The organism is Streptomyces sioyaensis (assembly GCF_004122735.1).
Taxonomy (GTDB): domain Bacteria; phylum Actinomycetota; class Actinomycetes; order Streptomycetales; family Streptomycetaceae; genus Streptomyces; species Streptomyces sioyaensis.
The window spans coordinates 1-57,671 of record NZ_SDIF01000023.1 but is presented as its reverse complement, the minus strand read 5'-3'; the positions used below and the strand labels follow the sequence as shown (position 1 = coordinate 57,671).

The following is a 57,671-nucleotide window of genomic DNA, read 5'->3' as shown; positions in this document are numbered from 1 at the left end:
CCAAACTGGCCTCGGAACTCAACGGCATCCTCGGCACGGACCTCACCCCCGCCGTCTTCTTCGAGTGCTCCGACATCCGCAGCCTCGCCGAGTACCTGCTCGACCGCTACGGCCCCGAGCTGAGCCTCCCCACGACCGCCGACGCACCCGCGCCGGTCGCCGCCCCCCGGCCGTCCCCGGTGCCGACGCCGGCACCCGGGCCGGACGACGACGCGGTGGCCATCGTCGGCGCTGCCGGACGGTTCCCCGGCGCGGACGGCCTGGACGCCTTCTGGCAGCAGCTCCGCGCGGGCGAGGACCTGATCGCCGACTACCCCGGCGACCGCTTCGACGGCGGCCCCTACGCGGACGTCGTCGCGCGGGCGGACTTCCCGAAGTTCGCCGGCCGGATCGAGGGCGTGGACCGCTTCGACGCGGACTTCTTCCACCTGTCGCGGCTGGAGGCGGAGCTGATGGACCCGCAGCACCGGCTGGCCCTGGAGACCGTATGGGCCGCGCTGGAGAACGCCGGCTACGCCCCGGCGCGCCTCCCCGAGAACACCGGGGTCCACTTCGGCGTCTCCGGCAGCGACTACCACCACCTGCTCAACGCCAGTGGCGTGGCACCCGACGGCTTCACCGCCACCGGCAACGCCCACTCGATGCTGGCCAACCGGATCTCGTACGTCCTGGACGTGCACGGGCCGAGCGAACCCGTCGACACGGCCTGCTCCAGCTCGCTCGTCGCGCTGCACCGCGCCGTCGAGAACATCCGGTCGGGCCGATGCGAGATGGCCATCGCGGGCGGTGTCAACCTGCTGCTGAGCGTGGACACCTTCGCCGCGACGCACATGGCGGGCATGCTCAGCCCCGACGGCCGCTGCAAGACCTTCGCCGCCGGCGCGGACGGCTACGTCCGCTCCGAGGGCGTCGCCGCGGTGCTGCTCAAGCCGCTCGCCCAGGCGCAGCGGGACGGCGACGCCATCTGGGGCGTCATCCGAGGCAGCGCCGAGAACCACGGCGGCCGCGCCGGTTCGCTGACCGCCCCCAACGGCAAGGCGCAGGCCGCCCTGATCCAGGACGCCATGCGCGGCATCGACCCGGACAGCGTCGGCTACGTCGAGGCGCACGGCACGGGCACCGGCCTGGGCGACCCGGTCGAGGTCAACGCCCTCGACAGCGCCTACCGCGCCCTGCGCACCGCCGAGGGCAGGCCGCCGCACGCGGCCCGGCCGTGCGCGCTCGGCTCGGTGAAGACCAACATCGGCCACGCGGAGTCGGCCGCGGGCCTGGCCGGAGTGCTGAAGGTGCTGCTCGCCATGCGGCACCGCGAGCTGCCGCCGACCCTGCACTGTGACCGGCTCAACCCGCACCTGCCGCTCGACGGCGGATTCGAGGTCGTACGCGAACTGCGCCGCTGGGAACCGTGCACCGACGCCACCGGGCGGCCGTGGCCCCTGCGGGCCGGAGTAAGCAGTTTCGGCTTCGGCGGCGCCAACGCCCATGTCGTCCTCGAAGCACCGCCCGCACCGCCCGCACCGGCGGAGCCGGCCCGCCCGACCGTCCCCCAGGCCATCGTGCTGTCCGCCCGCGACGGCGCCCGGCTGCGTGCCACGGCCGGACGACTGCGGGACTTCCTCGACCGGGCGCGCCGCGACGGACACGCTCCGGACCTGGCGGACCTGGCGTTCACCCTCCAGGTGGGCCGGGAGGCCATGGAACGGCGCCTGGGCTTCGTCGTCGGAAGCATGGACGACGTGCTCGGCACGCTGGACCGGTTCCTCGCGGGCGACGAGCCCTCCGGCTGGCACACCGGCGGCCTCAGGCGGTCGCGTGGCGCCGGAGTGCGGCGCACGCCGGAGCAGGCCCCCGAGGTGACCCGGGCCCTCCAGGACGGACGGCTCGACCGGGTGACGGCCCTGTGGTGCGACGGAGCCCCGGTCGACTGGCCGGCGATGCATCCGGCAGGCGAGCGCCGCACCGTGCGGCTGCCCGCGTACCCCTTCGCCGGCGACCGCTACTGGGTGCCCGAGGGCGGCACAGCCCCGGTCCCGCCGCCCCCGGCACCCGTCCAACCCCCCGCGGCCGAGCCCGCGTTCGAGACCGATGCCCGAGCGGCGCTGCTCGACGCGGTCCTCGACGGCCGTGCCGGCCCGGACGCCCTGAACAGGATCTGACGCTTCCCCCTGCCTCCTCCCTGGACCGGGTGGCCCGGCCGCCCCGTGACCTGGAACGGAATGAACGTGAGCAGAAACATCCTTCGTGTGCCGGCATGGCGCGACGCACCGGCGCGAGGGCGCACCGCGCCCCCCGGAAACCGGCGGCTGGTCGTGCTGTGCGACACCCCCGACGCGGACGTGACCGACCTGCGCCGGCACCTGCCCGGCGTGTCCGTCGCCCGCGTGGACAGCTGTGGCGACGGGCCCGCTGCCGCCTACGAGCACGCGGCGACCCTGCTGCTCGGCGAGCTCCAGCGGCTGCTGAACCAGCCGGCCGGCGGCCCCCGTTCCGTGCAGGTCGTGTGCCAGGAGGGGACTCCGTACGGCTACGCCGGTCTGATCGGCATGCTGCGCACCGCCGCGCAGGAGGACCCGGCGCTGCACGGCCAGCTGATCGAGTTCACGCAGCGGCCGTCGGGCGAGGAGCTCGCCGGCGTGCTGCGGGCGGAGTCCGGGCAGGCGGAGGACCACGTGCGCTACACCGGCGGCCGCCGCCAGGTCCGCGCCTGGGCGGCGGCCCCGCGTGCGGCGGCACCCCCGCCGGCGTGGAAGGCCGACGGCGTCTACCTGATCAGCGGGGGAGCGGGCGGCGTCGGCCGGCTGGTCGCCGCCGACATCGCACGGCACGCCCCCGGCGCCCGGGTCGTCCTGTGCGGACGCTCGCCGGCGGCCCTCGGGCCCGGTCAGCCGGGCCCGGGGACCGAGTACCGCCGGGTGGACGTCGCCGACGCCGCCGCCGTGGCGGAGCTCGTCAACTCCCTTGTGCGGACGTACGGCAGGCTCGACGGAGTCGTGCACGCGGCGGGCCTGATCAGCGACGACTACGTGATCCGCAAGTCCCACCAGGACGCCCAGCAGGTGCTGGCGCCGAAGGCCGCCGGGCTGGTGAACCTCGACGAGGCCACCCGCCGCCTGCCGTTGGACTTCCTCGCGGCGTTCTCCTCGGGCGCGGGGACGCTGGGCAACCCCGGGCAGGCCGACTACGCCGCCGCGAACGGGTTCCTCGACGCCTACCTGACCCACCGCGCCGGCCTGGCCGCCGCGGGCGAGCGCCACGGCGCGAGCGTCTCGATCGGCTGGCCGCTGTGGCAGGACGGCGGGATGAGCGTCCCGGCCGAGGACGTGCCCGCGCTCACCGCCCGCTTCGGGCGCCCCCTGGGAACGGACACGGCACTGCGGGCCCTGCACGGCGCACTGGCGCTCGGCACACCACACCTACTGGTCATGGACGAGGAGACCGGAGTGGACGAGGAGAGCGGAGTGGACGAGGAAGGTCCGCAGGAGGCGGAGACGCAGCGGACGGGGCCGGCGGAACTGCGGGCACGCGTGGTGCCCCTGCTGAAGGAGCTGATCGCCGAGACGGTGCGGCTCGACCCCGCCCGGCTGGACGCCGCCGCTCCGCTCGACGGCTTCGGCATCGACTCGCTGGCCGTGACCCGGCTCAACCGCCGGTTCGCGCAGTGGTTCGGCGCCCTGCCCAAGACGGTGCTCTACCAGTACCCGACGCTGAACGACCTGGCCGGGCACCTGGCGGAGCAGCACGCGGACGGCTGCCGCCGCTGGCTCGGCGACGTACCGGACGTGGCCGCCGATCCGGCCGGGACTCCCGCGACGGCGGCCGCGCCGCTGAAGACGCGGCCCCGTCCGGCCGACGCGGACGAGCCGATCGCCATCATCGGCCTGAGCGGGCGCTACCCGGACGCCCCGACCCTGGAGGCGTTCTGGGAGAACCTGCGCGCGGGCCGCGAGAGCGTCCGCGAGGTCCCCGCCGAGCGCTGGTCGCTGGACGGCTTCTTCGAACCGGACCCGCAGCGGGCCGTGCAGCAGGGCGCCAGCTACAGCAAGTGGGGCGCGTTCCTCGACGACTTCGCCCGCTTCGACGCCGCGTTCTTCGGGATCGCGCCGCGCGACGCCGCCGACATGGACCCGCAGGAACGGCTGTTCGTCGAGAGCGCGTGGTCGGTGCTGGAGGACGCGGGCTATACGCGGCAGCGCCTCGCCGAGCAGCACGCCTCGTCGGTCGGCGTCTTCGCCGGGATCACGAAGACCGGCTTCGACCGCCACCGCCCGCCGGCGACGGACGGATTGCCGCCCGCGCCGCGCACGTCCTTCGGATCGCTGGCCAACCGGGTGTCGTACCTGCTGGACCTGCACGGCCCGAGCATGCCGATCGACACCATGTGCTCGTCGTCGCTGACCGCGATTCACGAGGCGTGCGAGCACCTGCGCCACGGCGCGTGCGAGCTGGCCATCGCCGGCGGTGTCAACCTCTACCTGCACCCCTCCTCGTACGTCGAGCTGTGCCGCTCGCGGATGCTCGCCACCGACGGGCACTGCCGCAGCTTCGGCGCCGGCGGCGACGGGTTCCTGCCCGGCGAGGGCGTCGGCACGGTGCTGTTGAAGCCGCTGTCCGCGGCCGAGGCCGACGGCGACCCCATCCACGCGGTGATCGTCGGCTCCGCCATCAACCACGGTGGGCGCACCAACGGTTACACCGTGCCCAACCCGCGCGCGCAGGCCGCGCTGATCCGCGACGCGCTGGACCGCGCCGGCGTGTCCGCGGCCGGCATCGGCTACATCGAGGCGCACGGCACCGGCACCCGGCTCGGCGACCCCGTCGAGATCGACGGCCTGACCCAGGCCTTCGCGCCCGACACCGGGGAGAGCGGTGCGTGCGCCCTCGGCTCGGTCAAGTCGAACATCGGCCACCTGGAGGCCGCCGCGGGTATCGCGGGCCTGACCAAGGCCGTACTGCAGCTGCGGCACGGCGAGTTCGCGCCCACCCTTCATGCCGAGCGGACCAACCCCGACATCGACTTCGCGGCCACGCCGTTCACCCTGCAGACCGGCGGGGCCCCCTGGGCGCGGCCGGCGGACGGCGGCCCGCGGATGGCCGGCATCTCCTCGTTCGGCGCGGGCGGCGCCAACGCCCATGTCATCGTCGCCGAGTACCAGGGCACGACGACGGCACCCGCCCCGTCCGCCCGGCCGGTGCTGCTGCCGCTGTCCGCCCGGACCACCGAGGACCTGCACGCACGGGCCGCCCAACTGTCCGACCTGCTCCGCAACGGCGCCCCCGTGGACCTGCCCGCCGTCGCGGCCACCCTCCAGACCGGCCGCGAGGAGATGGACGAGCGGGTGTGCTTCGTCGCGAGCACACCCAGGGAATGGCTCGACCAGCTCGATGCCTTCCTCGCCGACTCCGAGGCCGAGGGCCCGTGGTCCCGCGGCCGCGTCAGGGCCACCCGCGAGACCCTGGCAGCCCTGGCGGAGAAGGACGAACTGCGCGAACTCGTCGCCCGCTGGCTCAACCGCGGCGACTGGAACGACCTGGCCGCCTTCTGGGCCAAGGGCATGCCGCTCGACTGGACCCGCCTGCACACCGGTGCGGACACGCCCGCACGGGTCCACCTGCCCGCCTACCCCTTCGCCGGACGGCAGTTCTGGTTCGGCCCGGTCGGCAGCGAGCACCCGGCAACAACGCCGGTGGCCGCCCCGCCCCGCGCGACGGCAGCCGGTGCCGCCGACGTCGAGCGCATCCTGCTCGACGCACTGGCAGCGGCCCTGCAGATGCCGGTCGCCGAGATCGAGCGCCGCCGCCCCTTCGCCGACTACGGCCTGGACTCCATCCTCGGCGTGAACCTGGTCCACACGCTCAACACGGCCCTCGGCACCGCGCTGGAGACCACCGATCTGTTCGACCACGGCACCGTCGAGCGCCTGCACGCGTTCCTCGTCGGTACCTACGGTGACGTGCTGCACGCACCGGTCTCCCCGGCAGCCGTCGCCCCGGCGCCGGACGACGACGCCATCGCCGTCGTCGGGATGGCCGCCCGCTACGCCGACGCCGAGGACCCGCGCGCGCTCTGGGACCACCTGATGGCCGGCCACGACCTCGTCGAACCGGTGACCCGCTGGCCGCTCGGCCAGGACGTGACCTGCCGCTCCGGCAGCTTCGTCCGCGGCATCGACCAGTTCGATCCGGTGTTCTTCGCGATCTCCGGCGTCGAGGCCACCACCATGGATCCCCAGCAGCGCATCTTCCTCGAACAGTGCTGGAACGCCCTGGAGGACGCCGGCTACACCGGCGAACGCCTGGCCAACCGCAACTGCGGCGTCTACGCCGGCTGCTACGCCGGCGACTACCACGACCAGCTGGACGCCCGGCCGCCGGCGCAGGCCCTGTGGGGCACCATGGGCTCGGTCGTCGCCTCCCGGATCGCCTACCACCTCGACCTCAAGGGCCCTGCCCTCACCACCGACACCTCCTGCTCCAGCTCACTCGTCTCCCTGCATCTGGCCTGCCGCGACCTGCTCTCCGGCGACGCCGACATGGCGATTTCGGGCGGGGTGTTCATCCAGACCACGCCGCGGCTGTACGAGTCGGCGACGCGCGCGGGCATGCTCTCGCCCAGCGGCCGCTGCCACAGCTTCGACGCCCGCGCCGACGGCTTCGTCCCGGGCGAGGGCGCGGGCGCGGTCGTCCTCAAGCGGCTCGCCGACGCCCGGCGCGATGGCGACCACATCTACGGCGTCGTCCGCGGCTCCGGCATCAACCAGGACGGCACCACCAACGGCATCACCGCGCCGAGCGCGGCCTCGCAGGAACAGCTCCTCCGCGACGTCCACGCCCGCAGCGGCATCGAGCCGGGCGGCATCCAGCTCGTCGAGGCGCACGGCACGGGTACCCAGCTCGGCGACCCGATCGAATTCCGCGCGCTCACCCGCGCGTTCGAGGACGCCCCGGCCGGGAGCGCCGTCCTGGGGTCGATCAAGACCAACATCGGGCACACGCAGTTCGCCGCCGGCATCGCGGGCGTCATCAAGGCGCTCCTGGCCCTGGAGCACCGGCAGATCCCGCCGTCGCTCCACTTCCTTGAGGCCAACCGGGGCGTCGTGCTCGACGGCAGCCCGTTCACCGTCACCACCGCCCCGCAGCCCTGGACGGCGCCTGCCCGCGGCCCGCGCCGGGCGGCCGTGAGTTCCTTCGGGGCCAGCGGCACCAACGCGCACGTGGTGCTGGAGGAGCACCTGGCCCCCCGGACGACCGGTGCGGACGGGGAACACGCCTATCTGCTGTCGGCCCGCACACCGGCCGCTCTCCGTGCCGTCGCCGAACGGCTGCTCGCCCACCTCGACCGCGAACCCGGTCTGCCCGCCGACGCCGTCGCCTTCAGCCTGGCCGCGGGACGCAGCCACTTCGCGCACCGGCTGGCCGTCGTCGCCGCCGGCCTGCCCGACCTGGCGGCACGTCTGCGCTCCTGGCTGTCCGGCACCGCCGGTGACACGGTGCTGCAGGGGGAGACCGCCGCGGACCCCCGCCGCGTCGGCGGTGTGCGCGCGCTGGCCCCGGCCGCGCTGGCCGCGGCGTACGTACGGGGCGAGGCCGACCGGTTCGCCGACAGCTTCGCCTCCGTCTCGCGCCGCCAGGTGCCGCTGCCGACCTACCCGTTCGAGCGGCAGCGCTACTGGACCGACACGACCGACACGACCGACACCGGGGAAAGCCAGGGGCGCGAGGACACGGACGAGGCCGCGTACCGCCTCCGGCTCGGCGGCGAGGAGTTCTTCCTGGCCGACCACCACGTCAACGGCCGGGCCGTGCTGCCCGGCGTGCTCTCGCTGGAGGTCGCACGCCGTGCCGTGACCGGCAGTTCCTTCGCGCCGGTCGGTCTGCGCGACGTCGTATGGCCGGAGCCGTTCCCCGTCGGGGACGGCGGCGCCGAACTACGGGTCGATCGGGACGGCGGTGCCTTCCGCGTCCTGCGCGACGGCTCGGCCGTGCACGCCCAGGGCCGGATCGCCACGCCCGGCCGGCCCGTACCCACGTCGTTGGACGCCCTGCGAGCCCGCTGCGGCCGCCGCACCCTGTCGCGGAGCCAGTGCCGTGCGGCCCTCGACGCCGTCGGCATCCGGCACGGAGACCGCCTGCGCGCCATCGACTCACTGGCCGTCGGTGACGGCGAGGTCCTGGCCCGGCTCGTCCTGCCCGACGGCGCCCGCGACGGCGCGTTCGCGCTGCACCCCGCGATGCTCGACAGCGCCGTCCAGGCCGTCGTCGGCCTCTACGGCGACGCCACCGGCACGCTCGGCGATCAACGCGGCGCGCCCGCACTGCCCTTCGCCCTGGACGCCGCCGACTTCTTCGCCCCCACCACCGAACGCATGTGGGCCCACCTGCGCCACACCGAGGGCTACACCCCCTCGGCCGACCGGGACGTGACGAAAGTGGACATCGACGTGTACGACGACGACGGACAGCTGACCGCGAGCCTGCGCGGCTACGCGTTCCGCCGCATGACCGCCCCGTCCGGCGCGGCCCCGCGTGCCACGCTGCTGGCACCGGTGTGGGACGCCCTGCCCGTCGCGCCCGCCGCGCCGTGGCCCCACCCGCGGACCCGCGTCGTGCTGCTGGGCGGCACCCCCGAGGAACGGGACGGGCTCCGCCGCCGCTACCCCGACGCCACCGTCTTGGACGCCCACGCCGACGAACCGGTCGACCGGCTGGCCGCGCGGCTGCCCGCCGGCACCGAGCACGTCTTCTGGCTCGCCCCGACCGGCCCCACCGGCGCCCCGGCCGCCGCCCGGAACGACGGCACAATCGCCGTATTCCGTCTGGTCAAGGCGCTCTTGGCCGACGGCGCGGACGCCCGTGAAATGGGCCTGACGCTCGTCACCCGGCAGGCCCGCCTGCTCCCGGGCGACACCGGTGCCGACCCCGCCCACGCCGGTGTGCACGGCCTCGCCGGCACCCTGGCCAAGGAGTACCCGCACTGGCGGATCCGCGTCGCCGACGTCGAGGCGGACGCCGCCGTGCCCTGGCCGGCTCTGCTGGCGCTGCCCACCGACCCCCGCGGCGAGACCCTGGCCCACCGGCACGGCGAGTGGTACCGCCTGCGCCTGCTGGAGACGGACGGGGCCGGGGCCGCGGCCGCCCCGCGCGAGCCCGGCGGCGTGATCGTGGCCATCGGCGGCGCCGGCGGCATCGGCACCGTGTGGACCGAGCACATGATGCGCCGTCACGGCGCCCGGGTCGTGTGGATCGGACGCCGCCCGCTGGACGCCGCCATCGCCGCTCAGCAGGAGGCCCTGGCAGCCCACGGCCCCAAGCCGGACTACGTGCAGGCCGACGCGACCGACCCCGACGCCCTGCGCCGCGCCTGCGACGAGGTCGTGCGGCGGCACGGGCCCGTGCGCGGCGTCCTGCACACCGCGATCGTGCTCGGCGACCAGACCCTCGCCCGGATGGACGAGGACAGGTTCCGCACGACCTACGCCGCCAAGGCAGACATCGCCGCGAACCTCGCCGACGCCTTCGCCGGCCAGCCGCTGGACTTCGTCGCGTTCTTCTCCTCCATGCAGGCATTCTTCAAGGCCCCCGGCCAGGCCAACTACGCGGCGGGCTGCACCTTCGCCGACGCCTACGCCGAGCACCTGTCCACCCGGCTCGACTGCCCGGTCAAGGTCATGAACTGGGGATACTGGGCCGGCGTCGGCGTCGTCACCGCCGACGGCTACCGGCAGCGTATGGCACAGCTGGGCCTGGGCTCGATCGAACCGGACGAGGGCATGGCCGCCTTCGACACCCTGCTGGCCTCCCCGTACCCGCAGCTCGCACTCCTCAAGGCCACGGACACCCGCAGCATCGACGGCCTCCACGACGACGACGCCCTCACGCACCCGGCCGTCACCACCCCGTCCCTGATCAGCGCCCTGGGCGAGGACTGCCCCGACCGCCGCGCCGAGATCGCGCAGCTGCGCGAGAAGGCCGGCGGGCACGCCGGAGCCATGCAGGACGCGCTGGTCCGCATCACCTGGGCGCTGCTGCAGTCCCTGGGCCTGTTCCGCGACGGCCGCGCGGCCACCGCCGCCGAGTGGCGCGCCGTCGGCGGCATCGAGGACCGCTACGAGCGCTGGACCGAGCACACCCTCGCCGTACTCGCCGACGCGGGCCACCTGCGCCGCGAGGGCGAGGACACGTACTCGGCTCTCGACACCCGTACCGGATCCCTCGACGACGCCTGGGCCGACTGGGACCGGGCGCGGCAGCAGTGGCTGGCCGACGCTGCCAAACGTCCCCAGGCGATCCTCGTCGACACGACGCTGCGGGCCATGACCGGCATCCTCACCGGCCGCCGCCCGGCCACCGACGTGATGTTCCCGAACGCCTCGCTCGAACTTGTCGAGGCCGTGTACAAGAACAACCCCGTCGCCGACTACTTCAACGACGTGCTCGCCGACACCCTCGTCGCCTACCTCGAACGGCGGCTGGCGGACGACCCGTCCGCCCGCCTGCGCATCCTGGAGATCGGCGCCGGCACCGGCGGGACCAGCGCCACGGTCCTCCGCAGGCTGCGGCCGTGGGCCCGGCACATCGAGAAGTACACCTACACCGACATCTCCAAAGCGTTCTTGCTGTACGGGCAGCGGGAGTACGGCGAGATCGCTCCCTACCTGGACACGCGGCTCTTCAACGCCGAGAAGCCGCTGGCAGGCCAGGAGGTGGACCCCGGCGAGTACGACGTCGTGATCGCCACCAACGTGCTGCACGCGACCCGCAACATCCGCAGGACGCTGCGCAACGCCAAGGCCGCCGCGCGCCCGAACGCCCTGCTGCTGCTCAACGAGCTCAGCGACAACATCCTCTTCAGCCACCTCACGTTCGGCCTCCTGGACGGCTGGTGGCTCTACGACGACCCGGCGCCGCGTATCCCCGGTTCACCGGGCCTGGCACCGGAGAGCTGGCGGCGGGTCCTCGGCGAGGTCGGCTTCCGCGCGGCGTTCGTCGCCGCCGAGGGTGCCGACGACCTCGGCCAGCAGGTGATCGTCGCGGAGAGCGACGGCGCGATCCGCCAGCCGCGCCCGGACGGGGAGTCCGCCTTCCGCGGCACCCTCCCCGAGGCCGGGCCGCGGGCCGCCGAGCCTCAACTGCCCGCCCCGACACCGGATCCGGTCGCCGCCGACGGCGCGGGTGACGACGAGCTGCTGGCGGACCTGGCCCGTGACCACTTCCGCACCCTGGTCGCGGACACCCTGCAACTGCCGGTCGCCGACATCCGCGCCGACGTGCCGTTCGACCGCTACGGCATCGACTCGATCCTGGTCGTCCAGCTGACGGAAGCCGTCCGCAAGGGGCTCGACAACGTCGGCAGCACGCTGTTCTTCGAGGTACGCACGGTCGACGGCCTGGTCCGGCACTTCCTGCGCACCCAGCCCGACGCGCTCGCGGCACTGGTCGGCCTGAGCGGCGCGCGGGCAGCGCTCACTGACGAGCAGCTCGCGCACGAGCAGCTCGCGCCGGCCGCCGAGCCGGAGCCGGCCCCCGTCATCGCCGCCGAACCGCCCGGCGCCGAGCAGGGCATGGCCATCGCGATCGTCGGCATGGCGGGCCGCTACCCCGGCGCACCCGACCTGGACACCTTCTGGGCGAATCTGCTCGCCGGCCGGGACAGCATCACCGAGATCCCGGCCGGGCGCTGGGACCACAGCCGCTACTACGACGCACGGCGCGGCGTGCCCGGCAGGACGTACAGCAAGTGGGGCGGCTTCCTCGACGGGATCGACGAGTTCGACCCGCTGTTCTTCGGGATCTCGCCGAAGGCGGCGTCCATGATGGACCCGCAGGAGCGGCTGTTCCTGCAGTGCGCCCACACCACGCTGGAGGACGCCGGCTACACGCGCGGCGCCCTGCGCGCCGCCGCCCGCGCCCGGGTGGCCGAGGACGCCGGCGACATCGGGGTGTTCGCCGGCGCGATGTACTCCGAGTACCAGCTCTACGGCGCCGAGCACGGCGTGCGCGGTGAGCCGGTCGTGGTGCCGGGGAGCCTGGCGTCCATCGCCAACCGCGTCTCGTACTTCCTGGACGCGAGCGGCCCCAGCGTCACCGTCGACACCATGTGCGCCTCGGCGCTGTCCGCGATCCACCTCGCCTGCGCCGCCCTCCAGCGAGGGGAGTGCGGTGTCGCCCTGGCCGGCGGGGTCAACCTGTCGGTGCACCCGGGCAAGTACCTGATGATCGGGGAGGGCCAGTTCGCCTCCAGCGACGGCCGTTGCCGCAGCTTCGGCGAGGGCGGCGACGGCTACGTGCCCGGCGAGGGCGTCGGCGCGGTGCTGCTGCGCCCGCTCGCCGACGCCGTCGCCGACGGCGACCGCATCCTCGGCGTGATCCGCGGCACTGCCGTGAACCACGGCGGCCACACGCACGGATTCACCGTGCCGAACCCGCTCGCGCAGGCGGCGGTCATCCGCAGCGCCTGGCGCCGGGGCGGAGTGGACCCCCGGGACATCGGCTGCATCGAGGCGCACGGCACCGGCACCTCGCTGGGCGACCCGATCGAAATCGCCGGGCTGAACGCGGCCTTCGCCGAGTTCACCGGCGCACGGAACTTCTGCGCCATCGGCTCGGCGAAGTCGAACATCGGCCACCTGGAGTCCGCGGCGGGTATCGCGGGCCTCGCCAAGCTGCTGCTGCAGATGCGGCACGGCACGCTCGTGCCCTCCCTGCACGCCGAACGCGTCAACCCGAACATCGACTTCGCCGACAGCCCCTTCGTCCTGCAGCGCGAAGCCGCCCCCTGGCCGAGGACCGGCACCCGCCCGCGCCTCGGCGGCCTCTCCTCGTTCGGCGCGGGCGGCTCCAACGCCCACGTCGTGGTCGAGGAGTACGTCGAGGAGCACGCCGGGAAGGACCTTGGGCCCGAGGCGCCCGCGCACCGTGGCGAAACCGTCGTCGTGGTGCTGTCCGCCTTCGACGAAGAGCGCCTGCGCGAGTCTGCCGGGCGGCTGCGCGACGCTCTGCGGAAGGAGGGATGGAGCAGCGCGGACCTGCCCGACATCGCCTACACGCTGCAGGTCGGCCGCGAGGCGATGACCGCACGGTTCGCCGTGGTGGCCGGCACACTTCCCGCACTGGTCGACGCGCTGGACGCCTGCGCGCTCGGCAGCACGCTGCCCGCGGGCGCGTACCTCGACGCCGGCGGCGACCGGGGCGGCGCGGTCAAGGACTTCCTCACCGACGAGGACTTCCAGGAGACGGTCGTGCGCTGGGCACGGCGCGGAAAGTCGGCGCCGCTGGCCGAGGCCTGGACCAGCGGCCTGGCCGTCGACTGGGCCCGCCTCCACACCGAGGGACCGAAGCCGCGCAAGGTCGCACTGCCCGGCTACCCGTTCGCCCGGGAGCGCTACTGGTACACCGACGGACTTCCGGAACCCGCGGAAATCCCCGCCACGTTCGGGAACGCCGCACGGCAGCCCGCCGCCCCGACCCCTGCCACGGAGGCCGCTCCTTCGACGACGTCCGCCGTGCCCGCCCCACCCCCTGCCGTGCAGGCAACGCCCGCGACGACGTCCACCGTGCCCGCCCGGCCCGCGCGGCCGGCCGACTCCTACGAGCTTCCCGCGGGCGACCTCACCCTGCACCCCGTCTGGGAGCCTGTCCGGCTGCTGCGCGGCGGCCCTTACCCGTCCGCCGCCTCCCGTGTGGTGGCGATCGGCCTCGAACCGGACGCCCTCGCGGAGCTGACCGCCCGCCGCCCGCAGACCGTGGTGCTGGACACCGCCGCGTCGTCCGCCGAAGAGGTGCGTGACGAACTCGCCGCCCTGGGCGACTTCGACCACGTCGTCATGCAGTTCCCGACCGCAGCCGCCGCGCACGGCGCCGAGGCGCAGATCAGCACGCAGCGCACAGCGATCCGCAGTATGTTCCGCGTCCTCAAGGCACTGGCCCTCACCCGGGACGAGCAGCGGCTCGGACTCACCCTCCTGACCAGCGGCGCGTTCGACGCGGGCGGCTCGGGGACCGCCGACCCGGCGCAGGCGAGCCTGCACGGCCTGCTCGGCGGCCTGGCCAAGGAGCAGCCGCACTGGCGCATCCGCGCGGTCGACCTGGCCGACGGCGAACCGTTCGTCGCCGACGAGGTCTTCGCGCTGCCCGCCGACCGCCGCGCGCACCCGCTGGTCCGGCGCGGCGGCCAGTGGCTGCGCCGTCAGCTCCTGCCGGTGGCCGCCACCGAGCCGCCCGCGGAGCCCGTGCTGCGCCGCGACGGCGTCTATGTGCTCATCGGCGGCGCCGGCGACCTCGGCGTGCTGCTCAGCGAGTACCTCGTACGGCAACACGACGCACACGTCGTATGGGTCGGCCGCCGCGCCGAGGACGAGGACATCCGCGCCAAGGCGGCTCAGGTCGCGGCCGGCGGGCGGAGTCCGGTCTACCTCTCCGCCGACGCCTCCGACCCCGGCGCGCTCGCCCGCATGCGGGACGACGTCGTCCGCCGCTACGGCCGCATCGACGGCGTGGTGCACCTGGCGATGGTGTTCAGCCACACGCCGCTCGCCCGGATGACCGAGCACGAGCTGGAGGCCACCCTCGCGGCCAAGGTCGACCCGTGCGTGCACTTCGCCGACGTCTTCGCCGGGCACGGCCTGGACTTCGTCCTGCTGATCTCCTCGCTGGTGAGCTTCATCCGCAACTCCCACCAGGCGCACTACTCGGCGGCCTGCGCCTTCGAGGACGCGCGCGCCGCCGCCCTGCGCGAGGCGCTGGACTGCCGGGTCAAGGTCGTCAACTGGGGCTACTGGGGCAACGTTCCCGACGAGCTCCTGCGCGACGTGACCTCCATGGGACTGGCCCCGATCGTCCCGGCCACGGCGATGGACGCACTGGAGCGCCTCCTGGCCGGCCCGCTCCACCAGATCGGCTTCATGCGCCTCGGCCGTCCGCTGCCCGTCGAAGGGGTGCTCACCGCGGAGACGCTGACCCCGCAGGCGCACGGTGCGGCGGCCCGCGACGGCGCCGCGGCCCTCGCTCTGCCCACCGGCCTGGCCGCGTACCACGAGAGCCCGGTCCCGGGCGAGATCGACGCGTTCCTGCTCCGCCGCCTCGCCGCCGAGCTGCGCCGGGCGGGTCTGGAGGAGCCGCGCCACGGCCTGGCCGAGTGGAAGGAGCGGCAGGGCGTCGACGCGCGGTTCGACGGCTGGCTCTCGGCCACCCTGCACGCGCTCGCCGAGCACGAACTCATCGATGGCCAGGGCCGCTGGAGCACCGGCGCGCCCACCGCCCGGGACGCCGACGCCTGCCGCGCCGACTGGACCGCGCACACGCCCCGTTGGGCCGGCGCCAACCCCGATCTGCGGGCACCGCTGAACCTGCTGGACCAGACCCTGCCCGCGCTCGCCGACATCCTGTGCGGTCGGGTCCGCGCCACCGATGTGCTCTTCCCCCGGGGAGGTTTCTCCCTCGTCGAAGGCGTCTACCGCGACAACCGCGTGGCCGCGCACTTCAACGCCGTCCTCGCCGAACACGTGGCGGCCTTCCTGCGCGCACGCCGGGACGCCGAACCCGGTGCCCGCCTGCGCCTGTTGGAGATCGGTGCGGGCACCGGCGGAACCACCGGCCCGGTGCTCGACCGCCTCGCCCGCGAAGGGGTCGACCTGGCCGAGTACTGCTTCACCGACCTGTCCCCGGCATTCCTGCAGAACGCCGAGGACACCTTCGGGCCGGGCCGCGACCACCTCACCTACCGCATCTTCGACGCGGCCAGGCCCCCGCACACCCAAGGGCTCGACACCGGCGCCTTCGACGTCGTCATCGCGGCCAACGTGCTGCACGCCACCGACAACATCCGCCCGGCCCTGCGGCACGCCAAGGCGCTGCTGCGCGGCAACGGCCTGCTGGCCCTCAACGAGATCAGCGGCTTCTACCTCGTCAACCACCTCACCTTCGGCCTGCTCGACGGCTGGTGGCTCTACGACGACGCCGAACTGCGCGTGCCCGGCAGCCCCGCGCTGTCGCCGGCGGCCTGGCAGCTCGTACTGGAGCAGGAGGGCTTCACCGGCATCCGCCACCCGGCGCGGGACGCCCTGGCGCTCGGGCAGCAGGTCGTCGTGGCGCACAGCGACGGTCTCGCCCGCAGCCCGCGCCTGCTCTCCGGAACGCCCGAGATGAGCAGCCCTAGCTCCCGGCCGTCGGCGGAGACCGCGGCTCCGGCCCCTGCCTCCGCTTCGGTCCGGACCGTCACGGACGTGGTGCTGGCCGCGCTCGCCGACGCGCTGCGCATGCCCGCCGACCGGATCGGCCCGGACCGGGCGTTCGCCGACTACGGCCTCGACTCCATCGTCGGCGTCCGGTTCGTCCAGCGCCTCAACGAGGAGCTGGGGACCGACCTGCCGACCACGGTCGTCTTCGACTACCGCAGCGTGGCGCAGCTCGCCGCCCACATCGCCGAGAGCCACCGGCCGCAACCGGCCCCCGCCGCGGCGGCACCGGTGCCCGCACCGGACGCCGCCGGAGCACCGGACCGTCCCGAAGGACGCGAGCCCATCGCCATCGTCGGGATCAGCGGCCGCTTCGCGCAGTCGGCCGACACCGACGCCCTCTGGCAGCACCTCGCCGCCGGCCGCGACCTCGTGGGCCCGGTCGAACGGTGGGACCTCTCCGGCTACAGCCAGGACCAACTGTCATGCCGCGCGGGCAGCTTCCTCGACGGCATCGACCGGTTCGACGCCCGCTTCTTCAACCTGACCGGCCTCGAAGCCACCTACACCGACCCCCAGCAGCGGCTGTTCCTCGAACAGGCGTGGACGGCCATCGAGGATGCCGGCTACGCGGGCTCCGCGCTCGACGGCCGCCGGTGCGGCGTCTACGCCGGCTGCACCGGCGGCGACTACCCCCAGTGGTTCGAGGACGCGCCGCCCGCCCAGGCGGCATGGGGCAACGCGCCCTCGGTCGTACCGGCGCGCATCGCCTACCACCTGAACCTCCAGGGTCCCGCCATCGCGGTCGACACGGCCTGCTCCAGCTCACTGGTCGCCGTCCACCTCGCCTGCCAGGGCCTGTGGAGCGGCGAAACCGACATGGCCCTCGCGGGAGGCGTCAGCGTCCAGACCACCCCGGACACCTACCTGGCGGCCGGCCGCGGCGGGATGCTCTCGCCCACCGGCAAGTGCCACACCTTCGACGCCGCCGCCGACGGATTCGTCCCCGGCGAGGGCGTGGGCGTCGTGGTGCTCCGCCGGCTGTCCGACGCACTGGCCGACGGTGACCACATCCACGCCGTGATCCGCGGCTCCGCCGTCAACCAGGACGGGGCGACCAACGGCATCACCGCCCCCAGCGCCCTGTCGCAGGAACGCCTCATCCGCCAGGTGCACACCGAATTCGGCATCGACCCGGCCGAGATCGGCATGGTCGAGGCACACGGCACCGGCACCCAGCTCGGCGACCCCATCGAATGCCAGGCCCTGGTCGGCGCGTTCGGCACGGCCGGCGGCAGCGACACCTGCGCACTCGGCTCGATCAAGACGAACCTCGGTCACACCACCTCCGCCGCGGGCGTGGCTTCCCTGCTCAAGGTCGTGCTCGCCCTGCGCCACGGTCAGATCCCGCCGTCCCTCCACCACTACGAGACCAACCCCGCGATCCGACTCACCGAAAGCCCCTTCCACGTGAACACCACGCTGCGGCCGTGGCAGCCCAACGGCCAGGGCAAGCGCGTCGCCGCCCTGAGCGCGTTCGGCTTCAGCGGCACCAACGGCCACCTGGTCGTGGAGAACGCCCCGGCCCGTGACGGGCGCCGGCAGGCGGAGGGCGAGCTGCTGTTCGTCCTGTCCGCCCAGCAGCCCGAGGCGCTGCACCACCGCGCCGAGGACCTCTTGGCGTACCTGCGCCGCACACCCGACGCCGCGCTGGGCGACGTCAGCTACACGCTGGCGGCCGGCCGAGACCACTTCACCCACCGCGCGGCCTTCGTCGCCGCGGACCGCGAGGCGCTCGTACAACAGCTGGCGGCCTGGCTGGCCGACGGGCGCGGCGACAGCGCCGACGGGCGTGGCGACAGCGCGCCGGAGCGCGCCCGGGCCCGGTACCTGAACGGCGAAGAGGTCGACTTCGCGCCGCTGTTCTCCGGCCTCGACGTACGCCGCACGCCGCTGCCCACCTACCCGTTCCAGCGCAAGAGCTACTGGCCGACAGCCGCTGCTCCGGGCCGGCGCCACCAGGCCCCGGAGGCCGCGAACGGCCGTGCCGCTCGGTCGGCCGAGCCCGCCCCGTCGCCCGAGCCCGTCCGGCCGGCCCCCGCGCAGCGGACGCCGGACACGGACGAGGCGACCGTGCGGTACCAGGCCGGTGAACTGCTGCTGGCCGAGCTGTCCCGCGTGCTGATGATGGAGCCCGACGAGATCGACCCGCAGGCGTCCTTCTCCGACTACGGCGTGGACTCGATCCTCAGCGTCAAGCTCGTCGCCGCGGTCAACCACGCCTTCGCCGTCGATCTGCCGAGCACCGCGCTGTTCCAGCACAGCTCGCTCGACCGGCTGACGGACCATCTGGTCACCCGGTACGGGCCGCAGTTGCGGCCCTCCGGCGCCCTGCGCGGGCCGGCAGCCGAGGCCGTCGCTCCGGCCGCTCCCGTCGGCTCCGCCGCGGCAGCGCCCGCCGTCCCGGCCTCCGTCCCGGCTTCCCTCCCGGCCCCAGCGGACGAACCGGACGCCCCGGTCGTCCCGAACTCCCCGGCCGACGACGGCATCGCCGTGGTGGGCATCGCCGCCCGGTTCGCGCAGTCGCCCGACGCCGCCGCCCTGTGGGCACACCTCGCCGCGGGCGACGACCTGGTGGGCGAGGTCACCCGCTGGGACCTGGACGAGGAGCTGGGCGCGGGCGCCGCGCGCCAGTACGGAAGTTTCGTCGACGACATCGAGCGCTTCGACGCCTGGTTCTTCCGCATGTCCGGTAAGGAAGCCACCTACACCGACCCGCAACAGCGCATCTTCCTGGAGGAGTGCTGGCACGCCCTGGAGGACGCGGGCTACGCCGGCGAACGGCTCGACGGCCGCGGGTGCGGCGTCTACGTCGGCGGCGCACCCAGCGACTACCAGCAGCTGATCGGCGACGACGCGCCACCGCAGACCCTGTGGGGCAACATCTCCTCGGTCATCGCCTCACGGATCTCCTACTTCCTCGACCTGCAGGGTGCCGCCCTGGCGGTCGACACCGCCTGCTCCAGTTCGCTGGTGGCCATTCACCAGGCCTGCCAGGACCTCCGCCTGGGCAACACGTCCATGGCGCTGGCGGGCGGAGTCTTCGTCCAGTCCACGCCGACCTTCTACCGGTCCGCCGTGCGGGCGAACATGCTGTCCGCCCGCGGGCGCTGCCACACCTTCGACGAGCGCGCCGACGGCTTCGTGCCGGGGGAGGGCGCCGGCGTGGTCGTGCTCAAGCGGCTCGCCGACGCGCTGCGCGACGGCGACCAGGTCTACGGCGTGATCCGCGGCTCCGGCATGAACCAGGACGGCACCACCAACGGGCTCACCGCGCCCAGCGCCGGATCGCAGGAACGTCTCCTGCGCGGCGTCCACGAGGGCGCCGGCGTCGACCCCGCCGGCATCCAGCTGATCGAGGCGCACGGGACCGGCACGCCGCTGGGCGACCCCATCGAGTTCGAGGCCCTGCGCGCCGCGTTCGGCGACGTGCCCGAGGGAGGCTGCGCCCTGGGATCCGTCAAGACCAGCCTCGGGCACACCCAGTTCGCCGCGGGCGTGGCCGGCGTCATCAAGGTGCTGCTGGCGCTCAGGAACGAGCAGCTGCCCCCGTCGCTGCACTTCCGCCGGGCCAACCCGGCGATCACGCTGGAGGGCAGCCCCTTCTACGTCAACACGGAACTGCGCCCGTGGCCCGCACCCGCCGACGGTCCGCGCCGCGCCGGCGTCAGCTCGTTCGGCGCCGCGGGCACCAACGCGCACGCCCTGATCGAACAGGCCCCCGCCGTGCGGACCGCCGGGCACGGCCCCCGGCATGCCTGGCTGATCGTCCTGTCGGCACAGGACGACGCCGGCCGCCGAGCCCAGGCCGAGCGCCTGCTGGACCACGCCCTCGCCCATGAGGACCTGGACCTGGGCGACGTGGCATACACCCTGGCCACCGGACGCCGCCACTGCAGCCACCGCTGGGCGGGCGTGGCCACGGACCGCGAGCAGCTCGTCGCCGCCCTGCGGACCTGGCTGCGCGACGGCCGGGCGGAGGGCGTGGTCACCGGTGAGGCGCCCGACGGGCACCGCCGCCAGGACCCCGCCGAGGACGCCCGCGCCGGCCGCCTGATGACCGAGCCCGACCGTCACGACAGCCTCACCGAGCTGGCCGGGCTCTTCGCCCAGGGACACGATCCGGGCTTCGCCCCGCTCTTCGCCGACGGCGGCTTCCGTATCGTGTCGCTCCCGGCCTACCCGTTCGCGGGCGAGCGCTACTGGGTCGGATCGCGTCCGGCGGCCCCCGCTGCGCCCCTGGCCTCCGCTCCGGTACGCGCCCCGGTCCCCGTTGCGGCCCCGTCGCCGCTGGAAGGCCGCCGGCTGACCGGTGATCCCGGCTCGTCGTCCTTCGCCGTCGAGCTGACCGGCCGCGAGTTCTTCCTCGACGACCACCGGGTGCGCAACGTGCCGGTGCTCCCCGGCGTGGCCTACCTGGAGCTGGCGTACGCGGCGGCCCGGGCCGAGGGCGTCGATGCCGCCAACGCCCGCCTGCGCAACGTCGTCTGGTCGCGCCCCGCACGGATCACCGGGCCGACCGCGGTCGAGATCGCGCTGCGGCCGGGCGAGGACGACGCCTTGACCTACGAGATCACCACGGCGGCCGACGGCGAACAGCCCGTGGTCCACGGGCAAGGACGCATCGAGAGGTGCGGGACGCCGTCACCCGCGCGCCTGGACATCGCCGCGCTGCGCGCCCGGTGCGACGTGCGCACTCTGGAACACGACGACTGCTACCGGCTCTTCGACCGCATGGGCATCGGCTACGGCCCGGCCATGCGCGGCATCCGGCGGATCCACGTCGGCGCCGGGCTCGCCGTCGCACGCCTGAGCCTGCCGCAGGCCGCCCGGGACGGCGCCGACTGGGACCTGCACCCGTCGATGCTCGACGCCGCCGTACAGGCCACCTTGGGCCTGTCACTGGCCGAGGACACCGACACCGTGGAGCCGGCACTGCCCTTCGTCCTGGAGGAGGTGCAGCTGCTCGCGCCCAGCCCATCCGGCGGGTGGGCCGTGGTGCGGCCCGCAGCGGGCGACGGTGGCGGAGCCGTACGCCGCGTCGACATCGAACTGTGCGACGACGACGGCAACGTGTGCGTCCGCCTGCTCGGGTTCACCGCACGCGTCCTGTCCGCCGGTGACGACAACGCCGGCGGGGAGAACACCGGAGGCGCGACGCTCACCCTCATGCGTGCCGGCTGGCGCCCGGCCGAGCCCACTCGGGCGTCGCGTCCGCCGGTGCGGTACGAGGTGCTGCTCGGGGGGCTCGTAGGGACCGACCCCGCGGCGGTCCGGGACGGGCTCGGTGTGCCCTGCACCGCATTGCCCGCCGACGGCGATCCGGCCCGGTGTTTCACCCGCCAGGCGGAGACGGTGCTGGCCCGCCTCCAGCAGCTCGTCCCGGCGACCCGCGACGGGCAGGTCCTGCTGCAGGTGGTCGTGTCCGCCGACGGCGAGAACCGGGTCCTCGCGGGCCTGGGCGGCCTGCTGCGCACGGCCCGCATGGAGCACCCCAAACTGCTGACCCAGCTCGTCGAGGTGGAGACGCCCGTCGACGCCGCGACGCTGTGCGAGCGCCTGCGCCGGGACGCGGCGAGCCCCGACGACGTGGCCGTGCGGTACTCCGGCGGGCAGCGCCGGGTGCCGCAGTGGACCGCCGTTGCGGACGCCCCGCCGGCCCGGCCGTGGAAAGCCGGCGGCGTCTACCTTCTGACCGGGGGAGCCGGCGGGCTCGGGGCACTGTTCGCCCGCGAGATCGCCCGACGGGCGCCCGGCGCCGCCCTCGTGCTCTGCGGGCGCTCGCCGGAAGGCCCCGCCCAGCGTGAACTCCTGCGTGAACTGGTCGACTTGGGGGCCTCGGCCGCCTACCGGACGCTGGACGTCGCCGAACGCGACGCCGTGACCGCCTGCGTGCAGGGCATCGTCGCCGAGCACGGCCGCCTCGACGGCGTCGTCCACACCGCCGGTGTGGTGCGCGACGGCTACCTTGCCCGTAAGAGCGCCGAAGAGCTGCGGGAGGTCCTCGCCGCCAAGGTCGCCGGCTTCGTCCACCTCGACGAAGCCACCGCCGCTCTCGACCTGGACTGCTTCATCGGATTCTCCTCACTGTCGGCGTACGGCAACCAGGGCCAGGGCGACTACGCGGCGGCCAACGCCTTCATGGACGCCTACGCCGGCCTCCGCCACGAGCGGGTGGCCAGGGGCGAGCGCCGCGGCCGCACACTGGTGGTCGGCTGGCCCCTGTGGGCCGACGGCGGCATGACGGTGGACGCCGCCACCGAACGCCGCCTGCACGACAGCGTCGGCATGGTGCCGATGCGCGCCGCGCACGGCGTGGAGGCGCTGGAACGCGCCTACGGCACCGGCGACCCGCACGTCCTGGCCGTCTTCGGCGACCGTGCCCGCCTCGACGCCACCCTCCTGGCAGCCCCGGAGGCCACGGGCGCCGTACCGGCGGTGACCGCACCCGACCGCGCCACCCTGCACGCGAAGGTCCTCGGCCGCGCCCTCGGCCACGCCTGCGCCGTGCTGGGCGTGCCGGCGGAGGAGCTCGACGGCGCGGTGCAGCTGAGCGAGTACGGGTTCGACCCCGTCTCGCTCATCGGGTTCGCCGGCCGCCTCACCACGGAGTTCGGGCTTCCGCCCGTGCCCAAGCCCTTCCCCGAACACCTCACCCTGGGAGAGGTCGTGGACCACCTGCTCGACAACCACCCCCATCACTTCGGGACGGTCCCGCCGGCTCCCGCGCCCGAGCGCTCCGCCGGGCCCGAAAGCGCCGCCGCGCCCGTCGCGACGGCCGGCCGGGAACAGCGGCACAAGGCGCTGCTGAAGAAGCTGATCGCCCGCGTGTCCGACCTGCTGGACGTGCCCGCCGAACGGATCACCGGCACGGCCGAGATGACCCGCTACGGCTTCGACTCCCTCTCGTTCATCGGCTTCGCCAACGCCCTCAACGCCGAGTTCGGGCTCTCGCTGGCACCGACCCTGTTCTTCGAGAACCCCACCCTGGACGGGGTGGTCGACCACCTCCTCGACCACCACGCCGACCGCGTCGCAGACACCGCGGGACAGCAGCAGGAACCGCGCGCGGCCGTCGTCCCCGCCGCCCTGGAGCCCGCCACCGCCGACACCACCGCGTCCCGTACCGATGCGCCCGGGAACGAGCCGATCGCCGTCATCGGCATCAGCGGCCGCTTCCCGATGGCCGACGATCTCGACGCGTTCTGGGAGAACCTCAGCGAAGGCCGCGACTGCACCCGTGAGGTCCCCGCGGACCGCTGGGACTGGCGCGCCCACTACGGCGACCCCGTCAAGGAGCCCAACACGTCGAACGTGACGTCCGGCGGCTTCATGGACGGCGTCGGCGACTTCGACCCGCTGTTCTTCGACATCTCCCCCAAGGAAGCGGAGTTGATGGATCCGCAGCAGCGGCTCCTGCTGATGTACGTATGGAAGGCGCTGGAGGACGCCGGGTACTCGGCGGATGCCCTCGCGGGCACGAACACGGCCCTCATCGCCGGCACCACCAGCACCGGCTACAGCACCCTCGTCACCCGGTACTCGCCGATGATCGAGGGATACGACATCACCGGCGCGGCCCCCTCGATGGGCCCGAACCGGATGAGCTACTTCCTTGACCTGCACGGTCCGAGCGAGCCCGTCGACACGGCCTGTTCGAGCGCGCTCGTCGCCCTGCACCGGGCCGTCCAGGCCATCCGCGACGGTCAGTCGGACCTGGCCATCGCCGGCGGCGTCAACACCATGGTCAGCGTCGACGGGCACATCAGCATCTCCAAGGCGGGCATGCTCAGCCCCGAAGGCCGGTGCAAGACCTTCTCCGACCGTGCGGATGGTTATGCCCGTGGTGAGGGCGTGGGCATGCTGGTGCTCAAGAGCCTGTCGGCGGCCGAGCGCGACGGCGACCACGTCTACGGCGTCATCCGCGCGACGGCCGAGAACCACGGCGGCCGGGGCAGTTCCCTGACCGCCCCCAACCCCAAGGCCCAGGCCGCCCTCCTGCGGGAGGCCTACGGGAAGGCCGGGATCGACCCTCGGACGGTGGGCTACATCGAGGCCCACGGCACCGGCACCAAGCTGGGTGACCCGGTCGAGATCAACGGGCTCAAGGCCGCGTTCCGGGAGCTGTACGAGGAGCACGGCGCGGTGGTGGAGGAGGCCCACTGCGGTATCGGCTCGGTGAAGACCAACATCGGCCACCTCGAACTCGCGGCGGGCGTGGCCGGCGTGATCAAGGTGCTGCTGCAGATGCGGCACCGCACGCTGGTCAAGAGTCTGCACTGCGACACCGTCAACCCCTACATCGACCTCGACGGCAGCCCGTTCCACCTCGTACGCGAACAGCAGCCCTGGCCCGCCCCGCGCGACGCGGAGGGCCGTGAGCTGCCGCGCCGGGCCGGTGTCAGCTCCTTCGGCTTCGGCGGCGTCAACGCCCACGTCGTCCTTGAGGAGTACGTGCCGCGCCCCGCCCCCGAGCCGGACCGGGCGCCCACCGCACCCGTCCCTGTCGTCCTGTCGGCGACCCACCCCGACGTGCTGTGCGAACTCGCCGAGCGCTGGGTGGACGCACTGCGCCGCGGCGACTACGACGACACCGACATGGCGTCGATCGCCTACACCACGCAGACCGGACGCACGCACATGACCGAGCGCCTCGCCTGCCTGGCCCGCACGGCCGGCGAGCTGAGGGAGGCACTGGAGTCCTGGCTGCGCGGCGAGCCCGCGGCCGACGTCTTCCGCGGCAAGGTCCCGCGCGGCGTCGACCTTCCGGACGCACCGGCCGGGTTCGGCCCGCACGACGACCACGACAGCGCCGGCCGGCACGACCGGTCCCGCCTGCTCCAGGCATGGGTGAACGGCGCCCCCTTCGACTGGGACCGCCTCCACACCGGGCGCCGCCCGCGCCGGATCTCCCTGCCGACCTACCCGTTCCGCCTCCGGCGCTACTGGGTCGACACCTCGCGCCCCGCGAACGGCACACGGACGGAGGCACTGCACCCGCTGGTGCACACGAACACGTCGGACCTGAACGAGCACCGCTACACCTCGCACTTCACCGGCCGCGAGTTCTTCCTCGCCGACCACCGCGTACGGGCCCAGGTGATGGAGACGGTCTCCGGCTGGCGGCCCGGCCGCCGGCCCACCGCCTACGACGTCCGCGCGGACGCCGTGCCGGTGCTGCCGGCGGTGGCGTACCTGGAGATGGCGCGCGCTGCCGCGGTCCAGGCGGCCGGCGGCCACGAACGCGCCTGGTCGCTGAAGTTGGCGTCCTGGCTGCGCCCGCTCACCGTCGAGAAGGCGACCGACGTGCACACCGCGCTGACCACCCGGGCCGGCGGCGGACTGAGCTACGAGGTGTACGCGGTGGACGAGGACGGCGCACGCGTCACCTTCGGCCGCGGCCAGCTGCGGCGCGCAACACCGGTGCCCGCCGAGCGGCTCGACCTCGCGGCCCTGCGCGCGCAGTGCGACGGGCCCGTGCTCGACAACGAAGCCTGCTACGCGCGCTTCACCGGCATCGGCATGGCCTACGGCCCGGCACTGCGCGGCATCGAGCGCCTGCACACCGGCTCGCGGCAGTCGGTGGCGCGGCTGAAGCTGCCCGCCGCCGCGTCCCGCGAGAGCGGCCATGTACTCAACCCGGGCATGCTCGACGCCGCCCTTCAAGCCACGGTCGGCCTCTTCGTCGACGACCCCGGCACGCCGCGCACGGCGCTGCCGTTCGCCCTGGGCGAGCTGGAGGTGCTGCGGGCGGTCCCGGCCACCGGCTGGGTCGTCGTCCGCTTCGCCGAGGACGACCACGTGGGCGCCGTGCGCCGCCTCGACCTCGACCTCTGCGACGACGACGGCGAGGTGTGCGTACGGCTGCGCGGCTTCAGCGTCCGCACGCTCGGCGGCAGCGAGTCCACCGGTGACAGCGAGCCCACCCGACCCGCCGAACAGGCACCCGAGCCGCCGTCCGGGTCCGACGACGCCTACCTGCTGGACCTGATCGAAGCCATTGGCCGACGCGAGATGAGCGCGGACGAATTCAAGAGGAGCCTGGCATGAGCACCACCCGCATCGCATCCCTGGACGACCTGCACCGGCTCATTCGCGACGGACAGGTGGGACAGGACGAAGCGCTCCGCCTGATCCGCGACTGGAAGCAGCAGGAGCAGGAGCAGGGGCAGGCGCAAGCACGGACGCGGACCGCACAGCCGGCTGACGTCGCCGACACCGAGGCCCTGACGGAGCGGGTCTGCGCCGTCGTGGTGGAGAAGGTCTGCGAGCTGCTCAAGGTCACCACGGCCGACCTGGACGTGAACGTCGACCTCAGCGAATACGGGCTCGACTCCCTCGTCATCACCCAGCTGGTGAACATGGTGAACGACGCCCTGGGCCTGGAGCTCGTGCCCACCGTGCTGTTCGAGCACGCGACGATCCAGGCCTTCGGCGCCCACCTGACCGACGAGTACGGCCCCGCGCTGGCCGCCCGCCTGGGGCTGCGGTCGCCAGGCGCCGCCGCGGAGCCCGCGGCCGCGGAGCCCGTCGGTGCGCCTGTGCCGGCCGCGGCCGTCCCCGCACGGGCCGTACCCGTCCCGCAGCCCGCCGACCGGCACGACGACCCGATCGCGGTGGTCGGCATGAGCGGCAGGTTCCCCCAGGCCGAGGACCTCGACGCGTTCTGGCGGAACCTGCGCGACGGCCGCGACTGCATCGCGGAAGTCCCCGCCGACCGGTGGGACTGGCGCGCCCTCTTCGGCGACCCCTTCCAGGAACCGGGCCGCACCAACGTGAAGTGGGGCGGCTTCATCGATGGCGTCGCCGACTTCGATCCGCTGTTCTTCGGCATCGCCCCGAAGGACGCCGTCCACATGGACCCGCAGCAGCGCCTGTTGATGCTGTACGTGTGGAAGGCGCTGGAGGACGCCGGCTACGCCGCCGACGCCCTGGCCGGGAGCAGCCTCGGCCTGTTCGTCGGCACCAGCGACACCGGCTACGGCCTGCTCTCCGACCGCAGCAGCGGCAGGGGCGAGAGCGTCACGCCCACGGGCAGCGTCCCCTCCGTCGGCCCGAACCGGATGAGCTACTTCCTGGACGTACACGGGCCGAGCGAGCCGATCGAGACGGCCTGTTCGAGTTCCCTGGTCGCCATGCACCGCGGCGTCATCTCGATCGAACGCGGCGAGTGCGACATGGCCGTCGTCGGCGGTATCAACACCATGGTGATCCCCGATGGCCACGTCAGCTTCAGCAAGTCCGGGATGCTCAGCGTCGAGGGACGCTGCAAGACCTTCTCCGATCTTGCGGATGGTTATGCCCGTGGTGAGGGCGTGGGCATGCTGGTGCTCAAGAGCCTGTCGGCGGCCGAGCGCGACGGCGACCACGTCTACGGCGTCATCCGCGCGACGGCCGAGAACCACGGCGGCCGCTCCAACTCCCTGACCGCGCCCAACCCCAGGGCCCAGGCCGCCCTGATCCGGCGCGCCTACAGCACCGCGGGCATCGACCCTCGGACGGTGGGCTACATCGAGGCCCACGGCACCGGCACCAAGCTGGGTGACCCGGTCGAGATCAACGGGCTCAAGGCCGCTTTCCGGGAGCTGTACGAGGAGCACGGCGCGGTGGTGGAGGAGGCCCACTGCGGTATCGGTTCGGTGAAGACCAACATCGGCCACCTCGAACTCGCGGCGGGTGTCGCCGGTGTGATCAAGGTGCTGCTGCAGATGCGGCACCGCACGCTCGCCAAGAGTCTGCACTGCGACACCGTCAACCCCTACATCGACCTCGACGGCAGCCCGTTCCACCTCGTACGCGAACAGCAGCCCTGGCCCGCCCCGCACGACGCGGAGGGCCGTGAGCTGCCGCGCCGGGCCGGTGTCAGCTCCTTCGGCTTCGGCGGCGTCAACGCCCACGTCGTCCTTGAGGAGTACGTGCCGCGCCCCGTACCGCCGGTGAGCACACCGGACCCCGTGGCCGTCGTCCTGTCGGCCCCGGAGCCCGAGACGCTGCGCGCCCGGGCCCGGCAGCTGGCCGACCGGATCGACGCGGGCGCGCTCGGCGAGGCCGACCTGCCGCACCTCGCCCACACGCTGCAGGTGGGCCGCGTCGCGATGGACGAGCGCCTCGCCTTCCTGACCTCCTCGCTCGCCGACCTGCGCGAGCGGCTGGGCGCCTTCCTCGACGGCGGCACCGCACAGGGCCTCCACACCGGACGGGCACAGCGCCCGGCGCCTTGGAACGAGCTCGCCGGGGACGACGACATCGCCCTCGCCATCGACAGCTGGATAGCCAAGGGCAAACTCGGACGCCTGCTCAAACTCTGGGTCACCGGCTTCGACGTGGACTGGCGGCGCCTGTACGCCGGCCGACCGATGCGGCGCATCCCGCTGCCCGTCTACCCGTTCCAGCTGAAGCGCTACTGGATCACTGACGCGAAGAGCACGACCCGGCCCCCGGCCCCGGTGGCCGCGGCGCCGGGCGCACCACCGTCGCCCTACCGCCGCGACCTGACCGGGCACGAGTTCTACGTGAGCGACCACCGCGTGGGGGACACGCCCGTCCTGCCCGGCGCCGCCTACCTGGAGTTCGTGCGCGACGCGCTCGTCCGGGCCACCTCCGGAGTCACCGCCACGGGCGTGCGCCTGCGCGACGTGACCTGGCTGCGTCCCCTGGAGATGACGGCACCGCGCACCCTCGCCGTCGACGTGGACCCGGCCGGTGGGACATTCGAGGTGTACGCCCACGGCCCCGGCGACCGCGTCCTGCACGCGAACGGCACCGCACACGCCGACCCCGCACTCCGCGCCACCGACGACGTCCACGACATCGACGCACTGCGCGCGAACCTCCCGCTCCGGCGTGACGGCGCCGAGTGCTACGCGCTGTTCGCGCGCATGGGCATGGGATACGGCCCCGCGTTCCGGGCCGTGCAGGAGCTGTACCACGGTGCGGACACCGTCCTTGCCCGCCTCCTCCTCCCCGAGGCGGCGGCATCCCCGCTGACGCTCAACCCGGTCATGCTCGACGCCGCCCTCCAGGCGACCCTGGGACTGGCGCTGGGCGAGCACGTCGACGCCCGGCAGGGGACGGCACTTCCGTTCACCGTGCGCGAGGTACAGGTCCTGGCCCCCACCCCGGCCGAGGGCTGGGCGCTCGTGCGCGGTGCCACGGACGACCGCCGCGACGCCGGCGTACGCCGCATGGACATCGACCTCTGTGACACGCAGGGCAACGTCTGCGTGCGTCTGCTGGGCTTCTCCACACGCATGAAGCCGAGCCCGGCGCGCCGCGCCGCCGAGCCGACCACCACGCCCGCACTGCTGATCCAGGCGGACTGGCGCGAGAGCGCGGCACCGGAGCACCACGGCGACGACGTCGAGCGGCACGTCGTACTGTGCGAACTCCCGGCGGCGGACGCCACCGCGCTCGGCGCGGCGCTGGGCGGCGCCACCTGCGAAAGCTGGCAGGCCCGCGGCGAGGCCGGCACCCGCTACACCGAGTACGCCGAGCGGTTGCTGAAGCTGCTGCGCGACAAGGCACCGGAGGCTGCCCGGCAGCCGCGCCTGATCCAGGTCGTCACCCCCGCGCACGCGCCCTGGCTGGGTGGGCTGAGCGGCATGCTCCGCACGGCGCGCATGGAGCACCCCAAGCTGCTGACGCAGTGGATCGCACTGGACGGTGACGGCGCCCTGGCCCCGGCGGAGCTGGCCGGGAGGCTGCGGCGCGACGGCGCCGACACGGCCGAGGAGGCCGTGCGCTACCGCGGAGGACGCCGGCAGGTGTCCCACTGGCACGAAGTCGCACCGGCCGCCCCCGAACTGCCCTGGCGCGACGGCGGCGTCTACCTGCTGACCGGCGGCGCCGGAGGACTCGGCGCCCTGTTCGCGCAGGACATCGCCCGGCGCGTCGAGAAGCCCGCCCTGGTCCTGTGCGGTCGCAGCCCGGCCGGCCCGGAACAGCAGGAACTGCTCACCGCCCTGCGCGCGTGGGGCGCCCGTGCCGACTACCGCGTGCTCGATGTCGCCGACCGCGCCGACGTGACCCGGGTCGTGCGCGATGTCCAGGCCGAGTACGGCGCGCTGCACGGCATCGTCCACGCCGCCGGAGTGCTGCGCGACGGCTTCGTGGCCAGGAAGACCGCGGGCGACCTCCGCGAGGTGTTCGCGGCCAAGGTGGCCGGGCTGTGCCACCTCGACGAGGCGACTGCCTCCGTCCCGCTCGACTGCTTCATCGGCTTCTCCTCCATGGCCGCCTTCGGCAACGTCGGACAGGCCGACTACGCCGCCGCCAACGCCTTCATGGACGGATACGCCGCCCACCGCGACTCCCTGGTGGACCGGGGCAGCCGGTCGGGCCGCACCCTGATGGTGAACTGGCCGCTGTGGGAGAAGGGCGGCATGGGCGCCGACCCGTCGACCGTCCAGCTCCTGGAGTCCGTGGGCATGCGGCCGATGCGCGCCTCCGTGGGCGTCGACGCCCTCGACCGCCTCTGGGCAACCGGCCTGTCCAGCGCCATCGCCCTCGACGGCGACCACGCCCGGATGCGGGAGCGCTTCCTGCCGGCGCACCCGGAGCCGGAGGCTCCTGCCGAACCCGCGCCGGCCGGCGCGACGATGCCGACCTCCGCACCGGTCGCCGAGCCGGCCGAGCCGGCCGAACCGTCGAGCGTGGGAACCGTCGTCGCGGACCTCCTGGCGACGCTGCTGGAGGTCGACGTCGAGACCCTGCGGTGGGACAAGCCCTTGGGTGACTACGGCTTCGACTCCATCTTCATGATGCAGTTCCTCAGCCAGGCGCAGACGCACCTCGACGCGTCCCTCACCCTCGACGTCATCGCCGGCTGCGAAACGCTGCAGGACGTCGTCGACGCGATCACCGGCACGGCCTCTGAGACCGGCACGGCCTCCGACACCGGCGCGGCCTCCGACACAGGGGCGGCCGCCCCAAAGCCCGCTTCGGCGGCTCCCGTTGAGGAGGCCCCGGCGGCCGCCGCACCGGCAAAGGCCCCGGCACGGAGCACCGCGCCCGCCTCGCCGAACGACTTCCCCGAACTGGTCCGCATGAACGGCGTCACCTCCGGCCGGCCCGTGTTCTGGGTCCACCACGGCAACGGCGGCGTGGAGTCCTACGCCCCGCTGGCCGCACGCTGCCCGCGCCCCTTCTACGGCATCCAGCCGAAGGGCTGGATCGACTCCACCGACATCCTCACCGGTCAGTACGCCATGGCCGAGCACTACGCGTCCCTCATCCTCGCCGTACAGCCGGAAGGCCCGTACGACATCGGCGGGTTCTCCCTGGGCGGCCTGTTCGCGTACGAGACCGTGCGGCAGCTCCAGCTGACGGGCGCCGACGTGCGCACGCTGGTCATGCTGGACACGCTGGACGCCGAGTCCACCAACAAGGCCAACGCCCTCATCGTCGGCGGGAACTTCGACGCCGACGTGGTCACCAAGGTGAGCGACTTCCGCGCCGTGAACCTGATCCTCGGCAACAACCGCTTCGACTCGCATGATGGCGCCACCCCGATTCTGCGCCGCGACGAGGTCGACACCACCCTGGAACCCAGGGCGTTCCTCGACTCCCTGATCGAGACCGCCCTCGACCGCGGCGTCAGCAAGACCGAGACGCAGCTGCGCTCCCGCGTCCGGCAGCTGTCCCGCTACTTCGAGGCCACGCAGGGCGAGACGTACACGGTGGACCCGCTGCCGCGGCGCGACGGACTGCGCTGCTACTACCTGCGCAACCGGGGCGGCAAGTTCTTCGGCGCCTTCGAGGAGCACATGGTGCTCTTCCCGAACCCCGAACTCCCCACCGTGGACGGCATCGCGTACTGGCAGGCGTGGGCCGACCAGATCGACGACTTCTTCACCATCGACGTCGACACCTCGATGCACGCCGAGGTCATGACGGCCCCGCAGTCGCTCGACAAGCTGATGCGCCTCTGCGACCGGCTCTACGCCGCCGAGGACGCCGCCGCCCCGGCGACCTCCGTGCAGGGAGGCCGCTGACATGAAGGCAGTGGTCTTTCCCGGCCAGGGCGCCCAGCGGCGCGGCATGGGACGCGAGCTGTTCGACGCGTATCCCGAACTCGCCGACGAAGCCTCCGAAGTCCTCGGCTACTCCCTCCGCACGCTGTGCCTGGACGATCCGCATCAGCAACTGGGCCGCACCGAGTACACGCAGCCCGCGCTGTTCGTGGTCGGGGCGCTCGCCCACCGGCAGTGGCGCGAGAGCACCGGCGACGAGCCGGCCTTCCTCGCCGGGCACAGCCTGGGGGAGTACTGCGCCCTGCACGCCGCCGGCGCCTTCGACTTCGCGACCGGACTGCGCCTCGTCCAGCGGCGCGGTGCACTGATGGCGCAGGCACGGGGCGGTGGCATGGCGGCCGTGGTCGGGGTCGACGCGGCACGGCTGCGCGAACTCCTCGACGAAGGCGGCTTCCGCGGCCTGACCGTCGCCAACGACAACGCACCTCAGCAGAAGGTCGTGTCCGGCGACACCGCGACCGTCGACGCGCTGGTGGCATACCTTGAGGCGCGCGACATCCGCTGCGTGAGACTGAACGTGTCCGGCGCCTTCCACTCGCCCCTGATGCGGCAGGCGCAGCAGGACTTCGCCCGCTTCGCCGACGGATTCGCCCTCGGGGACCCGGCGACGCCCGTGATCGCCAATGCCACCGCGCGCCCGTACGTCCCCGGCCGGACCGCGCGCACGCTCGTCGACCAGATCGTGCAGCCCGTGCGCTGGACCGAGAGCGTGCACCACCTCCTCGACCAGGGCGTCACCGACTTCGTCGAACTCGGAGGCCGCGTGCTCGGCAGGCTGATCGACCAGATCCGCGCCGCCCCGCGGCCGGTCGCCCGCCCCGATGCCCCGGCTGCCGTGCCCGACACACCGGCCGCCGCGCTCGGCAGCCCCGTGTTCCGCCGGCGCATGGGTGTGCGCCACGCCTACGCCGTGGGCGGCATGTACCGGGGAATCGCCTCGGCCGAGATGGTCGTCAGGCTCGGCCGGCACCGCATTCTCGGCTTCCTGGGAACCGGCGGCCTGCCGCTCCCGGAGATCGAGCAGGGCGTGAAGGAGGTCCAGCACGGCCTGGCCGGCGGGCAGCCCTACGGCGTCAACGTACTGGCCGACCACGACGACCCTGCGGCCGAGCGCGCGCTGGTCGACGTGCTGATGCGCCACGGCGTCCCCGTCATCGAGGCGTCGGCCTTCATGCAGATGACCCCCGCGCTCGTTCTCTACCGGGCACGGGGACTCCGCCGCGGTGCCGACGGCCGGACGGTGTGCGACCACCGCATCGTGGCCAAGGTCTCCCGGCCGGAGGTCGCCGAGCAGTTCATGGCACCCGCCCCCGGGCCGGTCCTGGACCGGCTCCGCCGGGAGAACGCCCTCACCGACGAACAGGCGGAACTCGCCCGGACGGTGCCGATGAGCCACGACATCACGGTCGAGGCGGACTCCGGCGGGCACACGGACGGCGGCGTCGCCACGGTCATGATGCCCGCCATGCTCAAGCTCCGGCAGCAGGCCCAGGACCGGTACGGCTACGACGAACCGATCTGCATGGGGCTCGCCGGCGGCCTCGGCACCCCCGCGGCGGTCGCGGCGGCCTTCATGCTGGGCGCCGACTACGTACTCACCGGATCCATCAACCAGTGCACGGTGGAATCCGGCATGAGCACCGAGGTCAAGGACATGCTGCAGGACGTCGGCATCGCCGACACCGCCTACGCCCCCGCAGGCGACATGTTCGAATTCGGTGCCAAGGTGCAGGTGCTCCGCAAAGGCGTCTTCTTCCCCACGCGGGCCAACAAACTGTTCTCCCTCTACTCCCACTACGACGGCCTCGCCGATATTCCGGAGAAAACGCGCTCCCTCCTGGAGAGAACCTACTTCGGCAAGAGCATCGAAGAGGTCTGGGACGAAGTACGCGTTTATCTCCGGTCGCAGGGGCGCGACGCCGACATCGACCGGGCCGACGCCGAGCCCAAACAGAAGATGGCGCTGGTGTTCCGCTGGTACTTCTTCCACACCACGCGCCTCGCCATGAACGGCGACGGCTCCGGAAAAGTGAACTACCAGGTCCAGACCGGTCCGGCGCTGGGTGCCTTCAACCAGTGGGTCGAAGGCACCGAACTCGCCTCATGGCGGCACCGCCACGTGGACCGGATCGGCCTCATGCTGCTCGACGGCGCCGCCGAACACATCGCCACCGCATGCCGGCACTGGCGCGACACCCTCGGAGTGCCCAGTGCGTGACGGACCACCCACCGCAGTCGAGGAGAACGTGATGACCGCTCCGTCCACGGGCACCGAAGTCCGGCTCGCCACCCGCCCCGAGGGGTGGCCGACCGCTGAGAACTTCTCGGTCGTGCAGGCGGAACCGCCCGCAGTCAGGACCGGCCAGGTGCTGATCCGCAACCTGGTGATGAGCGTCGACCCGTACATGCGCGGGCGGATGAACAAAACCAGGTCCTACGTTCCGCCGTTCGCCGTCGGCAAGGCGCTCGACGGGGGCGCCGTCGGCGAGGTCGTCGTCTCGAAGTCCTCGCACCTGGCCGTCGGTGACCTGGTCCTGCACGGCCTCGGCTGGCGGGAGTACGCCGTCGTGGGCGCTGCCGGCGCGGTCAAGATCGACCCGGCGCTCGCGCCACCCGGCGCGTATCTCGGAGTGCTCGGCATGCCGGGGCACGCCGCCTACACGGGGTTGCTCAAGGCCGCCGAATTCCGGCCCGGCGACACCGTGTTCGTCTCCGGGGCCGCGGGCGCGGTGGGGTCCCTCGTCGGTCAGATCGCCCGGCTCTGCGGCGCGGAACGCGTGATCGGATCGGCGGGCAGTGCCGAGAAGGTCGCCTATCTGACCGGGGAGCTCGGCTTCGACGCGGCATTCGACTACAAGGACGGGCCGGTTCTCGAACAGCTGGCGAAGGCCGCGCCGACGGGCATCGACGTCTACTTCGACAACGTGGGCGGCGACCACCTGGACGCCGCCCTGGTCCTGGCCCGGACGGGCGCGCGGTTCGCCCTCTGCGGCAGCATCTCGCAGGCCAACGAGAAGGACCCCCCGGCCGGCCCACGGAACCTGGCGCAGGCCATCGCCAAGGGCATCACCCTGCGCGGCTTCCTCGTCGGTGGCCACGCCGATCTCCCGGACGAGTTCACCGCCCGCATGGGCGGCTGGCTGGCGGACGGGAGAATCTCCTACCGGGAGACCGTCGTCAGGGGACTGGAGAACGCACCCGCCGCATTCATCGACATGCTGCGCGGCGCCAACACCGGCAAAATGCTCGTGAGAATCGCCGAATGAAAGCGCCACGCCCTGCGGAAGGAAAGGGTGAACTCCAGGAAATTTCCTGTCTCCATGGAATTTTCTGTGGAATTGTTCCGCATTTTCTTCCCGGCGGGTATGGTGATCTCCAAGCGCAGACTCCACGCAGATGGCAGGCTTCACGCCGTGCGCAGTGAATTCCCCATCTGCCCCATTTTCCCCCGGCATTCAGCCCGCGGCGAGTAGATGTTTCCGGCGCTTCCGCCCGAATCCACGCGCCCACCGTGCAAGTTGCACCCCTTTCCGGTTCAGCAGACAGAAAAAACGGAGGACTTCCATGTCCAGCACGTCCACGACCGCCCCCGTCTCCGTCCCCGACCCCGAAGAGGTCGGACACCTCTACGACCGCCTCACCGCACTGGACACCGAAGCGGCCGGCGGCAGCCTCCACCTCGGCTACTGGGACGTCGACGACAACGACACCCCGCTCGTGGAAGCGGCCGACCGGCTCACCGACACGATGACCGACCGCCTGCGGATCGACCAGGGACAGCAGGTCCTCGACGTCGGCTGCGGAGTCGGCCAGCCGGCCATGCGGATCGCCCGGCGCACCGGCGCCCACGTCACGGGCATCGCGATCAGCAAGGACCAGATCGCCCGCGCCACCGCCCTCGCCGAGGGCGCCGGCCTGAGCGACCGCGTGGAGTTCCGGCACGCCGACGCCATGGAACTGCCCTTCCCCGACAACTCCTTCGACGCCGCCATCGCCATCGAGTCGATCTTCCACATGCCCGACCGCGGACGGGTCCTCGGCGAGATCCGCCGCGTACTGCGCCCCGGCGGCCGCCTGGTCCTCACCGACTTCTTCGAGCGCGGCCCCATCCCCGCCGAGAAGCAGCCCGCGGTGGACCGGCTCCTCCGCGACTTCATCATGACGCTGGCCCGGCCCGAGGACTACGTGCCCATGCTGCGCGACGCGGGCCTGCGCTTCGTCGAGCTCCTCGACATCACCGAGCAGAGCGTGCGGCAGACCTTCGAGCAGATGAGCAAGGGCTCCCAGGAGATGCAGACCGTCTTCGACGACGAGGCAGAGGAAAAGTTCAGCCCCGCCTCCATGATCGACGTCGACGAATTCGGCTCCGTGCTGCTGACCGCGCAGAAGCCCCTCTGACCGGGGACGTTCGAACGATGTGGCGCCGGAGGAGCGCCGGCCCACCCCCGGGCGACGGCGCGGCGCACCTCCGGCGCCACCGCGCACCCACCACCGATGAGGAGCGATATCCAGTGACCGGACCGACCGACGGCGGCACCCCACCCGCCTTCCCCTTCCCCCGCACCTGCCCTTACCGGCTGCCCGACGAGTACAAGGGCCTGCGCGAGAGCGGGCCCGTGTCGGAGGTGATCCTGCCGACCGGTAAGCCGGCGTGGATCCTGACCCGCTACGACGACGTTCGCAAGGCGCTGCTCGAACCGCGGCTCAGCTCCGACCGGGCCGATCCGAACTTCCCGATGCTGGTCGAGCTCGCCCGCAGCGACAAGGACTCCACACTGTCCCTGGCGGGCATGGACGCGCCCGAACACACCCGCGCGCGGCGCGCCGTGGTCGGCGAGTTCACCTTCCGCAGGATGGAAGCCCTGCGCCCGCGCGTCCAGGAGATCGTCGACGAGTGCGTCGACGCGATGCTCGCCGGCCCCAACCCGGCCGACCTGGTGAAGACGATGTCCTTCCCGGTGCCCTCCCTGGTCATCTGCGAGCTGCTCGGCGTGTCCGTCGCCGACCGCGACTTCTTCGAGGACCGCACCTCCCGCATGCTCAGCATGACCCTCCCGCCGCTGACCCGGCAGCAGGCGTTCTTCGACCTGCAGACCTACTTGGACGAGCTCGTGACGGCCAAGGAGAAGGTCCCGGGGGACGATCTGCTCAGCCGCCAGATCGCCAAGGGCCGAAAGGACGGCGCGTACGACCACGACGCACTCGTCGACCTGGCGTTCCTGCTGCTGACCGCCGGGCACGACACGACCGGAAACATGATCTCGCTGGGCATGCTCGCCCTGATGGAGAGGCCCGAGCTGCGGGCGCGCATCACCGGCGACCCCGGCAGCACACCGCAGGTCGTCGAGGAACTGCTGCGCTACTTCACCATCACCGACATCATCACCACGCGCGTGGCCAAGGAGGACGTCGAGATCGGCGGGCAGACCATCCGCGCCGGCGAAGGCGTCTTCGCGCTGGGCGGCTCGGCCAACCACGACCCGGACGTCTTCGAGAACCCCGGAAGGCTGGACGTCGACCGCGGCGCACGCCAGCACCTCGCCTTCGGCCACGGACCGCACCAGTGCCTCGGGCAGAGCCTCGCCCGGATGGAACTGGAGATCGTCTACGAGACCCTGCTCCGCCGCATCCCCGGACTCCGGCCGGCCGGCCCCGCTGAAGACCTGCCGCTGAAGAACGACGCGGCCATCTTCGGCCTGCACGAGCTCCCGGTCATCTGGTAGGCGGAGGCGGTGCGCGCGGGCCGGTGGTCGGAGGACTCAGGGGCTGGGCAGTGATGCGATCGGCTGTAGGACCCGCGGCGGCCGGTGTGGATACTGATCACCATGCGTATTGACTTCGATCCCGCTGCCATGTCCCGCAACGAGTTCTACCGGCTGCTGACCGCGACGGTGGTGCCCCGGCCCATCGCCTGGGTGTCGACCACCTCGGCGGACGGCACGCACAACCTCGCACCGCACTCCTTCTTCACGATCGCCAGTGTCTCGCCGCCCGTGGTGCAGTTCAGCTCCGTCGGGCGCAAGGACACTTTGCACAATGTCGAGGCGACCGGTCAGTTCGTGGTCAACTTTGCGCCCGAGGGGCTCTTCGAGCCGATCAATGACACGGGTACCGACTTTCCGCACGGGGTGAGCGAGTTCGAGGCGGCCGGGATCGCCACCGAGCCGAGTCTGCGGGTCAAGCCGCCGCGCGTGGCGGCCTCGCCGGTGGCGTTGGAGTGCGAGGTGCACAGTACGCTGCGGATCGGCGACGGCACCGTCGTCTTCGGGCGCGTGGTGCATGCGGCCGTGTCACAAGACGTACTGGTCGACGGGCACCCCGAGATTTCCCGGCTGAAGCCCCTGTCGCGGCTGGGGAAGGACGAGTGGGCCACGGTCTCCGGAGTACGCGAGATCTCCCGCATTCGGCACGCGGACTGGCAGGGGCCGGCGGGCGACCGGTAGAGGCCGTCGACAGGGGTCAGCGGTCAGCGGTCAGCGGTCAGCGGTCAGCGGCCCGGCCGAGGCAAGACAGGCGACCGTCCGCCCGCTCGGTCCCTCGCCCCCTCGCCCCCTTCCCCAGCGTTTCAAGTCAATTGGCCCATCGGCCACTTGGGGAATGTGGCGAGGTTCGGGACTGGGCCGTCATGGTTGTCCTTGCAAGGGTGTCAGTGGTGTAGGTGCCTGCCCGCGCAATGGACGACTGGAGTCGCTGTGACTGCTCTCCCTCCCGCGTTCCACGCTTCACCTGATTCCTCCGGCTCGGGCTCCGGCTCCGCGACCGGGCCCTCGCAAGTCAGCCGGCGGAGTGCGGTTCGGGCGGTGGCCGCCGGTGCGGTTGCCGGAGCGATGGCGGCAGCCGCGTACGAGCCGACGCCTGCGTACGCGGCCGGCAGCGAGCGGGCGCTGCGGGTCATGACCTTCAATCTGCGGTACGCCTCGGACGCCCGGCCGCACTCCTGGGCGGAGCGCCGCCCCGTGATGCGGGCCCTGCTCCGCCGGGAGATCCCGCACGTGCTCGGGACGCAGGAGGGGCTGTACGGGCAGCTGCGGGATATCGCGGCGGACCTCGGGCCGCACTACGCCTGGGTGGGAACGGGACGGGGCGGCGGAAGCAAGGAGGAATTCGCGGCCGTCTTCTATGACGTGCGGAGGCTTGCGCCGGTTGAATACGACCATTTCTGGCTGTCCGGCACGCCGTATCTGATCGCGTCGGCGACCTGGGGAAATACCGTCATTCGGATGGCGACCTGGGTGCGATTCCGGGAGCTGCGGACGGAGCGCGAATTCTATGTGCTCAACACGCATCTCGATCATGCGCATCAGTACGCGCGAGAGCGGTCCGCCGCTCTCATCACCGAACGGCTGGGTGGGCTGGTCAGCACGTTGCCCCGGATCGTCACGGGCGACTTCAATGTCGCCGCGCACAAGAATTCCGTGTACGACGCGATGCTCGGTGGCGGATCACTCGTCGACAGCTGGGACGCGGCCGATGAGCGCAGCCCGCAGTACGCCACCTTTCACGGCTACCGGCCGCTGGTACCGGACGGGGACCGGGTCGACTGGATCCTCACCTCGCCGGGGGTGCGCTGCCGGCGCGCCACGATCAATACGTATTCCGCGCACGGTCAGTATCCGAGCGATCACCTGCCGGTTCAGGCGCTGCTCGAATGGTGATGACGCCGGCCCTGCCCTAAGGGGTGTGCGAGTGCGCACCGCGGTGGGCTGCGGAGCCACGGATCTGCAGGCCGTCGAGGAGTTCCCGGGTCGCGGCGGTCACGGCGTCCACGGCCTGGTCGAACACCTCGCGGTTGTGAGCGGCCGGGGCGCGGAACCCGGAGACCTTGCGGACGTACTGCAAGGCCGCCGCCCGGATGTCCTCGTCGGTGACCTCGGGGGTGGCGGGCGGACGGAGCGTCTTGATGCTGCGGCACATGAGTCCAGTCTGCCGCGTGAGCCCGGCGATGAGGAGCGGGTCCGGTGTGCCGTGGAGGCCCGGCGCTATCCGTCGAGCCCGGTCACCCGCATCGTGATGTTGAGGCGCCCGCTGGACAGGCCGGACGCCGGATCGCCGGTGCCCGGCCGGACCTTGGTCACCCCGTGGTAGGCGAAGCGGGACGGCCCGCCGAAGACGAAGAGATCACCGGCGGCCAGCTCGATGTCGGTGTAGGGCTTGGTGCGCGTCTCGGTGTTGCCGAACCGGAAGACACACGTGTCGCCGATGCTCAGCGAGACGACCGGCGCGGGGGAGCGCTCTTCCTTGTCCTGATGCATGCCGAGCTTCGCCTGGCCGTCATAGAAGTTGATCAGAGCGGTGTCCGGGGTGTAGCCATCGCCGGCGGTGGCGTCCTGGTAGGCCTCGACCAGCGCGCGACGGCTCAACTCGACCATCCAGTCAGGGAACGCGGCCACCCGCGCCCCGTTCACATCGTCGGCGGTGCGGGTGTATGCGTACGGTTGCCAGTGCCAGCCGATGCACACGGTCTGGACGGACATCACGCCGCCGCGCGGGAGCCTCGTGTGACGGATCGGGGCCGGACCACGCGCCCAGCCCCGGCAGGCGGTGACGAGCTCACGCTGCTCGGCCAGGGGCAGCCAGCCGGGGACGTGGATGGCGCCGGGGGCGACTTCCTGGCGGAGCCCACGGGCGGCCCCGCTCCGGTCGAAGCCGGGAAGTGGGCTGCTCATGTGTTCCTGCCTCATTGCTGACTTCCCTCATCGCTGACTTCTTCCAGCGTGCCATGGCGATGCGTCGTGGCCCGAGGGGCCGGTGGACCGGTGAGCAGCTGGACAACCCAGCCGCGATCGACGGTCCAGGTGCCGCCGTCCGCGTCGGCGCCGCGCATGCCCTGGAGCGTCGTCCGGCCCGCGAGGGCGGGTACGCGGGAGTCGCCGAGCGCCGCGAAGCCGTACGTGCGTGCCGGGTCCCAGCCGGTGCTGTGGCGCAGCCGGCGGCTCATCTGCGCCCAGCCGAGCGGCGCGGCCGCCACCACCCAGGCATCCGGTTCCCCGGCGGTGAAGCGGCCGGCCGCCCGGAGCCAGGACGCGGCGGACTCCGGCCAGTCGATCACGGCCAGGACCGGCAGCCGGCCGAGCGCCCGCCACCCTTCGACGAAAGCCGCCGCGGCCGCACGCGACGCAGCGTCCCGGCTGTGCCCGACCACCACGGTGGAGATGCGGGCACCGGGCGAGGCCACGAGGTCCAGCAGAGCGGCGAGTTCGGCGTCAGTGTGCGGAGCGGGGGAGGGGAGGGGCCCGTACGCGGCCGCCTCCGCCCGGGAGAGAAGCGGAGAGGTCATCGGCTCACCAGCAGCAGCCCACCAGCGGCGCCACCGGCAGCGATGTCGCTCGCGGTGGCGGCGGTGTACGTCCCGGGAGTGGTCACGGCGCGTCCGTCCTCGGTCGTGTGCATTGCTCTCACGCTTCGAGTCTGCGGGTACGCGCGCCGCTTCCGCTGGCGGAAATCGGACGGCTTGGTGTGGTCGGCCGGCCCGGTTGCCCATGCCCGTGCCCCATGCCCGGTTGCCGGGTCGTCCGGTCGTCACCGACCTCCGTCCCGCCGATCAGCGATCCGCGCCTCTCGCTCACCACGTCGTGTGCGCGCAGGGCTCCGGGCTGGGCGCGACACCTGCTCGGGGCTCAGGGGCGGTAGTGCTCGGCGATCCGGGTTGCCACGCCGCCCTCAACGGTGACCCGGACCTCGACGGAGTTCATCTTGGCCGCCTTCTCCAGCTGTGCCTCGGTGCACGAGGAGGTGCCGTAACCGCTGCTGTCCACGGTGACGTTGCCGTCTGACGCGCAGATCACAGCCGCGCCAAGGGTCTTGGTCCCGGCGCCGACGAAAAACGCCTGCTCGGTCCCGGACGCCGGCGTCACGGTGAGCTTGCCGGGAGCCAGATACTTGAGGACGCCGGTCCAGGTGCCGTTGCTCCCTTTGCCGTGGGACGCCGATCCGGTGTCCGTACCGGCCCCGCCAGTGGTGCCGCCACCTGCCTTGTTGCCGCTTGCCCCGGCGCTCTGCCCGCCGCTTTTCGCTGTCTCGCCCGACTTCCGGCCCGCTTCCGCGTCTTCGTTGGCTGCGGTGTCGCCGAGGGCGGCCGCCTCCTTGGACCGGTTCACGGGGTCGGGGCTCGTCGAGACCTTGGTGCTCGGCTTGGTGCTGTTCTGGCCGGTGCCGCAGGCGGTCAGCGAGAGGGCGGCGACGGCGATCAGCGAAGCGGCAACGATCGTGCGTCCACGGCGGAGGACGGGAGGTAAGGCGCTGGTGGTGTGGATGCTGGTGTGGGTGGCATCTGCGGCACCGGTGGCGGTTGCGGTGAGGTCGATGTCGGTCTCAGGGCCCTTCTTCCAGGACATGAGAATCTCCCTTGCGTGCACGCTGCCGCTCCGCATTCCGGTGGAATCGTGGCGTCGCTGCGCTGGCTTCGGCGTTGGCTGTGCCGATGGTCGTCGGCGTTCGCACCGCTTCGATGAGCGGAACACGCATCAGCTTGGTGCCGATGGCTGCCGATCCACTAACGCGCCACTAACGCCGCTGCCACATCCCCCCATCCACGCTGACCTTGGGCTATGCCGCCTCGACGACCTCCGCGCGCACCGCCAACGTCCAGATCTCCAGCAGCACCGCATACTCCGCCATGTCCTGCGCCGACCACGCCAGTCCGCGCCGGGCGCGGACGAATCGCCGAATCGATTCGTTCGCCTCGGCGGCGGGAACGGGGACATCCGTGTGGGCAGAAGGAGTTGGGGACATATAAGCCATGCTAGGGGCAGACACTGACAACGCGATCCCGCGCGCATCGGCCCTCCGTCCGTATTTCGCCCTTCGCGCCCCCGTCCTTACGCCGTCTCAACTTCCTGACCAGCCAGGATCGTCGGCCGCCCGATCCGCCCTCGCTACCTGCATGTGTCCATTCCCACACGCTCCGCGATCATCGAGGGTGAAGGGCGGACCCCGGCGCCGGCAGCTACCGCCCCTCGACGCCCAGCCGCCGATACCCCGCCCTCAGCTCCCGCCCCAGCCGTCAACACTGCGCCCTCAACACCTCCACCCTCAATGGAGAAAGAGGCACAACGGGTGTCCCGCCGGATCGAGCAACACCCGGACATCGTCCTGAGGCTGGAAGTCGGCGCGCGTCGCCCCCGCCGCGACCGCATACGCCTCGGCCTCATCAAGGTCATCGACCCGCATGTCGAGATGCAGCATCTTCTGCTGTTCCCCAGGTCGTTCCGGCCACACCGGGGCCTGGTATCCCGGCTCGGACTGGAACGAGAGCCCGGTACCCCCGTCCGGGTCTCTGACGAGTACCCAGTCCGGCTCGCTGTAGGTCACCTCCCACCCGAGCAGCCGCCGGTAGAAGCCCGCCAGCACATGCGCATCCGCGCAGTCCAGGACCACCGTCCCGAGCGAAAACCGAGGTCTCCCGGCCACCTTCACCCCTTTCGCCGCGATGTCGCCGCGTACCGACAGGTCCTTCCCTCGCCGCCGCATCCGCAGCATGCGAGGGCTCCCGTCTGCCCGGCCGCGGCACGAGGGGCGCGAGGGGCGCGAGGGCCGCACTGGCCGGGCCCGCCGGCCCGCCCGTCCGCTCGTCTGCCGGTCTGCCGGTCTGCCGGTCTGCCGGTCGTCCGGTCCGCCGGTCCGTCCGTCGGTCCGTCCGTCGGTCCGTCCGTCCGCCGTTGTCAGTGGTGCCCCGTACCGTGGCTCCCGTAACTATCCGAGCTGCTGGCGCTTCTCGGACCCGCCCCGCTCCCGTGACAGCGCGCGGGGGCGGGGCACCCTCAGAAGCCACCGCTGCCTGTCCCGCCTCTCCCTCTCTCCCTCATGAGGCGCGGCGGGCGGGAGTGGGTGAGGATGGAAGGGCGGAGGTGCAGCGGCGCGCGTCCAGCGGCGTGGGGAGCGCCGCCCACAGCACCTGCCGAGTCGTATTCGGGAGGCCACGATGGAGGATTACCCGGAAAGCTATGAGCTGGTATTTCAAGCTCCCGCGGTGGAGGACGACGTGGTGATCGTCCGTCGTACCGAGCGGGCAGGAGCTGGCGGGTATCCGGTCTACGAGGATGAATCGGGGATCGTACGCGCAGAGATCAGCGACCGGGGCGAGGTCCGCATGCTGGCCAGCGGCGGACATCAGATGCTCAAGACACCGATGCTGGCGCGGCCACTCACTCCGTGAGCCGCAGGCTTCTCAGCGGCTCCTCGTCGGGCTGGGCGCCCTCTGTCGACCGTTCACGCTGAGTGGATGGTCGATAGCAGCATGTTCCGAGTGCGGAGCCGCATGGTGGTGCCCGGCCTGCCCGGACCGTGGCGTTGGCCGGCGTCGGAGGTTGCCCGGCATCCATGACTCTCCGTGTAAGGCACGCGACTCTTCGTGAGTCGCTACTTCTCTTCCATGGATCATCGCTTCCCTTTGAGGGCGCTACTCGCCGTCGCGCGGCCTCCCTCACAGGCTGCGGAGATGGCCTCGCCGCTGGGGTGTCCGTCCCCCGTCCCGCCGCGCGGCGTTCTCCTTGCCGTCGCTGCCGTCGCTGCCGTCGCTGCCGTCGCTGCCGTCGCTGCCGTCGCTGGCCTCGTTGGGCGCGTCGGGCTCATTGACCTCGCTGTTTCCGGTGTCTTCGGTCGCGGTGTCAGGTTCGGATTTCGGCTCGGGGGCGGTGGCGTGTCCTTCGAGTACGGCCATGGCGCGTTCCAGCGTCTCACCGGTGACTTGCATCCGGATCCTGGCCAGTCGTTCTAACTCGGTACTCGACACCACGTCAGCGTACCTGTAGTGCCTTCAAACCTGCTCACAGCACAAGAGCCTGTGTGCAGAGGGGAGTTGATGGTAGTGGCAGCCTTCAACTTGGTGAGGTGGCGGACTTCCGGATCTATCAGACTTACCGGACTCCGTAATTACGGGGAGCCGGTGAGCGCGCGGGTGACGGCGGCTTCGGCATGAAGCCGTGTGGTCGGAAATACCGGGACCGGGCTGTGCTCCGGCTTGATGAGCAGCTCGATCTCGGTGCAGCCCAGGACGATGCCCTCGGCCCCGGCGGCGACGAGGTCCCTGATGATGGCCATCAATGACTGCCGGGACTCGTCACGGACGATGCCCTGGCACAGCTCCTCGTAGATCGTGCGATGGACGATTCGTCGTCCGGCGGCATCCGGGACCCGCACCTCCAGCCCATGGCTTTCCAGCCGGTTGCGGTAGAAGTCCTGCTCCATGGTGAAGGCGGTGCCCAGCAGCCCGATGCGGCGCAGCCCGCTGTCACGTACGGCATCCGCTGTGGTGTCGGCGAGGTGTAGGAGCGGGACGGTGACGGCGGCGGCAACCTGGCCGGCGACCTTGTGCATGGTGTTGGTGCAGAGCAGCAGTATTTCGGCGCCGGCCGCCTCCAGTGCCCTGGCGGCTTCGGCGAGTACCCCGGCTGCCTGCTCCCAGCGCCCTTCGGTCTGTAGTCGTTCGATCTCCGCGAAGTCCACGGAGTAGAGCACGCAGCGCGAGGAGTGCAGGCCGCCCAGACGCTCCCGCGTCAATTCGTTGAGCAGCCGGTAGTACTCCGCCGTCGACTCCCAGCTCATGCCTCCGAGCAGCCCGATCGTCTTCATGCGGGCACTATGGCACGGGGCTGGAGGCGAAGCCGGGGCCGTGTTGGGGCTGCTGTGCCGGGTCCTGCTCCCGGTTCTGCCCGGTCGGTCCGGCTATCGCCGGGAAGGTCCGCCGGACGTTGTCAACGAGGGCTGGCTGGATAGTCGTGGGTGCCGGAGGAAGGCTCAATGCGTTGCCGTGCGAGGCCTCCGCTGCCGTGCCGGGCTGTCGCACCACCTGCTGGTCAGCGGTGCGGCACGCCAGCCAGAACTGCAGGAGGCCGGGCTTCAGTTGCGGCTCGTCCGCCAGGATCGTGCCGCGCTCCTGTCCTTGCCCCTCTCTCCTGTTTCTGTTTCTGTCCCTCGTCCATTCCGGTCCCGCAGTAGCGGCCCGGTAGTCGATTGGGTGAAGGGCTGGATGGCAGGCGGTTGACTCGGAGCACTGCATGGTGGGCGCGGTGGTCCTCTCCGGCGCTGGCGCCGGTGAATTGGCGATCGTTCTATACCTACAGCGGTTTGACGGCGGCCCTCTGCGCGTATCCCGAGTTTGCGAACACCGGGAGCGACACCGTGCGGCGCCAGGAGGCCGCGGTCTTCCTCGCGAACGTCAGCCATGAGACCGGTGGCCTGGTGTATGCGGTGGAGCAGAACACCGCGAACTATCCCTGTGGTACTGGAACACGCAAACCGGACCGGGCACCATGACGCCGCACCACGCGATGGTCAGTGGCGCCGGATTCGGTGAGGCCATCCGCAGCATCAACGGTTCGCTCGAATGCAACGGTGGCAACCCCGGCCAGGTGCGGAGCCGGATCAACAGCTATCAGAGCTTCGTGCAGATCCCGGGGACCGCACCTGGCGGCAACTTGGGCTGCTGACACGGTGTGCGGGCGGAACGGCGTGGTCGAGGAACGAGCCGACGGTCCGGGCGAACTGAACCGGGTCGTCGAGCCATGGGAAGTGGCCGCCGCCCGCCTGGACGCATGGTTCGGCCCCGGAGAGTAACTGCGCCGCGGCGGCGGCCGGGTCAGCAGCGGGCATGGGCCGTGATGTCCGCACCGAATTCGTCGAGCATCGCGGGGGTGACCGTGGGCCGGCAGCGGGCGAGGGCGGCGAGGTAGTCATCGGTGCTTGCCCCGAGCCGCCCACGTGCCCCCGCACCCACCCCGATCGCCTCCAGGTCCCGCTCGAAAGAAGCCTGCGCGGCCACCCGGGCGGCGTGCTCGATATCGGCCGGGGTGAACAGCTCGCTGGCCGCCACCAGCGCCGCGATGTCCACATCGGCCCGGCCGTCCGTGTACCGGGACCAGATCGCCGAGCGCGCCGCCGGGTCCGGCGTGCTGATCGGGATCACGTAGTCGAACCGGCCGGGGCGCAGGAACGCCGGGTCGAGCGACCGAAGGGAATTGGTCGCGCACACCAGCAGCCGCTCGTCCCGCTCCCGGAATCCGGGTATGAGCTTGAGCAGCTCATTGGTCACGCCGTGCAGCCCGCCCGGCTGCGCGGGTTCGCCGCGGACCGGGGCGATCTCCTCGACCTCGTCGATGAAGACGAGGACCCGCTCCAGTTCCGCGATCCGGGCGAAGGCGGTGCGCAGGGCAGCCGCCAGATTTCCCCCATCGGCCAGCCGGGACGGAAGCAGCTCGACGAACGGCCAGCCGAGGCGGGCGGCGATGCCCCGGGCGAAGGTGGTCTTCCCGGTGCCCGGCGGGCCGAAGAGGGCGATCGCCCGCGGCGGCCGTACGCCGTGCCGGGCAGCTCGCTCCGGCTCCGCCAGCGGCAGCACGACCCGTCGCTCGATGAGATCCTTCTCCGCTTCCATGCCGGCCACCTTGGCCCACAGGTCGGCGGGCAGAAACCGCCCGCCGAGGTCCTCCAGGAGGCCGGCCGCGGGCCCGTGATGCGGCTCCACCTTCTCGAAGTAGGCGACTGCGGGCTGCCGGGTGTAGCCCGCATTGAGCAGTCCCTCCCCGAGAAGGTCTTCCTCGGGGAGCACATAGGCGATCCGGCTCACCCGGGCGGCGATCAGCCGCCGCTCCAGCTCCACCAGCAGGGCACTCGCCAGTCCCCGGCCGCGCCAGGACGAGGAGATCGCGATCCGCATCACCCAGCCCCGCTCACCGGCCACACACGCGAGCGCCGCCCCGATGGGAGCACCGTGGTGGACGGCCACCACGGCGGGCTGCCGAGAGGTCAGCGCGCCGATGCACTCCGCGAGGGAGAACACGGACTCCTGGCCGAGGTCGGCCGTGGAGTCGATCAGATGGACCACCTCGGCGAGATCGTTCTCGCGGTAGTCGTGGATGAGCCAGTTCACCGGTACCGCCCCTCATTGGTGATGGTGGTGATGTGGTGGCAGTGAGGCTAGGGGCGGCGGGGGAGCGGGGCCTGCTCCACCGTGCACAATCCGGGGCGCGGACCGCTACGGTCCGTACGTAGCCAGATCTGGCGCGGCTGCGATCGGGCCGGAGCGCCGGTGGCTCGCCGCTCCGGGCTCCGACCGCCGCGAATCCGCTGGCCGGGCCGGCTCGGCCGATGACATGCTGTCCGGCGTGAACGGTCCTGAGATCCCCTTCGTCATCGCCCCTGAGCTGCACCTTTTCGTTGGGGCGGCGCACGCCACCGCCGCCGGTGCGCCCGTGGTGACCGACGGTTCCTCGACGCTCGGCCACGTCGTCGAATCGCTCGGCGTCCCGCTCACCGAGGTCGGACGGCTGGTCGTGAACGGTGCCGAGGTGCCCGTATCCCATGTCCCGCGGGCGGGGGAGCGCGTCGAGGTGTACGCCGTCGAGCGCCCCCAGCGGTTCCCCGGTGCGCCGCTGCGGTTCTTGCTCGACGTTCACCTCGGCACCCTGGCGCGCAGGTTGCGGCTGCTCGGCGTCGACGCGGCGTACACGAATGAGGACCCCGGCGACGCCGCACTGGCGGCGCTCTCGGCGAAGGAGCGACGCGTACTGCTCTCCCGGGACCGGGGGCTGCTGCGACGGCGGGAGATCTGGGCGGGCGCGTTCATCTACAGCGACCGGCCCGATGAGCAACTCCGGGACGTACTGGACCGGTTCGCGCCCGAGCTCGCACCCTGGACCCGCTGCACCGCATGCAACGGCCCGCTCACGGACGCGGACAAGGACTCGGTCCGTGAGCACCTTGAACACGGCACTCAGCGGACGTACGACGTCTTCGCCCAGTGCACCGCATGCGGGCGCGTCTACTGGCGAGGGGCGCACCACTCCCGGCTGGAAGCGATCGTCGAAAAGGCTCTCCGGGACAGCGCCACCTGACCGGCGCGACCGTCCGTCGGTGTTTCATGTGAAACACAGGACCGCCCGTCGGAGCGGCCCTTCGGGTGTATCGAATCCCTCCATCCGAGTGAGCGTGGCCGGCCTTTCGTGTACTCATGGCCCGGGCATCTCCCCGAAAGGGAGGGCAGAGGAGACGACAGCGGGCCTTGCTGGCGGGTGCTGTGGGGTGAGTCCGACGGCACCGTGCGGCGGTTCACCGTGTGCCCGACGAACGTGTTCTCGCCGAATCGTGTGCCCACCGAATCGCGTGTCCACCGAATCGTGTCCCCGTCGAATCGTGTGCCCGCCGGGAGAAGAGGGGTGTCCGTCCTCGCGGCAGAGGACGAGGAGGGATGCGGCACCCGGCGAATGACGAGATCCGGTCGCCACCGTCTGCCGAACGGCCGGGCCCTGGAGGGGTGTTAAGGCATTCTTTTCCTTCTGCGGAATTGAGCTTCGAGTCATTGCTGTGCCCGCTGGGCGTCCGTCGACTGTGCGTCTCTCGCGGGCTGGGCCGGTGCCCCCACCGCACGACGCCCCCACCGCACGACAGCCCCACCGCACGGCAGGCCCACCGCACGACGGCCCCACCGCGTACGCCGGAACTGACGTTGCCTCCTGACGAGCCGCCTCCGAGTCATCGGAGGGCCGTCGGGGCTGTCGGCGGCGTCGGCGAGTCAGGGGCGACCCCGCTCGCGACGCCCGTTCAGTACCGAATGACTCCGCTCTGACGGGCTGTCGAGGCGCCGTCGAGGCCCTTTAGCCCACTCGTAACGCGACACGCCGACGACGCGCGCCGTCCAACGGGTGAATCCGCTGCCTTCCGCCACCCGAAGAGCCCAGGGGGTACCTCGAATGCGACGTTCTCCGGTGGTGCGAGGCCGCAATCCGGCTGACGGTGATCACGTCGCCACTGCGATCCGATGAGCCGACAAAGAGTCAGCCTTCGCAGTTGCGCCGAAAGGAACATGTCCCCATGCGCACTGCTCGCACCCTGTTCGCTTCAGCCGCCATTACGGCGGTGCTCGCAATCTCTGCCCCTGCTGCGAACGCCATGATCACGGAGGACATTGCCGCGGACAGTGGTTCTTCCTCCAGCAACCACGACCACGACCGGAACGGCGACCGCGACCGCGGCCGTGGCGACCGTGACCGCGACCGCGGTCGGGGCGACCGCGACCGTGACCACTGCCGTGACGGCCGCGGCGGCGACCGTGACCGTGGCCGCGGCGGCGACCGTGGCCGTGACGGCCGCGACGGCCGCGATGGCCGCGGCGACCGTGACCGTGGCCGCGATGGTGGCCGTGACGGTGGCCGTGACGGTGGCCGTGACGGCGGCCGTGACGGTGGCCGTGGTCGTGGCGGCGACCGTGACCGCGACCGCGGTCGCGACGGCCGCATGGACCGCTGCCGTGACCACATGCCCAGCGGTGGCGTGCACACCGGTGGTGGCGCCATGGCCAAGGTAGTCGTCGCTGACTGGGACCAGGGCAGCGGCTACGGCGACGACCACGGCCGTGGCGGCCGTGACGGCGGCCGCGACGGTGGCCGTGACGGCGGCCGTGACGGTGGCCGTGGTCGTGGCGGAGACCGTGACCACGGCCGCGGTGGCTACGGCGACCGTGACCGCGACCACGGCCGTGGTGGCTACGGCGACCACGACGGTGGCTACGGCGACCGTCAGCGGCCGCACGGTGGCATCCACACCGGTGGTGGCGGCATGGCGACCGGTGGCGGTCTGGCTGCCGGCTCCGTGCTGATGCTGGGTGGTCTCGGCGCCGGCGCCTACATGCTGCGCCGTCGCAACACCTCGGGCGCCTCTGCGGCCTGATCCGGCTGCTCCGTTACGGAGGCCGCTCTGCTGTCGCGGCCACCGCTCCTCGTGGACGGTGGCCGCGGCGCTTTCTTTACCGCCGTTGCACTGCCCTAGCTGCCGTCCCGTTCATGAAAGGCTCCGTCACATGACCGCCCCGCAGTCACCCCAGCCGAATTCCCGTCCACCCCGGCTCGCCTCCGCGTCCCGCCCCGTCGGCCGCGGCCTGCTGTGGTCTGCGGGAGCGTTCCTGCTGGGTTCTCTCCTCGTCTACAACTCCGTGGACACCTCGGCAGACCCCAAGCCGCTGTCCGGCCCCGCGGTGGCCTCCTCCGCCACGCCGGGAAGCCGTACGGCCACCTCCCCGCGGGTCCCCGATCTGGCTCTGCCGCGTTCCGCGCCGAGGCGGGTGTCGATCCCGGACATCGCCGTCGACGCGCCCTTCACCACGCTGACCCTGAGCTCGACCGGCCAGCTCAATGCACCGCCCGGGAATGACAGAAATCTCGTCGGCTGGTACAAGGACGGTGCGTCACCGGGTGAGCGCGGATCCGCGATCATCGCCGGTCACGTGGATACCAAGACCGGACCGGCGGTGTTCCTGCAACTTGAGTCGCTCAAGCAGGGCGCCTCGATCAACATCACTCGCGAGGACGGTGTCGTCGCAACCTTCAAGGTCGACTCCGTGGAGACCTTCGCCAAGTCGAACTTCCCCAACGACCGGGTCTACGCCGATGCTTCCACCGCGCAGCTCCGCGTGATCACCTGCGGCGGCGCCTATGACAGGAAGGTCAAGGACTACGTCGACAACATTGTGGTGTTCGCCCACCTCGCCTCGTACAGACGTGCCTGAGCGGGCTCTCCTCGCACTCCGGAGACCACCCGGGCACCTCACGACTGGCCCAGGCCGACCTCGTCGTCGGCCTGGGCTTCGTCATGGCCAAAGCCCGGGCGGGGCGCGCCGGAACTATCCCCGGGCCCGGACGCTCGCGTCCCAGCGCCAACCCGTGCGGCGGGAGTGGCCCGGCAGCGCGCCGCGCCCGGTGGCCCACAGCAGGGTCGCCCAGGGATCGTGGCCCTCCTCCGGGACGTCGGGGAACAGCCGGGCGAGCACCCACAGGCACAGATCCGCGGGCGGGTTCCATGCGAGGCCCAGCCCCCGCGCCAGGTCGTAGGTGTGCACCAGGGTCTCGACCGTGCCCATCGCGGCGAAGCCCTCGGGGTCGGACACCCCGAACACATGGTGCGCCCGCGCCTGCGGCGACGCCGTCCGCACCATGGCCACCAGCAGCGCCCCGCTCGCCTCCAGCACCTGCAGCAGCCCGGCGGGCCCCGCCGCACGGTCGGCGTGCACGGCGCCGGCGGGCCCACCGGCTCGCCGGCTCTCCCGCACGAAGGGCACGTTGCCCTCCAACGGCGGTTTCCTGGGGCCCAGTTGGACGGCGTAGGTGAAGAGGGCGCCGCTGAGGTGATCGATCGTCTCCCAGCAGTCCCACTCCAGCGAACCGGCCTTGCGGTCCCAGGCCGTCGGCGGAGCCTCGTGCAGTGCCGCCACGGCGAGCTGTACGGCACCCTCCAGCGCGTCGGCAGGGCCGGCGAACGGCCGCGGAGCTCGGGCTTCGGTTGCTCGGGACATGGTGGGACCGTACCGCGGGGCTGGAGAACGGGCGGAGCCGGGCCTGCTGGTGCCCGTCGCACGGTTCTGACGGTCTATCGTGAGCACATGTCCGCCCCTGAACTGATCCGTATCGTCTCGCGCGATTCGCCCATGGCTCTGGCCCAGGTGGAGCGCGTCCGCGCCGAACTCAGCGCGCTGCACCCCGGCATCGCCACGGAGGTCATCCCGGTCAAGACGACCGGCGACCGCTGGATGGGCGCGCTCTCCCAGGTCGAGGGGAAGGGGGCGTTCACCAAGGAGGTGGACGCCGCCCTGCTGGCCGGTGCGGCGGACCTCGCGGTGCACTGCGTCAAGGACATCCCGGGCGACCGCCCGTTGCCGGCCGGTACGACGTTCGCCGCCTTCCTGGAGCGCGACGACGTCCGTGACGCGCTGATCCACCCCGGCGGGCTCACCCTTGACGAGCTGCCCGACGGCACCCGGATCGGTACGTCGTCGGTCCGCCGGATCGCCCAGCTCGCGGCCTCCCATCCGCATCTGCAGTGTGTGCCGATGCGCGGCAACGCCAACCGCCGCATGGAAAAGCTCGCGGCCGGGGAGGCAGACGCACTGCTGCTGGCCGTCTCCGGTCTCGAACGCATCGGCCGTACGGATGTGATCACCCAGATCCTGTCGGTGGACGAGATGTGTCCGCCCGTCGGAGCGGGTGTCCTGGCCCTCCAGTGCCGCGAGGGCGACACCGAGACCATCGATGCCGTCAGCGGTCTCGGCCACCCCCGGACGTTCCAGGAGACCACCGCCGAACGCATGCTGCTGCACGTCCTGCAGGGCCACTGCAACAGCCCGATCGCCGGCTACGCCAAGACCGACCGCCGCGGCGAACTGTCCCTGCGCGCCTGTGTCTTCACCCCGGACGGAAAGACGGTCCTCAACGCGCACGAGTGGGCCGGCCCGCTCACCCCGGAGACGCTCGGTACGTCCGTGGCCGTCGCCCTGCTGCGTCAGGGCGCCCGCGAGCTGATCGACGGCATCGCGCACTGAGGCTGTCTGTCACACACGGCTGCTCTCGTGCACGGCTGCTCTCCTGTACGGCTGCCTCGCCGGGCAGGAGAGCAGTACGAGGGCAGCACGACGGGAGTGGCGAGACCGGGGGCGATCAGCGCGGTCCGTCGGTGAGGTCGACCCGGAACGTCAGCAGGCGGGTACCGACCGCACGTACGGCAGCACTGTTGAGGCGCGGCAAGGTCTTGAGCCGGGCACGGGCATCGTCGTGCGGGACCGGATGCGCAGTGCCGGCGTACCACCGCCCCTTGATCCGGACCCGGACCTGCGGATCCGCCCGGATGTTCCGCACGTACTGCGACCTGTCGCCGTACTCCGAGACGAACCAGAACTCACGCCCGATGCGGCGGCCACCGATCGGAGTCCGCCGGGGCAGTCCGGACTCGCGCCCCGTCGTCTCCAGCAGGGTCTGACGCGGCAGCCTGGAGAGGACGGGGTTGCCGATCTTCCTCTGGAACGAGGTGACGGCCCGATACTTGATCTCTTGGTAGCGCGACATGGTGGCTGGCCTCCCGTTCCTTGCCGTGACCGTGGCCATGACGAGGGGCACGGCCGCGCCGGACCCGTTCATGATCCCCCGTCAGGCGGGGCGTGTCTCCTCGGGGTCGTCCGGCTGCCTGACCGTGTCGTGCGGGCTGTCGCCCTGCCACGGCACGACCACGACCTGTTCGTCGTCCTCGTAAATGATCTTTCCGGGGTCGGTGGACTCCAGTCGTTCGCAGTCCACGTCATGGGCGGCCAGAAGTGCCACGTAGCCGTCCACCCGCTCGATGAGCCGCACGGCGGAGGTCTTGAACCATGCCACCGCCCCGGGGTTCAGGTCGCGGTCGTAGACGGTGGGATCGACATGGGAGGGGTTGGTGTAGTGGGCGTCGTACCAATCGTTCCCGGCGCGCCAGAAGCGGTACTGCTCCTCGCTCAGCCTGCCGTCCCGCGCGAGGCCGTTGGCGAGGGCGAAGATTCCGGGGAAGTGGCCTCGGGGGCTGCGCCGGGTCCCCTGAAACCTCACGTACAGCGTGTCACCCACGACATCCCCGGCACCCACGAAATCCCCTTCACCAGACCCCTCACCCACGAGATCGACCTCACCCACGAGATCGCCTCCAGTTGCTTCCGATGCTTCTCACGGTTTGCGGCATGGACTCATCGTGACCGAGGGAGCCCTGATGGGGCATGGTTCTCGCCAATCCGCGCGCTCCCGGAGCTCGAAGAGGGGGGAGGGGGCGGGTCGCTCAGCCGGCTGCTGTTATCTGCTTCACTTGCTGCATCGGCCGCACCCGCCACGGCGCCGCCAAACCGGCTCTACGCAGGCATGATGCGTGTCGTCAGCATCGGTCTCAGGCGCCGAGCTGATCTTTGCGTGCTCGCCGCGGTCATGACACGATGTCCAGCGCCGCACGGGGGAGCGGCGCATGTGGGGCACACCTCCCTTTGCGCACCGCGTATTCACCGTGGTGCTCCCTTGTTCTCAGGGCGGCAAGAACCTACCGAGCCGCAGCCGAAGAACCACAAGGGAATGGGATTACCGAGATGACTACCTCCACGCACCCCTCCAGCCAGACCCCTATCTACGAAGAGCTCGTCGAGGAGCAGGGCGATATCCTCGCCGAAGCCCGTGCGGCCGCGGAGCATTCGCAGCTGACGGCGTCCCGGGCGCTGGACTGGAGCGATCTCCGCCGTCGCGATTGACGCACCTCTCGCCATCCGTCGCCGGCTGCCGCCTAGCCATTTTCGGGGAAGGCATCCAAGAGCCGCGTCGGCGCCGCTTGCTTCCATGAGTCCACGAGGATGTCCCGCAGTTCGGCCATGTCCTCCAGTGCGGACAGCCGTACCCGCACCCAATGGGAACCGGCCTCATGGGGCGGCACCCAGAACTTTTCCGGTTCCGCCGCGATCAATTCCTGCCGCTCATGAATGGGGCATCGCACGGCGACCGATGTCTCGTCGTCGGGGACGGTGAGGAACATCTTCCCGGCCACCCGGAAGGTGGGCATTTCCCAGGCCTCTTTCTCCACCGTCTCGGGCAGGGAGAGGGCGATACGGCGGACATCAGTGGAATCGATCACGCCACCACCTTAGGCGGGGGCGCCATTCCTGGGCAGCTCTTGGTGAGGCCGTTCATGAGGCCGTTCATGACGCCGTTCATGGGGTCCTTCATGGGGTCCTTCATGGGGAAGTGCGCGGTGCGGCGGGATCGGAGCGGGGCTCCGCACGGCCCTGCCGGGTGCCCCGGGCCGCTACGGCCTGCGCAGCAGGGTGATCCCGTCCTCCTCCGCCATCTGGACGTAGCCGTGCGCGCGGTAGAGACGCAGCATGCGCTGGGTCTGCGCCACCGGGCAGGGGGTCTTGACGGTCGGATCATGACGGTCCGAGACCACCCAGCGCGGGGGATCGGCCGGGAGAGCGGTCGGCGCCGCCGGATCGGATCCGGTGCCGAAGCAGACCAGGCTGACAGTGGTGCGCCCGGTCAGCATCGGTGCCAGCCGGTTCGACGAGGCGACGGTGTCCCCGTCGGGGATGCGCGCCAGCAGCCGCTCCGCCGTACGGACATGGGCCGGGGTGCGCCATGCCCAGGGGAGCACCAGGTCGTGGAGCGGGTACACCGCCGCGGTGACCGCGGTGAAAGCGGCGGAGAAGGCGAGGAGCCTGCGGCGGCGGGGAGGCGGCACCAGATCCGTCCGGCGGTGCAGCACGTCCACGAAACCGGCGAACACGAGGGGCATCAGGATCGCGTTGTAGTGGAAATTCGGCTGCCAGTAGTGCTCGTTGCCGGCCAGCAGCCGCCAGGCGAGCGTGGGCACGCACAGCAGTGTCAGGGGCGAGCGCAGGCCGAAGAACGCGGTGGGTGCGGCGAGCATGAACAGCAGCAGCCACTTCATGGGCGGCCAGAACAGGTGCAGCCCGAGAGACGCGACACCGACGGCACTACCGGCCGACGAGGCCTCTCCCGGCATCTGATGCCAGTAGTCGAAGCCGCCACGGGGATTCATGGCAGGCAGCAGAACGAGAATTTCGACCGCCGTTCCCACTGCTCCGATGCATACGACGGCCAGGCCGAGCAGAATCGGGGAGCCCCGCCGCGTCGTTTCCTGCGTACGGCGTTCGCGCAGTCCCTGCCATGCGATATAGCCACCGATGGCGGCGAGCGTGAGTCCGAGGTCTTCCTTCACCAAGAGGAGTGGCAGCGCCCAGGCTGCCGCCGCCCGCCAACGCCGGTGCCCGAGCGCGGTCACGCTGAAAGCGAGCAGGGGCACCGCGAAGCAGATCTCATGGAAGTCCTTGGTAACTCCCGTGACCAGGCCCCATGAGGCGCCCAGCGCACAGCCCACGGCCAGACCGGTGACCGGTCCGACGGCCCGGTGCGCCCAGCGGGTGAGGGGGTAGCAGGCCAGCGCCATCAGGGCGGCCTGCACCACGAGCAGCGTGACCGAGCTGGGGAAGAGCCGGTACAGCGGGGCGACGAGCACCAGGATGGGGTGGAAGTGATCGCCGAGAAGATTGAAGCCCGGGCCCTTGAGTTCCACGACCGGGGCCTGGCCGTGCGCATAGGCGCGGATGGCCTGCTCGAATATCCCCAGGTCGTAACCGGCGTTGAGCATGCGATCGTTCCGCAGCAGCGACACCACGGTGTACACAGCAAAAAACACCGCGGTCACGGTCCAGCCCATTGCCTGTGGGCCGGGCAGACGTTTTCCGAGCGCGGTGCCGAAGTCCGAGAGTTTCCGGTCCACGGATATTCGCCCGGCCCACGGGCTCCTGAGCCGCTCCACCGTCTCCACCATCGCACCCACCGTCATCGACTCAGAAAAGAACACGGTGTACCGCCCCCGTCGCTCTGTTGGGCGGCGTGGAAGTCCACGGATGTTTCCCGGGGGCCGGTTTCCCGGCGGTGCTGCTGATGTGCGGCCGGCTCACCGGAATTCCCCTCCCGCCCCGGCCCGCCCGGACGGCGGTACGACCGCCGGAACGCACCGCACGTGAGTGTAACCCCGCGTCCCACCGGGCCAGTTCGATGAGGCGGGGAAAGGGTGCGGGGAATTGCGGCGGAGCGGCTCAGGAGCCCGTGGGCCGGGCGAATATCCGTGGACC

At 72.0% G+C, this 57,671-nt stretch carries 30 protein-coding genes and 1 pseudogene (1 of these 31 running past the window's edge); 15 read left to right on the top strand and 16 right to left on the bottom strand.

Annotated elements, in window-relative coordinates; all coding sequences use genetic code 11:
- The 9 genes from EST54_RS11215 to EST54_RS11175 all read left to right on the top strand — a co-directional run.
- Positions 1-2,156, top strand: the end of a protein-coding gene (locus EST54_RS11215) for an SDR family NAD(P)-dependent oxidoreductase (RefSeq protein ID WP_129247459.1). Its footprint begins 7,357 nt before the window's first position; only the last 2,156 of its 9,513 coding nucleotides appear in the window; the start codon falls outside the window, past its left edge; the stop codon is at positions 2,154-2,156.
- 66 nt (positions 2,157-2,222) lie between these two features.
- Positions 2,223-26,279, top strand: coding sequence for an SDR family NAD(P)-dependent oxidoreductase (locus tag EST54_RS11210; RefSeq protein WP_161989274.1), 24,057 nt, complete (start codon positions 2,223-2,225; stop codon positions 26,277-26,279).
- Positions 26,276-32,221, top strand: a complete 5,946-nt coding sequence (locus EST54_RS11205) for an SDR family NAD(P)-dependent oxidoreductase (RefSeq protein WP_129247457.1) — start codon at positions 26,276-26,278, stop codon at positions 32,219-32,221. The genes EST54_RS11210 and EST54_RS11205 overlap by 4 nt, the downstream gene beginning before the upstream one ends.
- A gap of 1 nt (position 32,222) precedes the next feature.
- Complete coding sequence (gene fabD / locus EST54_RS11200) at positions 32,223-34,478, top strand: ACP S-malonyltransferase (RefSeq protein ID WP_129247456.1); 2,256 nt, start codon at positions 32,223-32,225, stop codon at positions 34,476-34,478.
- 31 nt (positions 34,479-34,509) lie between these two features.
- Positions 34,510-35,526: an NADP-dependent oxidoreductase gene (locus EST54_RS11195; RefSeq protein ID WP_129247455.1), complete on the top strand. Its 1,017-nt coding sequence runs from the start codon at positions 34,510-34,512 to the stop codon at positions 35,524-35,526.
- A gap of 298 nt (positions 35,527-35,824) precedes the next feature.
- Positions 35,825-36,658 (top strand): SAM-dependent methyltransferase, encoded by an 834-nt coding sequence (locus EST54_RS11190; protein WP_129247454.1) that lies wholly within the window; start codon positions 35,825-35,827, stop codon positions 36,656-36,658.
- Positions 36,659-36,771: 113 nt separating this feature from the next.
- Entirely contained in the window at positions 36,772-37,983 is a 1,212-nt protein-coding gene (locus tag EST54_RS11185; protein WP_129247453.1) for a cytochrome P450, read from the top strand.
- A 102-nt stretch (positions 37,984-38,085) separates the two neighbouring features.
- Complete coding sequence (locus tag EST54_RS11180; RefSeq protein ID WP_129247452.1) at positions 38,086-38,703, top strand: flavin reductase family protein; 618 nt, start codon at positions 38,086-38,088, stop codon at positions 38,701-38,703.
- Between the two features lie 384 nt (positions 38,704-39,087).
- On the top strand, positions 39,088-39,915 hold the full coding sequence (locus EST54_RS11175; protein ID WP_239013827.1) for an endonuclease/exonuclease/phosphatase family protein: 828 nt from the start codon (positions 39,088-39,090) through the stop codon (positions 39,913-39,915).
- 16 nt (positions 39,916-39,931) lie between these two features.
- On the opposite strand, the gene EST54_RS11170 is transcribed toward EST54_RS11175, so the two are convergent.
- The 7 genes from EST54_RS11170 to EST54_RS11145 form a co-directional block, all read right to left on the bottom strand.
- Positions 39,932-40,174 carry a DUF2277 domain-containing protein gene (locus EST54_RS11170; protein WP_129247450.1) on the bottom strand — a complete coding sequence of 81 codons (243 nt, stop codon included), beginning with the start codon at positions 40,172-40,174 and terminating at the stop codon, positions 39,932-39,934.
- A 65-nt stretch (positions 40,175-40,239) separates the two neighbouring features.
- Entirely contained in the window at positions 40,240-40,926 is a 687-nt protein-coding gene (locus EST54_RS11165; protein ID WP_129247449.1) for an alpha-ketoglutarate-dependent dioxygenase AlkB family protein, read from the bottom strand.
- 11 nt (positions 40,927-40,937) lie between these two features.
- The gene (locus tag EST54_RS11160) at positions 40,938-41,537 is read right to left on the bottom strand and encodes a hypothetical protein (protein WP_174857429.1); all 600 of its coding nucleotides are present in this window, start codon (positions 41,535-41,537) and stop codon (positions 40,938-40,940) included.
- Positions 41,534-41,659: a hypothetical protein gene (locus EST54_RS35855; protein ID WP_275416157.1), complete on the bottom strand. Its 126-nt coding sequence runs from the start codon at positions 41,657-41,659 to the stop codon at positions 41,534-41,536. Before EST54_RS35855 ends, EST54_RS11160 begins: the two co-directional genes overlap by 4 nt.
- 218 nt (positions 41,660-41,877) lie before the next feature.
- Positions 41,878-42,594 carry a hypothetical protein gene (locus EST54_RS11155; protein WP_129247448.1) on the bottom strand — a complete coding sequence of 239 codons (717 nt, stop codon included), beginning with the start codon at positions 42,592-42,594 and terminating at the stop codon, positions 41,878-41,880.
- A 211-nt stretch (positions 42,595-42,805) separates the two neighbouring features.
- The gene (locus EST54_RS11150) at positions 42,806-42,991 is read right to left on the bottom strand and encodes a hypothetical protein (RefSeq protein WP_106430567.1); all 186 of its coding nucleotides are present in this window, start codon (positions 42,989-42,991) and stop codon (positions 42,806-42,808) included.
- A gap of 300 nt (positions 42,992-43,291) precedes the next feature.
- Positions 43,292-43,738, bottom strand: coding sequence for a VOC family protein (locus EST54_RS11145; protein ID WP_372448278.1), 447 nt, complete (start codon positions 43,736-43,738; stop codon positions 43,292-43,294).
- Positions 43,739-44,180: 442 nt separating this feature from the next.
- Here EST54_RS11145 and EST54_RS11140 point away from each other — a divergent pair, with 442 nt between their 5' ends.
- The gene (locus EST54_RS11140; protein WP_040901270.1) at positions 44,181-44,414 is read left to right on the top strand and encodes a DUF6296 family protein; all 234 of its coding nucleotides are present in this window, start codon (positions 44,181-44,183) and stop codon (positions 44,412-44,414) included.
- A gap of 267 nt (positions 44,415-44,681) precedes the next feature.
- Here the strand turns inward: EST54_RS11140 and EST54_RS11135 are convergent, their stop codons facing one another.
- Entirely contained in the window at positions 44,682-44,990 is a 309-nt protein-coding gene (locus EST54_RS11135; RefSeq protein WP_129247447.1) for a hypothetical protein, read from the bottom strand.
- A 140-nt stretch (positions 44,991-45,130) separates the two neighbouring features.
- Positions 45,131-45,829, bottom strand: a complete 699-nt coding sequence (locus EST54_RS11130) for an aspartate/glutamate racemase family protein (RefSeq protein WP_129247446.1) — start codon at positions 45,827-45,829, stop codon at positions 45,131-45,133.
- Positions 45,830-46,303: 474 nt separating this feature from the next.
- Here EST54_RS11130 and EST54_RS11125 point away from each other — a divergent pair.
- Positions 46,304-46,686, top strand: a pseudogene (locus EST54_RS11125) (chitinase); the annotation flags it as partial.
- Between the two features lie 149 nt (positions 46,687-46,835).
- Here the strand turns inward: EST54_RS11125 and EST54_RS11115 are convergent.
- Positions 46,836-48,125 carry an ATP-binding protein gene (locus EST54_RS11115; RefSeq protein WP_129247445.1) on the bottom strand — a complete coding sequence of 430 codons (1,290 nt, stop codon included), beginning with the start codon at positions 48,123-48,125 and terminating at the stop codon, positions 46,836-46,838.
- A gap of 235 nt (positions 48,126-48,360) precedes the next feature.
- Between EST54_RS11115 and EST54_RS11110 the strand changes: the two genes are divergently transcribed.
- Entirely contained in the window at positions 48,361-49,089 is a 729-nt protein-coding gene (locus EST54_RS11110; RefSeq protein ID WP_129247444.1) for a Mut7-C RNAse domain-containing protein, read from the top strand.
- A gap of 1,003 nt (positions 49,090-50,092) precedes the next feature.
- Here the strand turns inward: EST54_RS11110 and EST54_RS34040 are convergent.
- Positions 50,093-50,782: a hypothetical protein gene (locus EST54_RS34040; RefSeq protein WP_154074015.1), complete on the bottom strand. Its 690-nt coding sequence runs from the start codon at positions 50,780-50,782 to the stop codon at positions 50,093-50,095.
- A gap of 268 nt (positions 50,783-51,050) precedes the next feature.
- Between EST54_RS34040 and EST54_RS11100 the strand changes: the two genes are divergently transcribed.
- Positions 51,051-51,755, top strand: coding sequence for a class F sortase (locus tag EST54_RS11100; RefSeq protein ID WP_129247443.1), 705 nt, complete (start codon positions 51,051-51,053; stop codon positions 51,753-51,755).
- Positions 51,756-51,869: 114 nt separating this feature from the next.
- On the opposite strand, the gene EST54_RS11095 is transcribed toward EST54_RS11100, so the two are convergent.
- A complete protein-coding gene (locus EST54_RS11095) occupies positions 51,870-52,538 on the bottom strand; it encodes a maleylpyruvate isomerase N-terminal domain-containing protein (RefSeq protein ID WP_129247442.1) in 669 nt (222 codons plus the stop codon).
- 87 nt (positions 52,539-52,625) lie between these two features.
- Here EST54_RS11095 and hemC point away from each other — a divergent pair, with 87 nt between their 5' ends.
- Positions 52,626-53,561 (top strand): hydroxymethylbilane synthase, encoded by a 936-nt coding sequence (gene hemC, locus EST54_RS11090; protein WP_129247441.1) that lies wholly within the window; start codon positions 52,626-52,628, stop codon positions 53,559-53,561.
- 115 nt (positions 53,562-53,676) lie between these two features.
- Here the strand turns inward: hemC and EST54_RS11085 are convergent, their stop codons facing one another.
- Both EST54_RS11085 and EST54_RS11080 read right to left on the bottom strand, forming a co-directional pair.
- Entirely contained in the window at positions 53,677-54,081 is a 405-nt protein-coding gene (locus tag EST54_RS11085) for a nitroreductase/quinone reductase family protein (RefSeq protein ID WP_129247440.1), read from the bottom strand.
- An 81-nt stretch (positions 54,082-54,162) separates the two neighbouring features.
- Positions 54,163-54,609 (bottom strand): hypothetical protein, encoded by a 447-nt coding sequence (locus tag EST54_RS11080; RefSeq protein ID WP_129247478.1) that lies wholly within the window; start codon positions 54,607-54,609, stop codon positions 54,163-54,165.
- Positions 54,610-55,112: 503 nt separating this feature from the next.
- Between EST54_RS11080 and EST54_RS34630 the strand changes: the two genes are divergently transcribed.
- Positions 55,113-55,271, top strand: coding sequence for a hypothetical protein (locus tag EST54_RS34630; RefSeq protein WP_167511525.1), 159 nt, complete (start codon positions 55,113-55,115; stop codon positions 55,269-55,271).
- 32 nt (positions 55,272-55,303) lie between these two features.
- Here EST54_RS34630 and EST54_RS11075 read toward each other — a convergent pair whose 3' ends face one another.
- A complete protein-coding gene (locus EST54_RS11075) occupies positions 55,304-55,648 on the bottom strand; it encodes an MmcQ/YjbR family DNA-binding protein (RefSeq protein WP_129247439.1) in 345 nt (114 codons plus the stop codon).
- 171 nt (positions 55,649-55,819) lie between these two features.
- The gene (locus EST54_RS11070) at positions 55,820-57,364 is read right to left on the bottom strand and encodes a DUF2079 domain-containing protein (RefSeq protein ID WP_244942494.1); all 1,545 of its coding nucleotides are present in this window, start codon (positions 57,362-57,364) and stop codon (positions 55,820-55,822) included.
- Positions 57,365-57,671 lie beyond the last annotated feature (307 nt).

Excerpts from the sequence above, each read along its gene's own strand:
- EST54_RS11145 (WP_372448278.1), bottom strand. The coding sequence starts at position 43,738 with ATGCTGCGGATGCGGCGGCGAGGGAAGGACCTGTCGGTACGCGGCGAC.
- EST54_RS11165 (WP_129247449.1), bottom strand. The coding sequence starts at position 40,926 with ATGAGCAGCCCACTTCCCGGCTTCGACCGGAGCGGGGCCGCCCGTGGG.
- EST54_RS11180 (WP_129247452.1), top strand. The coding sequence starts at position 38,086 with ATGCGTATTGACTTCGATCCCGCTGCCATGTCCCGCAACGAGTTCTAC.
- EST54_RS11130 (WP_129247446.1), bottom strand. The coding sequence starts at position 45,829 with ATGAAGACGATCGGGCTGCTCGGAGGCATGAGCTGGGAGTCGACGGCG.
- EST54_RS11085 (WP_129247440.1), bottom strand. The coding sequence starts at position 54,081 with ATGTCGCGCTACCAAGAGATCAAGTATCGGGCCGTCACCTCGTTCCAG.
- EST54_RS11205 (WP_129247457.1), top strand. The coding sequence starts at position 26,276 with ATGAGCACCACCCGCATCGCATCCCTGGACGACCTGCACCGGCTCATT.
- EST54_RS11190 (WP_129247454.1), top strand. The coding sequence starts at position 35,825 with ATGTCCAGCACGTCCACGACCGCCCCCGTCTCCGTCCCCGACCCCGAA.
- EST54_RS11155 (WP_129247448.1), bottom strand. The coding sequence starts at position 42,594 with ATGTCCTGGAAGAAGGGCCCTGAGACCGACATCGACCTCACCGCAACC.
- EST54_RS11160 (WP_174857429.1), bottom strand. The coding sequence starts at position 41,537 with ATGACCTCTCCGCTTCTCTCCCGGGCGGAGGCGGCCGCGTACGGGCCC.
- EST54_RS11070 (WP_244942494.1), bottom strand. The coding sequence starts at position 57,364 with ATGGTGGAGACGGTGGAGCGGCTCAGGAGCCCGTGGGCCGGGCGAATA.
- EST54_RS11140 (WP_040901270.1), top strand. The coding sequence starts at position 44,181 with ATGGAGGATTACCCGGAAAGCTATGAGCTGGTATTTCAAGCTCCCGCG.
- EST54_RS11100 (WP_129247443.1), top strand. The coding sequence starts at position 51,051 with ATGACCGCCCCGCAGTCACCCCAGCCGAATTCCCGTCCACCCCGGCTC.
- EST54_RS11170 (WP_129247450.1), bottom strand. The coding sequence starts at position 40,174 with ATGTGCCGCAGCATCAAGACGCTCCGTCCGCCCGCCACCCCCGAGGTC.
- EST54_RS34630 (WP_167511525.1), top strand. The coding sequence starts at position 55,113 with ATGACTACCTCCACGCACCCCTCCAGCCAGACCCCTATCTACGAAGAG.
- EST54_RS11195 (WP_129247455.1), top strand. The coding sequence starts at position 34,510 with ATGACCGCTCCGTCCACGGGCACCGAAGTCCGGCTCGCCACCCGCCCC.
- hemC (WP_129247441.1), top strand. The coding sequence starts at position 52,626 with ATGTCCGCCCCTGAACTGATCCGTATCGTCTCGCGCGATTCGCCCATG.
- fabD (WP_129247456.1), top strand. The coding sequence starts at position 32,223 with ATGAAGGCAGTGGTCTTTCCCGGCCAGGGCGCCCAGCGGCGCGGCATG.
- EST54_RS11150 (WP_106430567.1), bottom strand. The coding sequence starts at position 42,991 with ATGTCCCCAACTCCTTCTGCCCACACGGATGTCCCCGTTCCCGCCGCC.
- EST54_RS11175 (WP_239013827.1), top strand. The coding sequence starts at position 39,088 with ATGGCGGCAGCCGCGTACGAGCCGACGCCTGCGTACGCGGCCGGCAGC.
- EST54_RS11095 (WP_129247442.1), bottom strand. The coding sequence starts at position 52,538 with ATGTCCCGAGCAACCGAAGCCCGAGCTCCGCGGCCGTTCGCCGGCCCT.